This window comes from Chryseobacterium sp. SN22 (assembly GCF_008329705.1).
Taxonomy (GTDB): Bacteria; Bacteroidota; Bacteroidia; order Flavobacteriales; family Weeksellaceae; genus Chryseobacterium.
The window spans coordinates 1-57671 of record NZ_VTSX01000021.1 but is presented as its reverse complement, the minus strand read 5'-3'; the positions used below and the strand labels follow the sequence as shown (position 1 = coordinate 57671).

General features: G+C 41.9%; 47 protein-coding genes and 1 pseudogene (1 of these 48 running past the window's edge). 23 read left to right on the top strand and 25 right to left on the bottom strand.

Annotated features, from left to right (window positions below; translation table 11 throughout):
• Window positions 1-1608, bottom strand: partial view of a molecular chaperone DnaK gene (dnaK, locus tag FY557_RS14725; RefSeq protein WP_149248004.1) — the 5' portion only. Its footprint begins 288 nt before the window's first position; only the first 1608 of its 1896 coding nucleotides appear in the window; it begins with the start codon at window positions 1606-1608; its stop codon lies off the left edge, out of view.
• Window positions 1609-2046: 438 nt separating this feature from the next.
• Between dnaK and ppk1 the strand changes: the two genes are divergently transcribed.
• The 6 genes from ppk1 to FY557_RS14700 all read left to right on the top strand — a co-directional run bounded on the left by ppk1 (window position 2047) and on the right by FY557_RS14700 (window position 10404).
• Complete coding sequence (gene ppk1 / locus FY557_RS14720; protein WP_149248003.1) at window positions 2047-4119, top strand: polyphosphate kinase 1; 2073 nt, start codon at window positions 2047-2049, stop codon at window positions 4117-4119.
• Window positions 4116-5000, top strand: coding sequence for an exopolyphosphatase (locus tag FY557_RS14715; protein WP_149248002.1), 885 nt, complete (start codon window positions 4116-4118; stop codon window positions 4998-5000). Before ppk1 ends, FY557_RS14715 begins: the two co-directional genes overlap by 4 nt.
• Before the next feature lie 450 nt (window positions 5001-5450).
• Window positions 5451-6104 (top strand): NAD-dependent epimerase/dehydratase family protein, encoded by a 654-nt coding sequence (locus FY557_RS14710; RefSeq protein WP_149248001.1) that lies wholly within the window; start codon window positions 5451-5453, stop codon window positions 6102-6104.
• Entirely contained in the window at window positions 6101-6256 is a 156-nt protein-coding gene (locus FY557_RS20160) for a hypothetical protein (protein ID WP_185151739.1), read from the top strand. Before FY557_RS14710 ends, FY557_RS20160 begins: the two co-directional genes overlap by 4 nt.
• 181 nt (window positions 6257-6437) lie before the next feature.
• Window positions 6438-9479 (top strand): choice-of-anchor I family protein, encoded by a 3042-nt coding sequence (locus FY557_RS14705; protein ID WP_149248000.1) that lies wholly within the window; start codon window positions 6438-6440, stop codon window positions 9477-9479.
• Between the two features lie 91 nt (window positions 9480-9570).
• Complete coding sequence (locus FY557_RS14700) at window positions 9571-10404, top strand: SIR2 family NAD-dependent protein deacylase (protein ID WP_149247999.1); 834 nt, start codon at window positions 9571-9573, stop codon at window positions 10402-10404.
• Window positions 10405-10432: 28 nt separating this feature from the next.
• Here FY557_RS14700 and FY557_RS14695 read toward each other — a convergent pair whose 3' ends face one another.
• From FY557_RS14695 to FY557_RS14685, 3 genes are all read right to left on the bottom strand, one after another.
• Window positions 10433-11047, bottom strand: coding sequence for a response regulator transcription factor (locus FY557_RS14695; protein ID WP_149247998.1), 615 nt, complete (start codon window positions 11045-11047; stop codon window positions 10433-10435).
• 663 nt (window positions 11048-11710) lie between these two features.
• Window positions 11711-11959, bottom strand: a complete 249-nt coding sequence (locus FY557_RS14690) for a NifU family protein (RefSeq protein WP_146941029.1) — start codon at window positions 11957-11959, stop codon at window positions 11711-11713.
• 37 nt (window positions 11960-11996) lie between these two features.
• Complete coding sequence (locus tag FY557_RS14685; RefSeq protein WP_149247997.1) at window positions 11997-13103, bottom strand: Mrp/NBP35 family ATP-binding protein; 1107 nt, start codon at window positions 13101-13103, stop codon at window positions 11997-11999.
• Between the two features lie 127 nt (window positions 13104-13230).
• Here FY557_RS14685 and FY557_RS14680 point away from each other — a divergent pair, with 127 nt between their 5' ends.
• Window positions 13231-16032, top strand: coding sequence for a GH92 family glycosyl hydrolase (locus FY557_RS14680; protein ID WP_149247996.1), 2802 nt, complete (start codon window positions 13231-13233; stop codon window positions 16030-16032).
• A 168-nt stretch (window positions 16033-16200) separates the two neighbouring features.
• On the opposite strand, the gene FY557_RS14675 is transcribed toward FY557_RS14680, so the two are convergent.
• Window positions 16201-16923 (bottom strand): phytanoyl-CoA dioxygenase family protein, encoded by a 723-nt coding sequence (locus tag FY557_RS14675; RefSeq protein WP_149247995.1) that lies wholly within the window; start codon window positions 16921-16923, stop codon window positions 16201-16203.
• A gap of 113 nt (window positions 16924-17036) precedes the next feature.
• Window positions 17037-18287 carry a dicarboxylate/amino acid:cation symporter gene (locus tag FY557_RS14670; RefSeq protein WP_149247994.1) on the bottom strand — a complete coding sequence of 417 codons (1251 nt, stop codon included), beginning with the start codon at window positions 18285-18287 and terminating at the stop codon, window positions 17037-17039.
• A 216-nt stretch (window positions 18288-18503) separates the two neighbouring features.
• On the opposite strand from FY557_RS14670, the gene FY557_RS14665 reads away from it, so the two are divergent.
• The 6 genes from FY557_RS14665 to FY557_RS14640 all read left to right on the top strand — a co-directional run bounded on the left by FY557_RS14665 (window position 18504) and on the right by FY557_RS14640 (window position 27692).
• Complete coding sequence (locus FY557_RS14665; protein WP_149247993.1) at window positions 18504-18998, top strand: BON domain-containing protein; 495 nt, start codon at window positions 18504-18506, stop codon at window positions 18996-18998.
• 6 nt (window positions 18999-19004) lie between these two features.
• Entirely contained in the window at window positions 19005-19424 is a 420-nt protein-coding gene (locus tag FY557_RS14660; protein ID WP_149247992.1) for an SH3 domain-containing protein, read from the top strand.
• Between the two features lie 178 nt (window positions 19425-19602).
• Window positions 19603-22374, top strand: a complete 2772-nt coding sequence (locus FY557_RS14655; RefSeq protein WP_149247991.1) for a TonB-dependent receptor — start codon at window positions 19603-19605, stop codon at window positions 22372-22374.
• Between the two features lie 77 nt (window positions 22375-22451).
• A complete protein-coding gene (locus FY557_RS14650) occupies window positions 22452-25157 on the top strand; it encodes an outer membrane beta-barrel protein (protein ID WP_149247990.1) in 2706 nt (901 codons plus the stop codon).
• Window positions 25158-25220: 63 nt separating this feature from the next.
• Complete coding sequence (locus FY557_RS14645) at window positions 25221-25601, top strand: hypothetical protein (protein ID WP_149247989.1); 381 nt, start codon at window positions 25221-25223, stop codon at window positions 25599-25601.
• Window positions 25602-25835: 234 nt separating this feature from the next.
• Entirely contained in the window at window positions 25836-27692 is a 1857-nt protein-coding gene (locus tag FY557_RS14640) for a CocE/NonD family hydrolase (protein WP_149247988.1), read from the top strand.
• Window positions 27693-28123: 431 nt separating this feature from the next.
• Here FY557_RS14640 and FY557_RS14635 read toward each other — a convergent pair whose 3' ends face one another.
• The 3 genes from FY557_RS14635 to speB form a co-directional block, all read right to left on the bottom strand.
• Window positions 28124-28735, bottom strand: a complete 612-nt coding sequence (locus FY557_RS14635) for an alpha-ketoglutarate-dependent dioxygenase AlkB family protein (RefSeq protein ID WP_149247987.1) — start codon at window positions 28733-28735, stop codon at window positions 28124-28126.
• Window positions 28736-28905: 170 nt separating this feature from the next.
• Window positions 28906-29763: a bifunctional helix-turn-helix domain-containing protein/methylated-DNA--[protein]-cysteine S-methyltransferase gene (locus tag FY557_RS14630; protein WP_149247986.1), complete on the bottom strand. Its 858-nt coding sequence runs from the start codon at window positions 29761-29763 to the stop codon at window positions 28906-28908.
• 66 nt (window positions 29764-29829) lie between these two features.
• Window positions 29830-30687 (bottom strand): agmatinase, encoded by an 858-nt coding sequence (gene speB / locus FY557_RS14625; protein ID WP_149247985.1) that lies wholly within the window; start codon window positions 30685-30687, stop codon window positions 29830-29832.
• Window positions 30688-30881: 194 nt separating this feature from the next.
• Here speB and FY557_RS14620 point away from each other — a divergent pair, with 194 nt between their 5' ends.
• Genes FY557_RS14620 through FY557_RS14605 form a run of 4 tightly spaced genes read left to right on the top strand, consistent with a single transcriptional unit; the run spans window position 30882 to window position 33824 of the window.
• Entirely contained in the window at window positions 30882-31148 is a 267-nt protein-coding gene (locus tag FY557_RS14620) for a DUF2089 family protein (RefSeq protein WP_149247984.1), read from the top strand.
• Window positions 31149-31151: 3 nt separating this feature from the next.
• The gene (locus tag FY557_RS14615) at window positions 31152-31727 is read left to right on the top strand and encodes a hypothetical protein (protein ID WP_149247983.1); all 576 of its coding nucleotides are present in this window, start codon (window positions 31152-31154) and stop codon (window positions 31725-31727) included.
• A 10-nt stretch (window positions 31728-31737) separates the two neighbouring features.
• Window positions 31738-33102 carry an alpha/beta hydrolase family protein gene (locus FY557_RS14610; RefSeq protein WP_149247982.1) on the top strand — a complete coding sequence of 455 codons (1365 nt, stop codon included), beginning with the start codon at window positions 31738-31740 and terminating at the stop codon, window positions 33100-33102.
• Window positions 33103-33161: 59 nt separating this feature from the next.
• Window positions 33162-33824: an HAD family hydrolase gene (locus tag FY557_RS14605; RefSeq protein WP_149247981.1), complete on the top strand. Its 663-nt coding sequence runs from the start codon at window positions 33162-33164 to the stop codon at window positions 33822-33824.
• Between the two features lie 159 nt (window positions 33825-33983).
• Here FY557_RS14605 and FY557_RS14600 read toward each other — a convergent pair whose 3' ends face one another.
• From FY557_RS14600 to FY557_RS14585, 4 genes are all read right to left on the bottom strand, one after another.
• Window positions 33984-35378: an arginine decarboxylase gene (locus FY557_RS14600; RefSeq protein ID WP_149247980.1), complete on the bottom strand. Its 1395-nt coding sequence runs from the start codon at window positions 35376-35378 to the stop codon at window positions 33984-33986.
• 110 nt (window positions 35379-35488) lie between these two features.
• On the bottom strand, window positions 35489-36364 hold the full coding sequence (locus tag FY557_RS14595; RefSeq protein ID WP_149247979.1) for a tyrosine-protein phosphatase: 876 nt from the start codon (window positions 36362-36364) through the stop codon (window positions 35489-35491).
• 164 nt (window positions 36365-36528) lie between these two features.
• Complete coding sequence (locus FY557_RS14590) at window positions 36529-37158, bottom strand: thiamine diphosphokinase (RefSeq protein ID WP_149247978.1); 630 nt, start codon at window positions 37156-37158, stop codon at window positions 36529-36531.
• The gene (locus FY557_RS14585; RefSeq protein ID WP_149247977.1) at window positions 37148-37717 is read right to left on the bottom strand and encodes a cob(I)yrinic acid a,c-diamide adenosyltransferase; all 570 of its coding nucleotides are present in this window, start codon (window positions 37715-37717) and stop codon (window positions 37148-37150) included. The genes FY557_RS14590 and FY557_RS14585 overlap by 11 nt, the downstream gene beginning before the upstream one ends.
• A gap of 326 nt (window positions 37718-38043) precedes the next feature.
• On the opposite strand from FY557_RS14585, the gene FY557_RS14580 reads away from it, so the two are divergent.
• A complete protein-coding gene (locus tag FY557_RS14580; protein ID WP_149247976.1) occupies window positions 38044-38541 on the top strand; it encodes a DinB family protein in 498 nt (165 codons plus the stop codon).
• Window positions 38542-38990: 449 nt separating this feature from the next.
• On the opposite strand, the gene FY557_RS14575 is transcribed toward FY557_RS14580, so the two are convergent.
• From FY557_RS14575 to lptB, 3 genes and pseudogenes are all read right to left on the bottom strand, one after another.
• A complete protein-coding gene (locus tag FY557_RS14575) occupies window positions 38991-39941 on the bottom strand; it encodes a helix-turn-helix transcriptional regulator (RefSeq protein WP_149247975.1) in 951 nt (316 codons plus the stop codon).
• Between the two features lie 88 nt (window positions 39942-40029).
• Window positions 40030-41754, bottom strand: coding sequence for an ABC transporter ATP-binding protein (locus tag FY557_RS14570; protein WP_149248044.1), 1725 nt, complete (start codon window positions 41752-41754; stop codon window positions 40030-40032).
• 505 nt (window positions 41755-42259) lie between these two features.
• Window positions 42260-42985: pseudogene (lptB, locus tag FY557_RS14565) on the bottom strand (LPS export ABC transporter ATP-binding protein); the annotation flags it as partial.
• A gap of 168 nt (window positions 42986-43153) precedes the next feature.
• Here lptB and FY557_RS14560 point away from each other — a divergent pair.
• Window positions 43154-43882 carry a hypothetical protein gene (locus tag FY557_RS14560; protein ID WP_149247973.1) on the top strand — a complete coding sequence of 243 codons (729 nt, stop codon included), beginning with the start codon at window positions 43154-43156 and terminating at the stop codon, window positions 43880-43882.
• Between the two features lie 88 nt (window positions 43883-43970).
• Here the strand turns inward: FY557_RS14560 and hemB are convergent, their stop codons facing one another.
• The gene (hemB, locus tag FY557_RS14555; RefSeq protein WP_149247972.1) at window positions 43971-44960 is read right to left on the bottom strand and encodes a porphobilinogen synthase; all 990 of its coding nucleotides are present in this window, start codon (window positions 44958-44960) and stop codon (window positions 43971-43973) included.
• 120 nt (window positions 44961-45080) lie between these two features.
• Between hemB and FY557_RS14550 the strand changes: the two genes are divergently transcribed.
• From FY557_RS14550 to FY557_RS14540, 3 genes are all read left to right on the top strand, one after another.
• The gene (locus tag FY557_RS14550) at window positions 45081-45431 is read left to right on the top strand and encodes a T9SS type A sorting domain-containing protein (RefSeq protein ID WP_149247971.1); all 351 of its coding nucleotides are present in this window, start codon (window positions 45081-45083) and stop codon (window positions 45429-45431) included.
• Between the two features lie 92 nt (window positions 45432-45523).
• Window positions 45524-46435 carry an ABC transporter ATP-binding protein gene (locus FY557_RS14545; RefSeq protein ID WP_149247970.1) on the top strand — a complete coding sequence of 304 codons (912 nt, stop codon included), beginning with the start codon at window positions 45524-45526 and terminating at the stop codon, window positions 46433-46435.
• Window positions 46436-46437: 2 nt separating this feature from the next.
• On the top strand, window positions 46438-47748 hold the full coding sequence (locus tag FY557_RS14540; protein ID WP_149247969.1) for an ABC transporter permease: 1311 nt from the start codon (window positions 46438-46440) through the stop codon (window positions 47746-47748).
• An 85-nt stretch (window positions 47749-47833) separates the two neighbouring features.
• On the opposite strand, the gene FY557_RS14535 is transcribed toward FY557_RS14540, so the two are convergent.
• From FY557_RS14535 to FY557_RS14500, 8 genes are all read right to left on the bottom strand, one after another.
• The gene (locus tag FY557_RS14535) at window positions 47834-48502 is read right to left on the bottom strand and encodes a porin family protein (RefSeq protein WP_149247968.1); all 669 of its coding nucleotides are present in this window, start codon (window positions 48500-48502) and stop codon (window positions 47834-47836) included.
• A 17-nt stretch (window positions 48503-48519) separates the two neighbouring features.
• The gene (gene sucD / locus FY557_RS14530) at window positions 48520-49392 is read right to left on the bottom strand and encodes a succinate--CoA ligase subunit alpha (protein WP_149247967.1); all 873 of its coding nucleotides are present in this window, start codon (window positions 49390-49392) and stop codon (window positions 48520-48522) included.
• A gap of 90 nt (window positions 49393-49482) precedes the next feature.
• Window positions 49483-50385 (bottom strand): LpxD N-terminal domain-containing protein, encoded by a 903-nt coding sequence (locus FY557_RS14525; protein WP_149247966.1) that lies wholly within the window; start codon window positions 50383-50385, stop codon window positions 49483-49485.
• Between the two features lie 74 nt (window positions 50386-50459).
• On the bottom strand, window positions 50460-51023 hold the full coding sequence (gene efp / locus FY557_RS14520; RefSeq protein WP_149247965.1) for an elongation factor P: 564 nt from the start codon (window positions 51021-51023) through the stop codon (window positions 50460-50462).
• A gap of 208 nt (window positions 51024-51231) precedes the next feature.
• Window positions 51232-52026, bottom strand: a complete 795-nt coding sequence (gene lpxA, locus FY557_RS14515; RefSeq protein WP_149247964.1) for an acyl-ACP--UDP-N-acetylglucosamine O-acyltransferase — start codon at window positions 52024-52026, stop codon at window positions 51232-51234.
• Window positions 52027-53424, bottom strand: coding sequence for a bifunctional UDP-3-O-[3-hydroxymyristoyl] N-acetylglucosamine deacetylase/3-hydroxyacyl-ACP dehydratase (locus FY557_RS14510; RefSeq protein ID WP_149247963.1), 1398 nt, complete (start codon window positions 53422-53424; stop codon window positions 52027-52029).
• Entirely contained in the window at window positions 53417-54448 is a 1032-nt protein-coding gene (gene lpxD, locus FY557_RS14505; protein ID WP_149247962.1) for a UDP-3-O-(3-hydroxymyristoyl)glucosamine N-acyltransferase, read from the bottom strand. Before lpxD ends, FY557_RS14510 begins: the two co-directional genes overlap by 8 nt.
• Window positions 54449-54521: 73 nt before the next feature.
• Complete coding sequence (locus tag FY557_RS14500; RefSeq protein WP_149247961.1) at window positions 54522-55748, bottom strand: HD domain-containing protein; 1227 nt, start codon at window positions 55746-55748, stop codon at window positions 54522-54524.
• A gap of 368 nt (window positions 55749-56116) precedes the next feature.
• Between FY557_RS14500 and FY557_RS14495 the strand changes: the two genes are divergently transcribed.
• Window positions 56117-57661, top strand: coding sequence for a bifunctional response regulator/alkaline phosphatase family protein (locus tag FY557_RS14495; protein WP_149247960.1), 1545 nt, complete (start codon window positions 56117-56119; stop codon window positions 57659-57661).
• The last annotated feature ends 10 nt before the right edge of the window (window positions 57662-57671 follow it).

The following is a 57671-nucleotide window of genomic DNA, read 5'->3' as shown; positions in this document are numbered from 1 at the left end:
CAATCCGTCTGCTTTGTTGAAAATTTCAACTTCTTCTTTTCTTTTTGCATCCGCTGCAGAGTTTTCCTGAGCTTCTTTCTTCATTCTTTCGATTTCTTCGTCGGAAAGACCTGAAGAAGCCTGGATTTTGATCGATTGTTCTTTACCGGTTCCTTTATCTTTAGCAGAAACGCTTAAGATACCGTTGGCATCGATATCGAAAGTTACTTCGATCTGAGGAACCCCTCTTGGTGCCGGTGGAATATCCGTAAGGTCGAATCTGCCGATTTCCTTATTATCGTTGAACATTGGTCTTTCCCCCTGTCCTACTCTGATGCTTACCGCTGGCTGGTTATCGGAAGCCGTAGAGAATACTTCAGATTTTTTAGTCGGGATCGTCGTGTTCGCTTCAATTAATTTCGTGAAAACAGAACCCATGGTTTCGATACCTAAAGAAAGCGGTGTAACGTCTAATAGAAGAACATCTTTTACGTCTCCGGTCAATACCCCACCCTGGATGGCAGCACCGATGGCTACTACCTCATCCGGGTTAACCCCTTTAGAAGGTTTTTTACCGAAGAATTTTTCTACCTCTTCCTGGATGATCGGGATTCTTGTAGAACCACCTACCAGGATTACTTCGTCGATATCGGAAGTTGATAGACCTGCATCTTTCAATGCTTTTGCTACCGGCTCCATTGATCTTCTTACCAGGTCAGCAGATAATTGCTCGAATTTCGCTTTTGTCAAAGTTTTTACCAGGTGCTTAGGACCTGTAGCCGTAGCCGTAATATATGGAAGGTTGATTTCAGTCTGTGGAGAAGAAGAAAGCTCAATCTTCGCTTTTTCAGCCGCTTCTTTCAATCTCTGTAAAGCAATGGCATCAGATTTTAAATCTACTCCTTCTTCAGACTTGAACTCGTCAGCCATCCAGTTGATGATTACATCATCGAAGTCATCACCTCCTAAGTGCGTATCTCCGTTGGTAGACAATACTTCAAATACACCGTCTCCCAAATCCAGGATGGAAATATCGAAAGTACCTCCTCCAAGGTCATATACTGCGATTTTCTGATCTTTGTGGTTTTTATCCAGACCGTAAGCCAAAGCAGCTGCCGTAGGCTCGTTGATGATTCTTTCTACTTTAAGACCTGCGATTTCACCAGCTTCTTTAGTAGCCTGTCTCTGCGCATCATTAAAGTAAGCAGGAACAGTAATTACCGCTCTTGTTACTTCCTGACCCAAATAATCTTCAGCAGTCTTCTTCATTTTCTGAAGAGTCATTGCAGAGATTTCCTGTGGTGTATATTCTCTGTCGTCAATTTTTACTTTTACCGTATCGTTTGGTCCGGATACTACTTTGTACGGTACTCTGGTGATTTCGGAAGCATCATCTTTGAAGTGGGTTCCGATAAATCTTTTAATTGAATAAACTGTTTTTGTAGGATTGGTTACCGCCTGTCTTTTAGCAGGATCCCCTACTTTTCTTTCACCATCTTCCGTAAATGCCACGATAGACGGCGTTGTTCTTTTACCTTCTGCGTTAGGAATTACAACAGGGTCTTTTCCCTCCATTACAGCAACACAAGAGTTGGTTGTTCCTAAGTCGATTCCGATTATTTTACTCATAATATTTTTTATTTTTTCTAATTTTAGTTTTAAAATACATTCAGTATTTCTCAATATTTATACCATTCAAAATTTTGTGACAAATTGACATTATCGTGGTAAAAAACACCATCCATGATCTCTTACTATGAAGTAAAACAATTTAAAAATATAAGCTGAGATCAACCTGGACCGGTTTATGCTAATTTTGCAGTTTTGTCATTCACCGTCATCTTTATGATGGCTTTTCATTAATTTTGTCACTTTCCTATGGTATTCGCTTTTCCATCATCTTATTTTTTCGATAAAATATAGCTGGTTTGCTATGTTTCCAATGCTTTTTTTAATAACTTTAAAAAGCTGCAGTTCAGATCACGGTTAAAATTAATTAAAGCTTAACGTGAAAAGGTTTTCAGCAGTACCACGAATCTGTATTTTTGATAAATTATAAACTAGAGAATGTCACTACATTTCAATCCGAGAGATATTACCTGGCTGGCCTTTAACGAAAGGGTACTGCAGGAAGCGATGGACGAAAACGTCCCTTTACATTTAAGGATCCGCTTTTTAGGAATTTTTTCCAATAATCTGGACGAATTTTTCCGGGTACGGGTTGCCGGATTAAAGCGTGCCATGGATTTTAAGGAAAAAGTGATTGCAGAATCTTTCTATCAGCCGCCTTCCAAGATCCTTCAGAAGATCAATGAGATCGTAATGAGGCAGCAGCAGAATTTCGATAAGACCTGGAAAAAGATCCAGGCGGAAATGGCTGAGCAGCATATCTTTATTAAAACATCAAAAAATTTAACTCCAAAACAAAAGGAATTTGTCCGGAAATATTTTGATGAAGTGGTAGAATCCAATGTCATCCCGATCCTGCTTCACGAAAATACGCCGATGCCTTACATGCGGGATAAAAGTCTCTATCTCGGTGTCTCCATGCGGAAAAAAGACTGGCAGTATTCCAGCAACTATGCCATCATTGAAATCCCGTCCCGATTTGTGGGAAGGTTTGTTCTTCTTCCTACCGAAGATCCTGAAGAAAAAAACGTCATGCTTCTGGAAGATGTAATTACCTTTAACCTCCCTCATATCTTTTCTTATTTCGGATATGATGAATTTCAGGCCCATGCTTTTAAAGTAACCAAAGATGCCGAACTGGATCTGGATAATGATATCCGGACCAATTTTGCAGAAAAGATTGAGAAAGGTTTAAAAAACAGAAGAAAAGGGAAGCCTACCCGTTTTGTTTTTGATAAGGATATGGATAAAGCGCTTATTGAAATGCTGATCCGGAAATTAAACCTTACAAAAAAAGACAGTATTATCCCCGGTGGAAAAATTCATAATTTTAAGCATTTTATGGATTTCCCGGATGTGTTTGAAAAATACACCAAACCGGAAGAAAGAACTTCTTTTACCCATCCTGCTTTTGAACATGGGGAACGGGTAACGGATGTTATCTTAAAACATGACGTCCTTCTTACCTTCCCTTATCATAAATATAATCCGGTGATCGATCTTCTGCGTGAAGCGGCCATGGACCCGGATGTAAAATCGATACAGATCACCGCTTACCGCTTAGCAAGCAGCTCTAAAATCATCAATGCCCTGATCTACGCAGCAAGAAACGGCAAGGAAGTAACGGTGATGCTGGAACTTCAGGCAAGGTTTGACGAAGAATCCAACCTGGAATGGAAGGAAATGCTGGAACCGGAAGGAATCACGGTATTGATCGGGCTTCCCGGAAAAAAGGTACATGCCAAATTGTGTGTCATCAAGAAAAGGTCCCATAACAAAACCATCCAGTATGGTTTCGTAAGCACCGGAAATTTTAATGAAAAGACGGCGAGAATTTATGGTGATCATTTGCTGATGACGGCAGACCGTGGCATCATGGCAGACATCAACAAGGTATTCAATGTGCTTAAAAAGCCAAAAGACGATTATCTTCCTGTCCTGAAAACCTGCAAAAACCTTTTGGTCTGTCCGCAGTTTATGCGCGAAAAGATCGTTCATCATATCGATAAGGAAATCGAAGAAGCCAAAGCAGGAAGACGTGCCGAAATGATCATCAAAGCCAATTCGGTAAGCGACCGGTCCCTGATCGAAAAGCTTTACGATGCAGCAAACGCCGGCGTGGTAATCAGCATGATCGTAAGAGGTATCTATTGCGCAGTGAATCAGAAAGATTTTAAAGAAAAAATAAAAGGCATCAGCATTGTAGATGAATATCTGGAACACGCGCGGGTGATGTATTTCTATAATAAAGGTTCTGAAGACCTGTATATCTCTTCTGCCGACTGGATGACCAGAAACCTGGATTACCGGATTGAGGCGGCCGCTAAAATAACCGATAAGAATCTGAAAAAAGAATTGAAAGATATTCTCGACATTCAGTTGAAAGATAATGTAAAAGCCCGTATTTTAGACAAAAAATTGAGTAACGAATATATCCATAACAATAAAGAGGAATGCCGTTCTCAGCTTGAAACGTATCGATATTTAAAAGCCAAAACGAATAAGAAATGAAGATTGCAGCCATAGATATAGGAAGTAATGCAGCCCGACTGTTAATCAATGAAGTAAAAATCAACAATAAAAAGCCCGAATTTATCAAGCTGAACCTGCTGAGGATTCCCCTGCGGCTTGGGATGGATGTTTTCACGCTCGGGAAAATCGGTGAAGAAAGGGAAAAGATGGTGATCGATTCCATGAAAATCTTCAGCGACCTGATGCAGATCTATAAGGTGGAACATTACCGGGCCTGTGCAACCAGCGCCATGCGGGATGCGGCTAACGGCCAGGAGATCATCAGTGAAGTGAAAAGAACTTCGGGGATCAACATCGAGATTATTTCCGGGGATGAAGAAGCGGGATTGGTTTTTGAGAACCACATAGCGGAAGGGCTTGATAACGAATTTGCCTATCTGTATATCGACGTAGGCGGCGGTTCCACAGAGCTTACCTTCTATGAAAACGGAAAGATGATCTATGAAAAATCCTTTAACATCGGGACCATCCGTTTGCTGAACAACCTGGTGACGCCCGATAACTGGAAGGATATGAAAGAAGAAATCCGGAAAAACATCAACAGTAAAAAGCCGATCGTGGCCATCGGTTCGGGCGGGAACATCAACAAAGTTTTCTCCATGAGCAAGACCAAAGACGGCAAGCCGATGTCCCTTACGCATCTTAAAAAAGTGTACAAGGAATTCGACGATCTTTCGGTTGACGAAAGAATGACCAGATACAATCTCCGCGAAGACCGGGCCGACGTTCTGGTACATGCGCTGAAGGTTTTTAACAACGTAATGTCGTGGTCGGAAATCAACCGGATATTTGTTCCGAAAATCTCGGTGGCAGACGGACTCATCCATAATATTTACAGCAAACTGCAGGATAAAAAGTAACTGCTAAATAATTTCAACCGGTCGATTATTTCGACCGGTTTTCTTTTGATGAGCCCGGATCGTGAATGGTGAATTTATGGTATAGTAAATGGTGAACTTTCAGTCTGCTGCTGATTTTTTAAAAATAAAGCCTGTCATTTCTTTAGGAATCTAAACCCGAATCTTTCCATGCTGCTCCCTAATACGATGTTGAGATCCTTACGGTAGTGTTAAACAGGCGATTAAAAACTTTAAAATAATTTATAGGCCATCTTATGAACTGTCAAAATATGCGCAATCATCCGTGAAAATCCGTGCAGATCTGTAGTTTAGAGATGACTGCTAATCCTTAACTATCCATCATTCATTATTTACCCGGCCTTTCTTCCTATCCGAAAAATTTGTACAATTTTTGATACCACATAAAGTAAAAGTAAATTTCAAACGTCGGTACTATTATAAGAATAAGAAATGAACTCTATTAAAATAATCCTTACAGGGTCAACGGGAATGGTCGGAGAAGGCGTACTGATGGAATGCCTTGAAAATCCGAATATTTCTGAAATCCTGAGCATCAGCCGGAAACCCTCAGGAAAAAAGCACGCCAAGCTGAAAGAATACATTGTCTCCGACTTTCTGAAGATAAATCTGAATGATGAAAACTTTAAAGGGTACGATGCCGTTTTTTTCTGTGCGGGAATCAGCAGCGTGGGAATGAGCGAGGAAGAATATACCAGAATCACTTACGATATGACCCTGCATTTTGCAAAAGCAATGCTCAGCCAAAACCCGGACCTGGTTTTCAACTACATTTCGGGAGTCTATACCGATAAAACGGAGAGCGGAAAAATAATGTGGGCCAGAGTAAAAGGAAAAACGGAGAATGCCCTCAGGAAGCTTGGATTCAGGGCTGCCTATAATTTCCGTCCCGGATTTATGAAACCGGTGGAAGGCCAGGAAAATATAAAATGGTTCTTTAAACCATTTATTTGGATTTTTCTTATTGTATTCCCTTCAAAATCATTAACTTTACGGGAAGTGAGTGTCGCGATGATCAATGCGGTACTGAAGGGATACCCGACCTCAACATTAGAAATTAAGGACATTAAAAATTTAGCACTATGAAAGAAATGTTAAAACGAATTTTTTTGGTTGCTTTTATTTTATTGGTCCTGACTGCCATTTCAGGCTTTTTTTACATGCAGAAGCATCCGCTGGAAGGAAATACGAAACTAACGGGAAAAAATTTACATTTTTCAGGTCAGGTTTCCAAATAAAATAAGTTCTACTGAAAATGCAGATCGTTATCTCGGGTAACGATGGATCTTTTAATAAATATATCTCTTTATTAGCCTGATTCTTTTTCTTATTATCTTTTTATTAATCATTTATTAAAATTTGCTTAAAATAATTGCGAAACAGAAGATTCATTTTTGCATATACTTAAAGTAATTAAAAATGATTAACAACTACTTGTTGAAAGGGTCTGTTGCAGCCGCATTTTTCCTTCAGGGAGCGGTTTTCGGACAGACTTCCCTTATCCACTACTGGAATTTTAACAACAATGCATCTTCAGCGGCTATTACCAGCCCAACTTCTACCTTAGCGGGCGGATCCATGACGGCTGTAGCCAACGGAACCACAGACATCGATTTTGCCGGGGGAACAGGCCAGAACTTCAGCATTCAGAATTTAAATGCGAGAAACGGAGATGCTCCCGGAACCCATTTAAGATACAACAACCCGATCAACGGCAGCCTGCAGTTCAATTTACCGACTACGGGATATAATAACGTGATGGTAAAATTTACCACCCGGAGATCCGGATCCGGTGCAGGAACGCAGACCTGGAAATATTCTACCGACGGAAATACATTTACAACCTACCAGACGGTATCCCCGTTGGATGCAGATCCGCAGCTGGTGACCTTTGATTTTTCAGGCGTTGCAGGCGTATCGAATAATCCGAATTTTAAATTAAAGGTTGAATTCGCAGCAGGCGGCGGAGGAACAGCCGGAAACAACCGTTTTGATAACTTTACGGTAGATGCGACGCCGGCTGGTGCAGCTGATACTATGCCACCTACCGTAACTTACCTTCCTTCAAACAACACCAATAATGCTTCCACGACTGTAAATCCTACCATTGCTTTTAATGAAAACGTACGCTTAACAGACAATTCGGCCATCAACGATTCTAATGCACAAATGCTTGTGGATTTCCGCCTTGGAAATGCCTCAGGTTCCCAGATTCCCTTTACCACTACTTTTGCCAATAATAAAATCACCATTATTCCTGCTTCAGGAATGGTTCCGAACCAGGCGTATTATCTGGCTTTAAAACCCAATATGGTGGAAGATACCAGTGATAATGCAATTACAGCAACAACCTCAACCGTTTTTACGACAGCAGGAACCTCCGTTTCACTGGATAAAAATTTTATTAAAGTGAATGAGAATGCAGTAAACCTGGCTTTTAAAATAAATGTATCCAATCCTTCCAACGCAACGGTAAACCTTGTTGTAAAACCGGTCCCTTTCAGTACGGCAGACAGCAACGATTTTACTTTAGCCAACCAAACCATCACCCTGACGCCTTCTACCACCAGCTATACGGTAAATATTCCGATTATCGACGATACGCTGGAAGAACAGCAGGCGGAATATTTTGTGGTAAGCCTTGAAAGCCCGGTGAACGCAACGATTTCCGGAGACAGCAATGCGACGGTTTATATTGTGGATAATGATAAGCCGGCACCGGTGCCTTCCCAGCAGATCAGCCTGAATTACATCGGCAGCTTCGATCCTTCCGGAACAAACACCAGCTCTACGGAGATTGTCGTACATGATCCTGCTACACAAAGGCTGTTTACCATCAGCTCCATTACGGATGTCTTTGATATTATCAACTTCAGCAATCCGAGCCAGCCCTCGGTGGTGAATACCATCAACATGGCCCCTTACGGCGGAATCACCAGCATTGCCGTAAAAAACGGAATCATTGCCGCTGCTTCCCCGAACACCAACCCTCAGCAGAACGGATCGGTGGTTTTCTTCGACATCAACGGGAACTTCCTGAAGCAGGTAACCGTAGGCGCACTGCCGGATATGGTTGCTTTTTCGCCCGACGGAACTAAAGTGATGACTGCAAATGAAGGGGAACCGAACGACACTTATACCGTAGATCCGGAAGGAACCATCAGCATTATCGATATTTCGGGAGGCATCGCCGGTCTTACCCAGAGCAATGTGACGACACTTAATTTCAATGCTTTTGATTCGCAGGTCGCTGCGCTCACCGCTACAGGTTTAAGAAAAGTAAGAACCAACAATACCTTATCCCAAGACCTGGAGCCGGAATACATCACCATCAGTGCAGACAGCCAGAAAGCATGGGTAACCTTACAGGAAAACAATGCCGTTGCCGAAGTGAATTTAGCTTCAAAAGCCATTACCGGAATCTGGGGCTTAGGCAAAAAAGACATGAGCATTCCGGGGAACGGATTTGATGCTTCGGACAACAATGGTGAAATCTTAATTGCCAACTGGCCGGTAAAAGCCTATTATACACCGGATGCGGTACAGAATTACAAAGTAGGAAACACCAATTATATTATCACAGCAAACGAAGGGGATGAAAAAGACCTTTCCGGGTTCAGCGAAAGAACGACGGTAGGCGCAAATGCCTATACTTTGGATCCGGCGGTATTTCCACAGGCTTCGGTTTTAAAAGCCTCTTATAACCTGGGAAGATTCAGGGTTTCAAATGCTACCGGAAACATGGACGGTGATGCGGACTTTGAAGAAATGGCAGCTCTGGGGGCCCGCTCGTTCTCTATTTTCAATGCCGATACCCAACAGATTGTTTACGACAGCGGCGACCGTTTTGAAAGGTATATTGCCGCCAGTCATCCTTTAATTTTCAACGCTGATAACGAATCGAATACCGTGAAAAGCAGGAGCCGTGCAAAAGGTCCGGAACCGGAAGGTATTGCTTTAGGAAACATTAACGGGCAGACTTACGCTTTCATTACTTTAGAAAGAACGGGAGGCGTGATGGTATACAACATCACCGATCCGAACAATCCGACGTTTACGGATTACAAACACTCGCGTATGACTTCAGCCTATGGTGGCGATAACGGTCCAGAAGGGATTACGTATATTGCTCCGGCCAACACCACTACCGGAAAAGGGTATGTGATCGTGGCCAATGAAATCAGCGGTACACTGTCTATATACGAGGTAACCGGTGCAGGGACCCTGGCTGCCGGTGAAGTAAAAACCGAAAAACCAACCTTCAACATCTTCCCGAATCCGGTGGCTAAAGGAAACATGCTGTACTTTAACAGGGCGCAGGATTATGAGCTGTACGATATGTCCGGAAAATTACTAAATAAAGAGAAAAACGCTTTAACCGTTGATACCTCCAGGCTTTCTACCGGAGTTTACCTGGTAAAGACTTCCGAAGGCCATGTGAAAAGGGTCATTGTAAAATAGAATATATTATTTATTTGATTAAAAAAGTCCCGGAAAAAACCGGGACTTTTTTATTTATTTAATTTTGATTAGTTTTATCCTTTATAAAACCATGAAAGAGCAGTTAGAGGAAATTATCCATGATGTTTACCGAAAAGACAAGCGGAATCTGTTTACTTTTTTAACCGGTGCCGGAATTTCATCCGACAGCGGGATCCCGACCTATCGCGGAACCGACGGCATTTGGGTAAAAGGAACCCAGTTTCACAAGCCCGAAGAATTCGGAACGTTACGCTATTTCAGACAGCACCCTAAGGAAGTCTGGCAGTATTCTCTATTCAGAAAGAAAATGTTTGAAACGGCCACGCCCAACCAAAGCCATCTTGAACTGGCGGATATAGAAAGCATGCTGAAAGACCGGTTTCATCTCATCACCCAGAATATTGATAACCTTCACCGCCGTGCCGGCAATACCAGGATGTACGAAGTTCATGGAAACAACCGGGAAATCAAATGTTCCAACGGCTGCAAAGGAATTATGGCCATGCCTGAAGAGATCGTAGGAAAAGATATTGATGAAGACCTCACTCTGAAGGATACCGAATTGCTCACCTGCCCGAACTGCGGGCACTGGATGCGACCCAATATCCTCTGGTTTGATGAATATTATGACGAAAAGACGAATAAAAAGTTCAGTTCCTTAAAAGTTGCCAAAAACAGCGGTATCCTTTTCATCATCGGGACTTCCGGCGCAACCAACCTTCCGCTGGCGATCGCCGAAACAGCGTTGAAGTACGGAGCCTATATCGTAGACATCAATACCGAAGACAATCATTTCACGGAACTGATTAAGAACAAAAAGAATAAGCTGATCATCAGGGAAAAATCTACGGAAGTATTAGCCGTGGTGAAAGAAATTATTAAAGATTCAAACAGGTCAATCTAATAAGAAATATTTATCCCGACGCTCTGCTTTAATGCATATCGTCATAAATCCTTACCAGATCCACAATATTCTTTACCTGAAGCTTTTCGAAGATCTTTTTCTTGTAGGTACTGATGGTCGACATTTTAAGGTTCAGGCTGTTTGAAATTTCAATATTCCCGTTTCCTTCCGCCAGGAGCTTAAAAATCTGGAATTCCCTTTTGGAAAGCCTTTCGACGGAGTGGCTGTCCGCAGACTGTCTCACCAGCTTTTTCATCATGTCGATGGTATAATAATACCCTTCTTCGAAAACAGCAGTGATCGCTGCAAGAATCTCCGCTTCCGATGCTCCTTTGCTGAGGTAGCCGGCAGCTCCTTCTTCAATATACTGTATGCCCACGTTTTCATCATATGTTGAAAAGATCAGGATTTTAAGCAGCTTCTGCTTCTTTTTAAGTTCCTTGATCATGGCTTTGAAAATACTCTGGGGTATATCAATATCAATAATAAGCAGGTCGTATGCTTTTTTAGAAACTTTTTCTTTTGTTTCAGGGTAGGTTTCTGCAAAATCGATATTGCAGGAGTAGTGAAGCTTGGTTTCCAATACCAGAGCAGTACCTGTTCTTACAACATAATGACCGTCAGCAATAAGTATATTTTTCATAGTCTAGTTTTTGATAAGATATTCCTTGTAAAAGGCATCCCGCTATGTAGGAACATCCTTTTTCCGAATTAATTTACAATGGCATAACAAGTAGCAGACCAAATACTATATTTTTAGACGATTTTCATCCGTTGACCAGGAGATACACCACTTTTATAAAGTGTACCGAATCCATAATTTTCTGAATCTCCTGATTTTTATTTTCAGGCAAGACCAACATCAAATCCGGACATTAAAAAAATGAGACAAAAAAAGTATATTACAGAAAGCCCTTGTATAAAGCAATGTAAATAAATTCATCAACAAAAATAGTACATAAAACACTCATGCGGATGTAGAATTATTACTATAAAAATTTCATAATTTATTTTAAATTTTTCTTAAAAAATATAAAAAGCAGATGAAAAACCTGCTTTGTGAAATTAATACAGTTAAAATTTGTAATGGGTATCACATGAGAATCTGTACAAACATTCATCACTGTTGCTTTTTGCGTATTGAAGAGGATTCTTTAGCAGATGTTGTAACGGATGTCGACCGCAGTTATGATTTAATCCTGATGCTTTAACGCATAGACCTTAAAATAAACTAAGGTTGCCTATTTTCTGAAATAAAAAAAGACAGATCAAAAGACCTGTCTTAAAAAAATATATTTTTTAATTTTTATTCTACGCTTACTACCCTTTCGATTTCAGGTGCGTGCTGCTTGATGGTATTCTCAACACCCAATTTCAGGGTGGAAAAATTCAGGGAACATCCAGAGCAGTTTCCCAAAAGCTTTACATACACCAGGTTGTCCTTTACATCGATAAGCTCGATATCTCCACCGTCTTTATTCAGAAACGGCCTGATGCTTTCCAGGGCTTCCATCACTCTTGTTACGGTATCTTCGTGTGCTATATTTGTTTCCATATTTTTCAGTTCAATTCGGTTTCCACGTAAGGATGAATTATTTTGCTTTTGGCGAGCATCCTGCCATTGTTGTAATTTTTACAGCTTCCGTCGGAGGAAGATTTTTATTTCTTTCTACCAGGCTTTCCACCATTTTACGGGCAGTTTCAGTATATATTTCTGCAATTTTAGAATCTTCCTGTAAAGCGGCCGGCCTTCCGACATCACCTGCTTCACGGATGCTCTGGATCAATGGAATCTCACCCAGCACCGGAATGCCAAGGTCATCCGCAAGATACTGTGCACCCTGTTGCCCGAAGATATAGTATTTATTATCCGGCAGTTCTTCAGGGGTAAAATACGCCATATTCTCAATCAGGCCCAATACCGGAATATTGATGCTTTCCATCTGGAACATTGCAATCCCTTTTCTTACGTCGGCAAGCGCCACGTGCTGAGGCGTACTTACAATAACGGCGCCGGTTACCGGAACTTCCTGAATGATGGACAGGTGGATATCTCCTGTTCCCGGAGGAAGGTCGATCAGTAAGAAATCAAGCTCACCCCAAGCCGCATCACGGATCATCTGGTTCAATGCTTTGGAAGCCATCGGGCCTCTCCACACCACCGCCTGGTTAGCCCCTGAGAAATAACCGATCGAAAGCATTTTCACCCCGTAATTTTCAACAGGCTTCATCAGGCTTTTGCCGTTTACTTCTACAGAAATCGGCTTTTCACCTTCCGTATCAAACATTGTAGGAACCGATGGCCCGTAGATATCGGCATCCAGTAATCCTACCTTAAAGCCCATTTTTGCTAAAGTCACCGCCATATTGGCAGAAACCGTAGACTTACCAACCCCTCCTTTCCCGGAAGCGATGGCAATGATATTCTGAATCCCGGGAATCTGCTTCCCTTTGATCTGACTTTGCTGAATTTCACTAGGTTCCGGGGAAACGATCTTTAACTTAAGATTCACTTCTTCCCCAAACTCGCTGGCAAATGCCTGTTTCATGGCTGCCTCCAGTTTTTTCTTTTCGTGCATGGCCGGAGAATGTGCCGTCATGTCTATATATACATCAGCGCCCATGATCTGCAGGTTGTTCACCAAATCATCAACTTCTATTTCCTTAAGGAAATCCTGAACCTTTTCTTTCGTCAACATAAACTAAATAAATTGTTTACAAATTTACGTAATTTTTAGCTATTTAGAATAAGTAAAGGGACTGATAGATATTTTCTTTTGCGAAAACGAATTTTATAGTATTTTAGGGAAATTTTAATTTCAACTTATGAAAAGAATTTTCATCATCTTTCTTGGGATGATTGCCCATAGTCTGTTTTCGCAGAATTATTCGCAATATGTAAACCCGTTTATCGGAACAGGCGGCCACGGACACACTTTTCCGGGAGCCATCGTACCTTTCGGAATGGTACAGCTTTCTCCCGATACAAGGATCGACGGAAGCTGGGACGGCTGCAGCGGTTACCATTATTCCGATTCTGTGATCTACGGATTTTCGCATACCCACCTCAACGGAACGGGCGTTTCGGATTACGGCGATATCATGCTGATGCCGACAATGGGAAAACCGGGACTGACTCCCAAAGAGTATTCTTCGTCATTTTCACATAAAAACGAGAAGGCTTCCGCAGGATTTTATTCGGTAAAACTGGATAAGCACAATATTGATGTCCGTTTAACCACAACCAAAAGAGTCGGTTACCACGAATATACATTCAACAATGCCGGGGATGCCAACATCATTCTGGATCTAAACCACCGGGATAAGCTGCTGGAAGGCGAAGTAAAAGTGATCGACAGCAAAACCGTCGAAGTTTTCAGAAGAAGTGAAGCCTGGGCTACGAACCAATATATCTATGCCCGGATTGAGTTTTCAAAACCTGTGAAAATTTCAAATAAAACAGTCAATGGAAAGACGGAAAACAATCTTTTTACGGGAACCAAACTTGCGCTGTCATTTTCTTCAAAAGTAAAAAAGGGAGAAAAGATCGCGGTAAAAGTATCCGTTTCACTAACCGGCTATGAAGGTGCCGGAAAAAATATGCTGGCAGAAGGAACATCCAACGATTTTGAAGCGGTAAGAAAACAGGCTGTGGCCGAATGGGATAAAGAATTATCTAAAATTGAAGTGAAATCTTCAGATAAAGATAAACTGACCGTTTTTTACACCGCAATGTATCACGTTTTCACCCAGCCGAACATCAACATGGATGTAGACGGGAAATACAGAGGCCGCGACAATAAATTTTATATGGCTAAAGGATTCGGTTATTATTCGGTATTTTCGCTTTGGGATACATTCCGGGGGGCGCATCCTCTAATGACTCTGATCGATCGGAAAAGAACGTCAGATTTTATCAACACCTTTATCAAACAATACGAGCAGGGCGGAAAGCTGCCGGTTTGGGAGCTCGCTTCCAATGAAACAGAGTGTATGATCGGTTACCATTCGGTTTCCGTAATTGCTGATGCCATGGCCAAGGGAATCACCGGATTTGATTATGAAAAAGCGTTTGAGGCCTCCAAACATTCGGCCATGCTGGATATTTTCGGTTTGAATGCTTATAAGCAGAACAATTTCATCAGCATTGATGACGAGCACGAAAGCGTTTCCAAAACCGTTGAATATGCTTACGACGACTGGTGCATTGCCCAAATGGCTAAAATTTTAGGTAAAAAAGAAGATTACCAGTATTTTATGAAGCGTTCCCAGAACTGGAAGAACCTGTACAACCCGAAGAACGGATTTATGCAGCCGAGAAAGAACGGAAACTGGCACGAACCTTTTGAGCCGAGAGAAGTAAACAACAATTATACGGAAGGGAATTCATGGCATTACTCATACTCTGTTCAGCAGGATATTCCGGGACTGATCGCAACCCATGGCGGAAAGGAAAAATTCGAGCAGTTCATCGATGCTATTTTCGCCGCACCGGACAAGACCACCGGCCGGGAGCAGGTAGACATCACCGGCCTGATTGGGCAGTATGCGCAGGGAAATGAGCCCAGCCATCACATCGCCTATTTGTACAACTACGTCGGAAAACCGGAAAAAACAGATGCTAAAATAAAATTCATTCTGGATAACTATTATAAAAATGCTCCGGACGGACTGATCGGAAATGAAGATTGCGGCCAGATGAGTGCCTGGTACATTCTAAGCACAATGGGAATTTATGCTGTAACTCCTGGACTGCCTGAATGGCAGACAACTGCACCTTATTTTGATGAAGTTAAAATTCACATGGAAGACGGAACTACAAGAACCATCACTAAAAATACAGGAAGAGAAGAACTGAAAAAATTAGGGTTTGAAAACGCAAAATCTTTCAAAGATTTCAAATACGATGAACTGACGGCCTCACCGGTAATCGCTGCTGCAAGAATTTTCGACCTGAATGCCAAAGTGGAAATCACTGTACTGAATCCTGATGATAAAATTTATTACATGACCCTGGATGAAGGTGATGCCAATGTAAGAAAAACATTTACGGCTTATAAAGGTCCGTTTACCATTATGAAAACGACCCAGGTTTCGGCGTATGCAGAAAGAAACGGTGAGAAAAGTTCTGTGGTAACCGCCAGCTTCAACAGAAGACCGAACAACTGGGACATCACGGTGAATTCAACCCCTACTCCACAGTATACGGCCAGCGGAAAGCTGTCTTTAATTGATGGGATCAACGGGGATGCCAACTGGAGAAAAGGCGAATGGCTGGGCTACCAGGGTCAGACTTTTGAAGCGGTGATTGATATGAAGTCGCCTCAGCAGATTACCCATCTTTCCTCTACTTACCTGCAGGACAGCCGGGCTTGGATTTTAATGCCGAAAAAGGTAGAGTATTATGTTTCCAACAACGGAAAAGATTTTATTCTGCTGAAAACCACAGACAATACTTTGGATCCGAAAGATGAAACCCCTCAGGTAAAAGATTTCTCTACCGATGTATTACCGACGCAGGCACGCTACGTAAAAGTGAAGGCTTATCATTTCGGCAAGCTGCCGGATTGGCACCAGGGAGCAGGCGGTGATGCTTACATCTTCATTGATGAGATTTCTGTGAAATAATTTGATTTCATAATGATAAAACACAACCCTCCGGAGCTGCCGGAGGGTTGTGTTTTTATGAGTTTTAGTGATTCCACCCTTTCATTGCTCATGATTATTCACCGGATTTCTTTTATAGAAAGTATGCAGCAGCAAAAGTCTTGAAGAGGCCAAATCAAGAACAAGAATTTAATTTTCAAATATCATCTTTTCCGACCAGTTCAACCCGTACGGTAATTCCCTGTCGGAAAATTCGATGTGGATTACCCTTCTTCTCTTTCCGTTGGTGGTGCGGTTGGAACCATGTAAGATCATAGGTTTCATGATCATGATTCCGCCTTCTTCTACGTTGCAGATCGCTTCGGTTTCAAGGGTCCAGTCGATGGTCTCGGGCCGGTAAATTCCTTTGATATGGGATCCGGGAACGACTTTTAAAGCACCGTTGTTTTCATCCGTGTTATCGAGATGAATTCGGATCGTGTATATATTTTCCAGAATATCCTGCGGTGGCTGAACGGCAAACTGATTCTGCTTGGTCGTCCATGGCCCGAATCCTTCCAGTTGCATTTTTTGATCTACCGAAATCGTCAGGTCCTGATGATAGGCTACGTACCAGTTTGAGGTTTCAGGTTTATCGAAATAAATGCTTTTCACCACAAAATACCGATCCCCGAAAATCTCGCTGATTACCGTTTTCATCTTTTCATTAAAAATCAAATCCTTTACTTCGGGAATTTCCTTTAAGAACTGCCGGATGGCAAACAGGTCTTCCGATTTCCTGAAAGTTTCCCTTGAAGGATCCGTATTCCGGATTACCCCACTGATTCTCTGGATTTCAGCGTCGGAAAAAATATGGTTGATGACGGTAAATCCATTTTCTTCAATTAAGGTTTTATGGTTTTGAAAATTCATTGTAAATAGATTTTAAAAGGGAATTTCGTTTATATTTCGCAAAATAAATGGTCAATAATGAAACATAAAAATTCACTATTGACCATTTACCAGCATGAGCTGCAATTCATATCTTACAGGTTCCCGCCGTGGTTATCCAGCTGTCCTTCCCATTTGGAAACGGCTGAGGTGGCCAGGGCATTTCCCAATACATTCGTCATGCTTCTTCCCATATCACAGAAATGATCGATCGGCAGAATAAGGGCAATCCCTTCCGGCGGAATTCCGAACATCGAGCAAGTGGCAACAATAATCACCAGGGAAGCTCTCGGCACACCGGCAATTCCTTTGGAGGTCAACATTAATACCAGAAGCATGGTGATCTGCTGTCCGATGGTCATTTCGATCCCGTAGATCTGAGCAATGAAAATTGAAGCAAAAGTCATATACATCATGCTTCCGTCCAGGTTAAAAGAATAGCCTAACGGTAGAATAAAAGACACCACCCGGTTGTTGCATCCGAATCTTTCCAGTTCTTCCACGAGTTTCGGGAAAACCGCTTCGGAACTTGTGGTCGAGAATGCGATCAGCAAGGGTTCTTTAATCCTTCTCATCAATTCAAAAAGGCGGTTTCCTAAAATCAGATAACCGACTAAAAGCAGGACGAGCCAGAGAATACCAAGAGCAAAAAAGAAATCCCTTAAATAGATGGCGTATACTTTAAATATCTCAAAACCATTCGTGGCAACGACTGCGGCAATAGCTCCCAAAACCCCCAACGGTGCAAACCACATGATATACCCTACCATTTTAAGGATTCCGTGCGCTATGATATCGAATAATTTAATGACAGGCTGCGCATATTCTTCGCCCATATTAGCCAGGGCAACCCCGAACATAATGGAAAATACGACAATCTGCAGTACTTCATTGGTCGCAAATGCTTCAAAAATACTTTTAGGAATAATATGCTTGACGAAATCTTCCATGGAGAAACCTTTGCTTGTTTTCAGCAGTTCTTCGGCGGAAGCCGCATCCTGAATCGGAAGTTTGGTCACATGGCCGGGTTCCAGCCAGTTTACCAGCATCAGACCAATAAAGAGAGAAACCAGTGAGGCCGAAACAAACCACAGCATGGCTTTGGTCCCTACCCTTCCGATCATTTTTATATCACTCATTTTGGCAATTCCCACCACCAGCGTCGTGAATACCAACGGTGCAATGATCATCTGAACCAGCCGGATGAAAACCGTTCCCAAAAGTTTGATGTTTTTGGAAAAAGGTTCCGCACTTTCAGGATAGTTCACATGCACCAGCCCGCCGATGGCTACTCCCAGGATCAGCGCCACAACAATCGCTATAAATAGTTTATTTTGTCCTTTCATATCAATAATTCAAGTTTGGCAAATATAATATTTTTCCAATTGGAATGAAGCTGATTTATCATGCGATTAACTTTTGCTGTCAACAGCCTTTCAACTAGCAATTCATCCATTTAAAAAAGAGCTACTGGAATTTCGTAAATAATCATTAGAATTTTACATTTTGGTATACATTTTACTGTTATATTTAACTGTATTAACATTAAAAAATATACAACTATGAAAAAATCAATCGCTATGGCTGCATTGGCTATTGCTGTTTCTTTCGGATCTGTTTCCTGTAAGAAAAAAGTTTCCGACGCTGATCTCCAGACACAGGCTACTACGGTAGTAGTGTCTAATCCGAATGCTTCTGTAGAAGTAAAAGACGGAGTGGCACACTTAAGCGGAACTTTCGAAACACAGGAAGCTAAAGATGCCATGATCAAACAATTAAAAGCCATCAACGGAGTAAAAGAAGTGATGGATATGGCTACCGTAGCGCCTGCTGCAACAGCAACAACCCCTGTTGAAACACAATCTGCCGTAGCTCCGGAGGTACAACAGAAAGTAAAAGACGCCGTAAAAGACATTCCGGGTGTAAAAGTGGAAGTAGTTGACGGAGAGCTTACGCTTACCGGAAATATTTCTTCTTCTGATGCCAGAAAAGTGAAAGAATCGGTAGATGCTTTGAAAGTAGGAAAAGTAAATTATAACTATACCGTAACAAAATAATCAGTCATGAGTACATTACAGGATAAATATTCAAATGTGGTTTCTGCGGCTCAGTCTGCAGGAATTTCCAATCTTCAGGTTCAGGAACAGGATGGAATCCTCTATGTTTCGGGAAGTGCTTCCAACACCGCTGCAAAAGATGCAGTATGGAATGCTTTAGGAGCAATTGATTCCACGTATTCTGCTTCGGATATCAATATTGATGTGCAGGTGGCCGGACTTTCAGCCGGTACTGCCCTTACTGTTGCAACGGACGAATCCAACCTTAACATCAGGCAGGAGCCTTCTACGGAAGCCGCTGTGGTAGGAAAAGTGACAAAGGGATCTTCCTTAACCCTGATCGAGCAGACCTCCGATGACTGGTGGAAAGTAAAAACCAATGACGGACAGGAAGGCTATGCCTATTCAAGATATTTGAGAGCATAAATTCAATCTCAAACCAATCATAAGAACATCTCTTTTTTAAGAGGTGTTTTTATTTTTTATGGAAACTTAACAATTACAGAAGTTTTCCTCTCAAAACATTAACGCTATTTAACGCTGAATACCCTTTGTTCCGGATATTTTTTCCTATAATTTTGCGGCACTGATAATCATATAACTCATGGGAAAACGCTTATTGCTGCTGGTTTTGTTGCTGAATATTCTAATGCTGAATGCTCAGAAATTAAACATCAACGGAAAACTTCTGAACTTTGAAAAAAAACCTGTTGAAAATGCCACCATTTACCTTCTGAAACAGAAGGACTCCTCCATCATTAATTACACATCCTCGAACCGAGAAGGAAACTTTTCCCTGAAAACGGATGAAGTCTCCGAACCGAGCATCCTCAAAGTAGATGCCGAAAAATTAATTTCCTATTCCAGGAATTTCGATACCATCGGACAGTCCGTTTCTTTAGGGGAACTTGTACTTGACCGGAATTCTGTAGCCAATATCCAGGAAGTGAAGCTGACGGCTTCACCGGTTAAAGTAAAAAAAGACACCATTGAATTCAATGCTTCTTCAATCAAGGTGCGCCCGGACAGTAAAATCGAGGAACTTCTGAAGCAGATTCCCGGCGTGCAGATGGATAACGACGGAAAAATTACCATCAACGGAAAAGAAGTCGACCAGATTACCATCAACGGAAAACCTTTCTTTGATAAAAACGGAAAAATCGCCCTGCAGAACCTTCCGGCCGACATCATCAAAAACATCCAGTTTACGACGACCAAAACCAAAGAGGAAGAACTGAGCGGAAAAACCTCGAAATCCAATAATGCCACCATCAATTTCAATATCGACGAAAAGAAAAACAAAGGACTGATTTCAAGGCTTACTTTAGGCTACGGCTCCGATAGGCGGTATGAAGGCAGCGGCCTGTTGAGCTATTTTAAAAACGACACCAAGATCAGCTTGCTGGCAGCTTCCAACAACATTAATTCCCAGGGATTTTCAAGTGATGAGGTTTTCGACAGTATGGGGCGCGGGAGAAATTCCTGGCTGATGCAGGGCGGTTCTGTAGTGACCAGCGGGGGCTCTACCTATTACGTATCTGGCGGAAACAATACGAAAGGCATCCAGAAGTCTACCACCATCGGATTTAATTACAGCGATAAATTCGGGAAAGATCTGGATCTGGATAATTTAAGCCTGATCCACATCAACAATAACCTGGAGACCAGATCGAAAGTTTCCAGGACGACCCTGCTTCCCGATTACACTTTAAAAACCAACTCCGAAAGCAGCGGCGGCAATGATTCCAGACAGTATAATTTTGATGTTTCGGCAAGAATCCGCCTGGATTCTTTAACAAACATTTATTTTTCTCCTTCCTTTTCAAGAAATGAGATCCGCAGCTTCAGCACGTCCAATGCCAACACTTTCCGGGACAACGACCTGCTGAACACAAGCAACAGCAATACGAACTTGGATTCTGAAAACAATGCCTTTAATCCGAACCTCTATTTTTCGAAAAAATTCCATAAAAAAGGAAGGGAAATGAATGTGAATATCAACAGCAGCATTTCCGAAAATAAAGAAAACCTGCTGAACCGTTCTGAAAACATTTTCTATTCAGGCACCCAGCCGAACGACAACCGGAACCAGTATGCACTGAAGAAAAACCAGAACAACAATTACCGGTTTAGAACCGGTTATACAGAGCCCATCTCCGACTCCACAAATATAAGCCTGAGCCTGAATTATAATGCAGCAACGATGAGAAACAGGCGGGACGTGAACGATTTCGATGCCGCCACTATGCAGTATTCGGATTACAATGAGGTTTTGTCCAATAGCATGAATCAGAAGATCAACACGATAGCTCCCGAATTGTCTTTTGAAATCAATAAAAAGAAAATCAGTGGCTGGGGTTCGTTGAGAGCAGACTTTTCAGATATGAAGGTAAGCTCCCGTTTTAGCAATCAGAATTACGGATTGCAGAAAAATTTCGTTCTCCCAAACTATAATATGGGAATGAACTATGAGTTTTCCCAGAATAAAAGATTAAGCCTTTACAACTTCGCCGATTTCAGCATTCCGACGGCTGAACAGCTTACTCCTTATATCGACGTCATCAATCCATTGATCGCCTACCAGGGGAATCCGGACCTGAAAAATACATGGACCAATTCGACATATCTGTATTTCAATAATTTCAACATGGTAAAGAACATCAACTATTACCTGAATGCCGGATTTACCTATAAAAACAATGACATCATCAATTATTCCTTTTTCGATGAGAGCGGAAGGCAACTGGTAACGTACGCCAATATCAGCGGTAACAAGCACTTTAACTTCGGGGGAAGCTTTAGCAAAACCTTCAAGTGGAAAGAAAACAAACTGACCATCAACCCGAAATTCAATTCCATGTACGGTTTCAGCAAAGGGTTCATCAACGGGCAGGAATTCAGCAGCAGCTACTACAGCATCAATCCGGGACTGAACCTTACCTATGAAATCAAGGAAAAGCTTACGGTAAAACCGTCTTATACTTTAGGCTATAATTTTTCAAAGTATAAAAACTACAGCATCGACGAGGTAAATACCAGCAATCAGGTGCTGAAGCTGGAGCTTACAAACTATATCTTCAAAAGTAGACTGATTTTAGGAAACGACCTCGAATACAATACCAACACCAACATCGCTCCGGGCTTCAAAAGGGATTTTTATTTCTGGAATACCAGTATCGGTTATTCTTTCTTCAACAAGCAGTTGACGGCGAAAGTGAAGGTCTATGATGTACTGAACCAGAACCAAAGTGTAAGGAGAACCATTTCCAACACCTTTTTTGAGGACCGCGACGACCTGATCCTGAAACGCTACGTGATGTTCTCCGTCACGATGAAGCTCAACAAATTTGCACGCAACAAAACACAAACCCCATAGATTTAAAATTATTTTAAATTGCCGACATCCCTTCCGAGGGATGTTTTTTTATATTTTAGCACGTTCAAAAGATGCGTATGAAGAAGATCCTGTGGCTCCTGATGTTTTTATTTCAATTTTTATTGCTGAACGGACAGAAGTTCAGCATTGACGGGAAGGTTGTGGATTTTGAGAAAAGGCCGCTGGAAAAAGCCACCGTCTATCTTTTAAAGCAAAAAGATTCCTCCATTATCAATTATACCTCAACCAATAAAGAAGGGAAATTTACCTTAAAAACCGATGAGCTTAAAGAATCCTCCCTGTTGAAGATAGATGCGGAGAAATTTATTTCCTATTCCAAAATATTCTATAACATCAACCGGTCTGTAGACATCGGAACCATCGGGCTGGATCAAAACAAAGTAACCGATATTGAGGAAGTGAAAATCACGGTTTCCCCGATTAAAATTAAAAAAGATACTATAGAATTCAATGCTGCCGCAATAAAAGTGCGTCCCGACAGCAGCATCGAAGAGCTCTTGAAAAACATCAGCGGCGTGGAGATCGACAGCGACGGAAAAATTACGGCCAACGGAAAGCAGGTGGACCAGATCATGATCAACGGCAAGCCTTTCTTCGATAAGGACGGAAAAATTGCCTTAAAAAATATTCCTGCGGATATCATCAAAAACATCCAGTTTACCACCACCAAAACGCGGGAAGAAGAGCTTACCGGAAAACCGCCGAAATCGGAGAATACCACGATCAATTTCAATATCGACGAAAAAAAGAACAAAGGCTTCCTTTCAAGGCTTACTGCCGGCTATGGGTCTGACAAAAGATATGAAGGCAGCGGGTTCCTGAGCTATTTTAAAGACAAACGGAAAATCAGCCTGGTGCTGTCTTCCAACAACATCAATGCGCGGGGAGACGCCGGCAACGGAGGCAGCTCGCGGGCCTCACAAACCGGAAGCGGCGGACAGGGAATCCGGAAATCTACCACCATCGGCCTGAATTATACGGATCAGCTGAGCAAGGAAGCCGACCTGGATGCTTTCGGGCTTACCCGTACGGAAACCGATCTTCAAACCGCTTCGAAAATTTCGAAAACAACGTTCCTGCCGGATTACAAGCTGAAAACCAACTCGGAAAGCCAGGCCGAAAACAACGCTGAACAGTACAACTTCAACGCATCTGTCAAAATAAAGCCGGATACGCTGAGCACGATCTATTTTTCTCCAGCATTTTCCCGTTCGGCAACCATGAATCTCAATACGTCGAAAGCAGCAACCTTCAGAGACGAAACGTTGCTGAATGAGAGTGCTTCTTCGGTACGTTCGGATTCGGAAAGCCATTCTTTTACCCCGAACATCCATTATTCAAGAAAATTCAGTAAAAAAGGACGTTCTTTTTATTCCAGTTTAAATACATCGATCACGGAAAATAAAAGCAAGGGCCTCATCAATTCCCGGACTTTCTTCTATGAAAACGGCCTGGAAGATCCTGCCAAAAGGGATCTGAGAAACCAGCTGACCCAAACCAAATCGCAAAACAACAATTACAGCTTTAACGCAAAATATACGGAGCCGGTCTCGGATTCTTTGGATATTAATTTCGGACTGAATTACAATTCCGCCAATACCTTCAATGAAAGGATTGTGAATGATTTTGATCCGGCGACCGGCCAATATTCAAATTACAACCTGCCGTTATCCAACAGCTCGGATCAGAAAAACAGCCAGCTTTCACCACAGGTAACGGTTGAGCTGAACAAGCAGAAGTACAATTTCTGGGCTTCGGCCAATGTGGATTTTACGGATCTGAAATACAGCTCCCTTTTCAACGGACAGCGGTATGAGCTTCAGCGGAACTTCATCCTTCCCGATTACAATGCCGGGCTGCAATACAGAATTTCACAGAATTTAAGGTTGAACCTCTACAACTCGGCCAGCTTTACCATCCCTGCTGCCGAACGGCTGATTCCCTATGTTGACGAATCGAATCCGTTGGTCACCTACCAGGGGAATCCCGATCTGAAGAATGCCTGGAACAACCGGACAAGCCTTTATTTCAGTAATTTCAATGTTCCGAAAAACATCAATTATTACCTTAACCTGTCTTTTACTTACAACAGCAACGATACGACCAGCTTCTCGTATTACGATGAATCGGGAAAACAATTTGTCACTTACACTAACATCAGCGGGAACAAAAGCGCGAATATCGGAAGCGGTTTCAGCAAAACATTCAAGTGGAACGACCAGAAAATAACCGTCAGCCCGAAAGCCGGCCTGAATTACCGGTACAACCGCGGCTTCATCAACGGCCAGATGTATACCGGAAACTCTTATGTCTTTAATCCGGGAATCAGCCTGTTGTATGATAAAAAGGATAAAATCAATATCAAACCATCCTACAGCATTAATTATTCTTTTTCAAATTATAAAAATTACAGTGTGGAAAGCATCAGGAATACCTACCAGACCTTTTCGCTGGAGCTTACCAATTATTTCCTCAGCACCAATCTGATTCTTGAAAACGATTTCGAGTACAACACCAGTTCCAACATCGCCCCGGGTTTCAAAAGGGATTTTTACTTCCTGAATTCCGCCATCGGTTATTCTTTCTATAAAAAACAACTGACGGCAAAGGTGAAAGTCTATGACGTTTTAAACCAGAACCAGAGCGTCCGAAGAAACATTACCGCCACTTATGTCGAAGACCGGGAAGACCTGATTCTTAGGAGATATATGATGTTTTCCCTTACCCTGAAATTGAATAAATTTGGCGGAAAGAAAAAATAATTCAGGCTGTTCTTATTTTTATAATTAAATTTTTAATGACCAATGAATTTAAATATTACCGATATGAAAAAATATGTTATCCTGCCCGCAGCACTTATTGGCCTTTCATTTACTGATTTTCAGAAAAATAATTTTACCGGAAGCTGGAATGTGGTAGATTCTTATACTATAGAGCAAATCAATTTACAGAATCCGGCATTGCATGAGATGGTAAAGAAAAAAATAGTTGAACAAAAAAGCCGGATCATTTTTTCGAATGAGGAGATTATGATTAAACAAAATGACGTGGTGACCGACAAAAGTAAAGTCAGAGATTTGAAAAAAATCACCAATGACAGCATTGTTTTTAAATTCGATGACCACATTGCTTCATTTAAACTGAAAAATGAGAAAAGCGGAGTGATCACTTTTGATAAAGCCGCTGTTTTTGTGGTTGAAAAATAATATCATTTTCCCATTACCTGATCAAATTCTAATGATCCGTTTCATAATTGATGAAACGGATTTTTCCGATATCAGCCCCGGTCTCTTAACAAGCCAGCTTGCACCTTTATGGATTTGCAAGCGGTAAGCAGCCATACCACAAATCCTTATATAACAGCATTTTTATCATTTTAATATTAAACATCCATCTAATGGAAAGCATTTATGATTAAATTAGCGTCAAATTTTTAAATAATGAAGAGACATTTTTCCATGTGGCTTTCCTTGCTGTTTGTTTTGGCTATGGCACAGAATAAGCAGCCCGATACTTTTGTAAAGGATAATTTCATTAAAAAGGAAGTGTATATTCCGATGCGTGACGGGGTGAAACTTTTTACTTCAGTATATATTCCTAAGGATATTTCCGGCAAAAACAAATACCCGTTCCTGATGCAGAGGACCTGCTACAGCGTGGCGCCCTATGGGGAAAACGAATACCGGACGAAACTGGGACCAAACTCCTATCTGATGAATGACAAATACATTTTTGTCTATCAGGATGTCCGTGGAAGATATATGAGCGAAGGAACATTCACCAACATGACGCCGCAGGTGGATCACAAAACGAAAAAAGACGTCGATGAGAGTACGGATACTTATGATACCATCGACTGGCTGGTTAAAAATATAAAAGACAACAACGGAAAAGCAGGTCAGTACGGAACATCCTATCCCGGATTCTACACGGCGGTAGGGGTACTTGCCCAGCATCCGGCTTTGGTGGCCTCGTCACCCCAGGCCCCGATCTCCGATTTCTGGAATGACGATTTCCTGCACAACGGAAAAATTATGCTGGGCTACTTCAGGACATTCCCGGTTTTTGGGGTTCAGAAGACAAAGCCTGAAAACAAAGCCTGGTACAATGATTACATGATTAAAACAACTTCTGAAGACGGACTGAAATTCTACCGCGATATGGGAACATTAAAGGATGGCTACGAAAAATATTATAAAAATAATTTCTTCATGACGGAAATTATGAACCATCCCAACTACGATGAGTTCTGGCAGAAAAGAAGCCTGCTGCCGCATCTTAAAAATGTGAACCATGCCGTAATGACCGTCGGCGGCTGGTTTGATGCGGAAGACCTTTCCGGACCGCTGAATATCTACAAAACCATCGAAAAAACAAGCCCGAAAGCCAAGAATACGATTGTCATGGGACCTTTTTCCCATGGAGGATGGGGACGCGAAGAAGGAAAGCATTTCCACAATCAGATTTATTTCGACGACAGCATTGCCACCTACTACCAGAAAAACCTGGAAACGAAATTCTTTAACCATTATTTAAAAGGAAATACGAAACAGGATGCCGGTTTACCCGAAGCCATGATGTATGATACCGGAGCGAAGCAGTGGCGGGAATTTACCACTTATCCGCCGAAGGAAGCGAAAAAAGTCAGCTTCTATCTGTCCGGCGGCACCCTGAAAAATTCGGCAGGACAAGGTTTCTCGGAATATTACAGCGACCCGAACAATCCGGTTTTAAGCTCTGACAATTTAAAGGACTTCAACGGCTTTACCCCGAGAAATTATATGTCGGAAGACCAGCGGTTCGCCGAAGGAAGACCCGATGTCCTTACCTTTACAACCGATGTCCTGACAGAAGACCTGACGCTGGCCGGTGAAATTATGGCTAAATTAAATATTGCCTCCTCCTCTACCGATGCCGATTTTGCAGTGAAATTAATCGACGTTTACCCTGAAGATTTCAAACCTGCGGAGAAGAAAGAAGGGGTGATCTACGGAAATTATCACCAGATGGTACGAAGCGAAATCATGCCGGCAAGATTCAGGAATTCAAGGGAAAAAGCAGAAGCCTTAATCCCGGATCAGAAAACCGCCGTTAATTTCAGGCTGCAGGATGTAGTGCATACCTTCAAAAAAGGACATAAAATCCAGATCCAGATTTCTTCAACCTGGTTCCCGCTGTTTGCGATCAATCCGCAGAAGTTCATGGACAATCCGAATTTTGCAACGAAAGAAGATTACACGAAAGCCTTTATCAAAGTATTTGATGACAGTGCGATTGAAGTGGAAGTTTTAAAATAAAGTAAAAGGTGGCTGAGGTTCTCAAGGCCACCTTTTTGTTTTTATCTCACGCAGATTTTTCAGATGGCGCAGATGATTACGTTTATTTTTAACACATAACTTACAGAAAAGGTTTGAATAGCTTAAAAATATTTTAAGAACGCATGAGATAAAAATCAGAGATTTAAAACTTTGGTACGATTTCTACAGTATCAGGTATTTAACTTTATTCTACAGCATGAATATCTTTTGGGCCTTTTGTGGTAAAATTCTCCCACGGATCCAAGCGGATGATGCGTGGCTTCGGCTCCGCTCAGCCACCGGAGCAGTTGTATAAACTATTAAAACCTTTGATTTTCTTCTTCTGTGCTCTGAAATATACACAAAGCAGAAAACCTGAAAATCTTATGGGTCTCATGTGTTAAAAGCTTTTGTGCCTTTTGCAGTAAAAACTATTCCGCAATCGTCCGGAACGTCAGGTTCACCCTTGGGGACTTTACTTTCGTGGTGGTTGGCAGCCGGTGCAGCCAATGGTCCTGCGTGGTTCCTTTCATCACCAGCAGGCTTCCGTTCTCGAGAAATACCTCTGCTTTTTCGTTTCCCGTTTTATGCTTGAACAGAAACTTCCTTTCGGCACCGAACGTTAATGAAGCAATCGCCCCGTGCTTTTTCAGGTCTTTTTCTGCATCGCTGTGATAGGCCATTCCCTCGTTTCCGTCATGGTACAGGTTCAGCAGGCAGGAATTGTAGGTTTCTCCCGTGACTTCTTCACACTTCTTTTTCAGTTCCAGCAATTCCGGGGTCCAGGGCTTTGCCTGTTTTGTCCGTTTGGAATAGGTATATTCAAAAGGCTGATCTCCGAACCAGGCAACCTTTCTTTTTGTGATAATCAGTTTTCCGAAAATAACCGCTTCATCATTTTCCCACGGAATCCGGTTGAATAAATAGTCATAATAAAAATCCGACTTTTCCTTAGTAAAAATTTTTCCGTAATAATGAACGGTTCCGTCTTTAGGAAGGAGGTTTACAGGATTTTCTGATGTATCTTCGAATAGGCTGAGCATAAAAGTTTAAGGTTTAAGGTTTTACGTTTTTTTCAGAAAACTGAAGAAAGTATTTTAAAATATAATCAATAAGTTCAGATTTTTTACGCAGACCGATTAACTAAAACAGATTAATCAGAATTTATTTTTAAAAGAAACGAAAACGTTGCTTATGGGTGCAAAAATCTGTGCTATTCATATTTAAAACCAGAATAAACTCTGGAACTCTCCCACCCGATCATCAACTGCTTTCTTTCAGTTCCCCACATATAGCCTCCGAGTTTCCCGGAAGACTGGATCACGCGGTGGCAGGGAATCAGGAAAGCGACGGGATTGCTCCCGATGGCGGTTCCCACCGCTCTTGACGCTTTGGCATACCCGATCTGTCCGGCCAGCTGACCGTAAGTGGAAAGTTTTCCCATTGGAATTGTAAGCAGGCTTTCCCAGACTTTCAGCTGAAAATCCGTGCCTTTCAGATGAAGCTTAATGGTCTTCAGTTCGTTCCAGTCTTTACTGAAAATGGACAGTGCATCTCTCTGAAACGCGTCCTGTCGTTCAAAAAAAGAAGCATTGGGAAATTTAGCCTGTAAATCTCCCAATGCTTTACTTTGATCGTTCTCAAAAGACAGATAACAGATTCCTTTTTCTGTGGAAGCTGCAATGACGCTCCCGAAAGGACTTCCGAAAAAACTGTAATTGATGTTCAGGCTTTTTCCGCCGTTTTTATATTCCGCCGGAGACATCCCTTCGATTTTCACAAACAGGTCATGCAGCCGGCTTGTGCTCGAAAGCCCCGTCTCGTAGGCGGTATCAAACAAACTCGCTTTTTCTTCCTTCAGTAAATTCTTGGCATGCTCAAGACTGATGAACTGCAAAAACTTCTTCGGGCTGGTTCCCGCCCAGTCGGAAAACATCTTCTGAAAATGGGCCGGACTCAGACTGATTTCTTCCGCCACTTCCTCCAAACCCGGCTGAAGCTTAAAATTGCTCCGGATATAATCTATCGCTTTGGCAATTCTTTCGTAATCGATTTGATTTTGTGTGGACATATTTTTTATTTTACCTCACAAATTTCCGAAGAACGGGTGGCAGAAAAAATCCGTTTCCTGCGGAATTTAGTTGTTGTTGTAAATATGATAGTAAGCCAGCATTTTGTAATACAGCTTTGCCGCTAAGAATGCGCTCGGCTTGGCCATCGGAGAATCCATCAGTTCCACAATATCAAACGCTACTACGTTGCATTTTTCAAATACTTTTCTCAGTAATTCCAACGTCGGATACCATTGCAGGCCACCCGGCTCCGGAGTTCCCGTAGACGGACAAAGCGAAGGATCGAAAGCATCAAGGTCGATGGTGATGTATACGTTTCCTGAAACTTTCTCCAATACGTCATTTACCCAGTTTTCGTTGTTGGCAATTTCATGGGCAAAGAACACCCTTCCTTCCGGCAGGTACTGTGCTTCTTCAACATCCATGGAGCGGATGCCCACCTGCACCAGATTGTGCTTCTGACTGGCTTCAAAAACCGCGCACGCATGGTTGGACGCAGAGCCGTGGAACTCCGGACGAAGATCGGTATGGGCATCCAGCTGAAGAACCGTTAAGTTCTCAAACTTTTCACCTACCGCACGGATCGAACCAATGGAAACGGAATGCTCACCCCCGAAAAGCGTGAAAAGTTTCCCTTCATTATCCAGCAATTCTTTTGTTTTCTGGTAAACCGCTTCCGTCATCGCTTCCGGCGTTGAGTTTTCAGAAATTTCTCCTGCTAAGTATACCCCTTCCAGGTAAGGTTCCGTCTGTGTTTCGATGTCGTAAAGCTCCATATTTTCGGAAGCATCTAAGAACAATTCCGGGCCTTTGTCAGCCCCTTTTCCCCAGGTTGAGGTTCCATCATAAGGAACGGTGACCAGCATTACTTTCGAGTTTTCCAATGATGCATTTTCTTCAGGAATTCCTGCGTATGTCTTCATGTCGTATGTAGAATTAAATGATTTCGGCAAAGATACAAAGAAGTTGGGAGATGTGTAATCGAATAGTAATGAGTAATGAGAAATGAGAAATGAAGATAAATTGAAAGCGTGATAACCTAACTTTTTTTTAAATTTTATTTAAATTATATTTAACTTTATTAAAATAATTTTTACTTTTGTATAAATACTCATCAATGAAACTCCCTATTGTTTGCCCGAGCTGTGAGTCTGCTTTGCAGGTCAGCCAGATGAAATGCAGCCATTGTGAAACGACGGTTAACGGCAATTACGAGCTTCCGCTGTACCTGCAACTGGGCCGTGAAGAGCAGGAATTTATCCTGAACTTCTTCCTGTCCAGCGGCAGCATCAAAGAGATGGCGAAGCAGGCGGGACTCTCCTATCCTACCATGCGAAATAAAATGGATGACCTGATCGGAAAAATTGAAACCCTTAAAAAATAACTCATGAACTGGAAACTCCTTTTTAATCCTTTCGGAATCTACAGCGAAAAGCAGCTTTTGGTATCCGGGACCCTGATTACCATCGCCGGATCCTTCCTGGGCTCATGGCTGAATGTAACTTTTGACGGCGTCCTGGATGTGCATCAGTACAAAACCGATTTTTTAACGAGCCTGAAAGAAAACAGCATCAACGTAGCGTGTATTTTCCTTGTGCTTTTTATCCTGGGTAAACTGGTCAACCGGAAGACAAGAGCTATCGATATTCTCAACACGTCCATGGTGTCCCGGTTTCCGCAATACATCAGTGCGGTGATTACTGCCCTACCCCTGCTGAAAAGCATCGAAAACGAAATCATCAGTCATCAGGGTGATCTTCAGAATTTAAATTTTAAACCGCTGGATCTGATATTGCTTTTTATCATCAGCATGCTGCTTTTAAGCATTACAGCTTATTACATTACCCTTTTGGTCAATGGTTTCAGAACCTCCGTTAATGCCAAGAAATGGCAACATTTTGCAGGCTTTGCCGTTGCATTGATCATTGCCGAAATTCTTTCCAAACTTTTAATATCACTTTAACTTATAACTTATGAAAACAAAAATATTATTTGTATTTGCAGCCCTTTTATTTAGCTATTTTTTTCAGGCACAGACCATCGAGGGATCCTGGAAAGGCGAACTTGAATTCCAGGGCATGAAACTTCCATTAATTTTAAACATTAAGAAAAACGGAAGCCTTTATTCTTCCACAATGGACAGCCCGAAACAGGGTGCCAAAGATATTCCTGTCGATAAAACGGATTTTGTGAACAATGAGCTTTCCTTCGAGCAGAAAATGCTGGGGGCCACTTATAAAGGGAAACTGACTAACGGAAAAATTGAAGGAACGTTTTCCCAAGGGGGTGTACAGCTGCCGCTGACCTTTACGCCGAATGCAGGAAACGGATCTGTCCTTAACCGTCCGCAGACCCCGAAACCGCCGTTCGCTTATCATACGGAAGATATTACCTTTCAAAACCCGGCAGACAAAAATACATTGGCCGGAACCATCGCACAGCCTGAAAATTTTGATAAGAATAAACCTGTTCTTGTCATGATCACAGGTTCCGGAATCCAGAACCGGGATGAGGAACTTTTCGAGCATAAACCTTTCGCTGTGATCGCCGATGATTTCGCAAAGAAAGGTATCGCTACTTTACGGCTTGACGACCGGGGTATCGGCGGGTCATCAAAAGGCACGGCAAACGACACCTCCTATAATTTTGCTACGGACATCAACACAGCAGTCGATTATCTCGTTTCCAAAGGATATAAGAATATCGGACTGCTCGGCCATTCGGAAGGCGGAATAATTGCGCCGATGGTAGCGAACATGAACAAAAATGTAAAATTCCTGGTGCTGATGGCGGCTCCCGGAACCCCTATTGACCAGCTGCTGATCGAACAGAATGTGAAAGGTGGGAAACTGATGGGGCAAAGTGATGATCAGATCAGCCAAAGCAAAAAAGTCAATTCCGAAATTTACCGCTTTATTAAAACCTATTCCGGAAACGATTATGAAAAAGACCTCCAGCAGTTTTTAAACAAAAAATTTGCGGGCCAGATGGATGAAGCTGCCATTCAGAACATTCAGAAGCAGACTTCCAGTCCGTGGTTCCGGTATTTCATAAAATTTGATCCTGACCAGTACCTTTCCAAAATAAAAATACCCGTGCTCGCCCTCAACGGAAGCCTGGATTTCCAGGTTCCTTCGAAAGAAAACCTCGACGCAATCGGCCAATCCCTGAAAAAAGCCGGCAACCCCAATTTTAAAACAGAGGAATTACCCGGGCTGAACCACCTTTTCCAGAAAGCGGAGACCGGTTCCTTCTCCGAATATGCAGATATTGAGCAAACCATTTCGCCTATAGCCATGGACCAGATGACCGGCTGGATCCTGAAGCTGAAAAAGTAATACGCAAATGCTTTCGGTAATTCTGAAAGGTTTAGTATTTTAGTAAAAAAAAATCAGATATGCCTTTAAAAGCTGTGCTGTTCGATATGGACGGCGTGATTGTGGATACGGAGCCCCTGCATAGAAAAGCCTATTTTAAAACATTTAACGATCTGGGAATTAATGTTTCCGAAGATTTATACACTTCATTTACAGGCGCTTCCACAAAAAGAGTCTGTGATACGCTGATGGATACATTTAATCTGAAGCAGACCTTTGAGGAAATCGCGGAAATCAAGAGAAATTATTTTAAAGATTATTTCTACCATGATGAGGATTTCGACCTCATCCCGGGCGTGAAAGAACTGATCCTGCATTATTATGACCACGGAATCAAACTGATCCTGGCCTCTTCCGCAACGATGACCACCATCAATATGGTTTTTGAAAAGTTTGATCTTGAAAAATATTTCATGGGTAAAATAAGCGGGGCCGACCTGAAGGAATCCAAACCACATCCCGAAGTTTTCCTGCTGGCCGCCGGAATGGCCGGGGAACCTGTAGAAAACTGCATGGTGATCGAAGATTCTACCAATGGCATCCTGGCCGCACACCGGGCAGAAATTTTCTGCGCTGCTTACCGGAGCCCACATTCCAAAAATCAGGATTATACCCTCGCAAATACCGTGGTTTCCGATTATTCGGATCTGGAAATTGATAAAATTGCGCACTATTTTGATTAAACCCTATAGGTTTTCGAAAATCTATGAGGCTTTGAACTCCACTAAATGAACAGGCTGTCCAAATTCTGGACAGCCTGTTTTCTATAAGTTTATCAATATCAGTTAAACGGGGTAAAGCCCGTTTCTCTTATTACAGAAAATTACATTCCGTGAAAATCCTTACTGATATCCTAAGATTTTCAATATATCTTCGGGCTCCTGCTTTTCACGGAAAATCTCGTATTGCAGGTCACCGTTTTCATCTTTCTGGATCAGGATATGTCTCGGCTGAGGCATCAGGCAATGGTGAACCCCGCCATATCCGCCGATGGTTTCCTGATACGCGCCCGTATGGAAAAACCCGATGTACAAAGGCTTGGTATCGCTGAAAACAGGAAGGTAAATGGCATTCGTATGCTGTTCGGAATTGTAATAATCGTCCGAATCGCACGTCAGGCCGCCTAAGAAGACCCTTTCATAGGTGTCTTCCCAACGGTTCAGGGGAAGCATGATAAAGTGTCTTGAAATCGCCCAGGTATCGGGAAGTGTCGTCATGAAAGAGGAATCGATCATATTCCACTTTTCCCTGTCGTTCTGGCGTTTCTGGGAAATGATCTTATAAATGTTCGCGCCGCTCTCCCCTACGGTGAAACTTCCGAATTCGGTGTAGATATTCGGTTCTTCAACACCTTCTTCTTCACAGAATTTTTTGATCTGGGAAACAATTTCCTCCACCATATACTGGTAATCGTAATCGAACTGCAAAGATGTTTTAATTGGAAAGCCTCCTCCGATGTTCAATGAGTTCACTTCCGGAGCAATTTTCTTCAAACGGGCATAGACACGAAGGCACTTATACAATTCGTTCCAGTAGTATGCCGTATCCTTGATCCCGGTGTTGATGAAAAAATGCAGCATTTTCAGCCTTGCATTCGGGTGCTCGGCGATTTTCTGGCTGTAATACGGGATGATGTCTTTGTATCCGATTCCCAATCTTGAGGTATAAAATTCGAACTTCGGTTCTTCTTCGGAAGCAATCCTGATTCCGATATCGAAGGTGGTATCGATGCTTTCCGTCAGCTTGTCCAGCTCACGGTAATTGTCCAGGATCGGCGTAATGTTCTCGAAACCGCTGTTGATCATTTCTGAGATTTTCGCCAGGTAATCATCGGTCTTGAATCCGTTGCAGATTACTTCTATATCTTTCGTTACTTTCCCTTCGGTATAAAGCGATTTCACGATATCCATGTCATACGCTGAAGAAGTTTCTATAGAGATATCGTTTTTCAGTGCCTCTTCAAGTACAAATTTAAAATGGCTTGATTTTGTGCAATAGCAATACGTATAATTCTTCTTATATTCGGTTTTCTCAAACGCTTCCTTAAACCAGCTCTTGGCTTTCTGGATATTCTGAGAAATTCTCGGCAGGTAGCTGATCTTTAGCGGAGTGCCGAATTTTTCCACTACCTCCATCAACGGGATGTCGTGGAACAACAAATTGTTCTCAGAAACATTGAATTCCTCTGTAGGGAAATACAACGTCTGATCAATAAGTTCCGAGTACTTTATTTTCATTTCTAAACAAGTGAATTAAGAATGCAAAATTGCTAAAAAAGTTTGGTTTTTTAACGTTAAAATTATTATAAATTTTGCCCGCTTAATATGCCGAAAATGATAATCAATTATCAATATGTAAACTTCAGTATGTATTCTTCCCGCTTCTGTTCAGATATTCCCAGTACCTCTTGAATATATCGATCGGCTGAACCGTATTTTTTATTGATTTCATTAAAAGCAGCATCCAGGTAAGCCGTTTGCACCCAGCTCAGTTTTTCCAGCACGCTGATGTCCAGCTTCGGATACATGAAATGTAGATTCTGGGCAAGCCACAGACGTCTGTTCACCAGTTTTTTCCTGTAATTATTCGATAGAAGATAATCATTATTAATGGTTTTGTTATCGAATCTGAGAATCGTCAGAACCAATGCCGTAATGATTCCCGTACGGTCTTTTCCGGCAGTGCAGTGGTACAGAACAGGCGTATCGGATTCTAAAATTTCAGTAATGATTTTTCGGATAACTTCAGGGTGTTCCGTCACATAATTCCTGTAAAAATCCAGCATTCTTTTTTCGGCATCTTTACCGTTTACTTTTCCTCGCAACACAAGTTTCCTTGCCTGTTCAAGCTGGTCGCCCTCATCCTCAAACGCCGACTCATTTTTATAAATGATTCCTTCAGGAAGACGGTCAGGCTTTTGTGCAATTTCCTTTGAATTCCGCAGATCAATGATTTCCTTTATTCCTAATTTTTCAATGGTTTTAAAGGATGTGGGTTTCAGCCTGAAAAGGTTGGCGCTCCTGTACAGCTTTTCTTCTTTCAATGTTCTTCCCTCCGAATTTTTAATATTCCCGACAGTCCGGAAATTTCGTACTTTCCTAATTTTAAAATTCACTTCGGTCATATTTTTTCCATATTCCGGTGTGGAAATTTGCTGTGTTCTGCAGGAGAAAACACTGATGAAAACAAACAAGAAGAAAGGTATTTTTAGCAAGGATCTCATATTTTATTTAGCTGCGGATTTCATATAGGATCGCGGGTATTTTAGGTTTCGGCTAAAGCCAATCGGATTGAATTTATTTGTAAACAGACTAAAGCCCGTTTCTACTGATATTAGAAGCTTGTGAAAATTTTCAAATTTATCTACTTGTAGGAGTAGGATTATATTTACAAATAATTTTTTCCGATAAAAATCAGCAGATCGCCCTGTTCGTATTCGATGGACACCTCATCTTCTACGGCGAAATTCCGGGTTCCTATTCTGGAAGTAATGCTTAAATTTCCTTTGGTCAACAGCCAGTTGAGTCCCCGGGTCGTAATATTTTCAACAGATGGAAAAGGATACAGGGAAATCATCTTGCCTTTTACGTTTGGTACGGTAAAGCTTTTCGGAATAAAATAATATTCTGAAAATTCGTCGTAAAATTTGATATCCAGCCGGTCTTTGTATCCGAAAGCCACGGTGAGGTTCCCTAAAAAATGATCCTGTTCCCCACCGCTTCCGCCCAGTACATCGACTTTCCGGAAGTTCCTTTCTTCGATAATCTCCAGTGCTTTCTGGAAATCGGTTTTATCCTGATCCGGGGTGTAAATGAATTTCTCTTCATACATCCCTTCTTCTTTTCCCGAATGCGAATCGAAATCGCCGGAAATAAAGTCCAGCTTTTCCAAGGGAAAATCCAGGTTTTTCAGATAGTGAAAAGCGCCGTCGGTACAGGCAATTAAACTGTATTTCTCAGGATCAGGGAAAGATTCAGGAGCATCTCCGTTGATGAAAAGCAGTACTTTATCTTTCATTCGGATTCCAGTATTCTTCCGGTTCGTTATTGATTTTTGAAATGTATCTGGCCAGTACAAACAGGTAATCAGAAAGCCGGTTCAGGTATTTGATCAACTCAGGGCGGACTTCTTCAGACTCATTTAAGAATACCAGAGAGCGCTCTGCCCTTCTGCAGATGGTCCGGGCTGCATGCAGGAAAGTGGCTGCTTTTCCGCCTCCGGGAAGAATAAAATACTGCAAAGGTTCCACCTGTTCATCAAAAGCATCCATCCAGTGTTCCAGTTCTTCAATTTCGACATCTGAAATCACCACCGGAAGCCTCGATTTTCCATTCGCCAGCATCAGCTTATCAACCGGAGTCGCCGCTTCGGAACCGACGGTAAATAAATCGAACTGGATCTTTTTTAATTGCCTTAAAACTTCCTCATTTTCAATATGGCTTTTGGCAATCCCGATAAATGAATTCAGCTCATCGATATTCCCGTAGCTGTCTACTCTTGCACTGGCTTTTGAAACCCGTGTTCCGCCATAAAGGGCGGTCTGGCCTTTATCGCCTGTTTTCGTATAAATTTTCATAACACTAAATTACTTTATTAAAGCAAGCCTGACAAATGTTTTTGGAGAGGATACTTTTAGCCGAAATTAAAATGAAACAGATAAGCAATAATAAAGGAAAATACCCGATTCCAGCATAACAGCAAGCAAAATGACCGGTCCCGAAAGGCCGGCCACTCTCAAATTATTTACCTACCTAACATTGCTTAAGTATGAGTCTTTAACGGGAAAATGCCTGTAATTATTTTAAAGGACTAAAAATATTTTATTCAAAAAACCTACTGACAAACTGTTGTCATTACCTTGTTTTACCTTTGTATCAATCAAAATAAACAACATTAAAAATTATGACAGCAACAGCAACTACGAAACAATTCATCAGTTCCGGACAAATTCTGGAACACTGGCAAGGACACCGGAACCTGACCAGAAGAGTCATCGAAGTATTCCCTGAAAAGGAACTTTTCGAATTTTCAATCGGCGGCATGCGGCCTTTTGCCAAGCTGGCGGTCGAACTGATCAGCATCGGCGGGCCCGGGACCAAAGGGATCGTTGAAAATCAGATAGAAGCCTACGATGAGGAAAAATTCAACCCTAAAACCAAAGAAGAGCTCCTGAAAAGATGGGATGAAGAAACAGAAACCATCAACCGGTATTTTGCCCAAATCTCAGAAGAGCGTTTTCAGGAAAACTTCAACCTATTCGGACAGTATGAATTTCCGGTGTACCAGAACATTTTGTATTTTATCGACAATGAAGTGCATCACCGCGGGCAGGGTTATACTTACCTTCGTGCATTAGGCATTGAACCGCCTTTCTTCTGGGAACGGTTTCCGGTAATGTAAAAAGTTAAACAGACAACTAACCATCATCTACCGTATGATTCAATGAAAAAGCTTTCAGAAATTCTGAAAGCTTTTGTAATTTAACCCGGAAGAATATTTTAAAAGAAGCTGATTATGGTTTTTATTGACTTCACCAACGCTTTCCATCTGGATGTCCAGGAATTTTACCGGTGATTTTGCGGAGAAATTAATTGTAACGGGATGATAAATTCATTACTTAAGATTGTTAACAGTTGCCACCCGCCGGCATGAATCGAATTTAAGATATTCCAGGCGTAAGCTACCGGTTTCTCGTCATACTGATAATTTTTCAGCATATTATACGTCCGGTTGTAGCGGTCTTCCCATTTTCCGTCTCAGGCAAAGTCAAATTTTTTCGGGCCACTTAAAGAATCAAACTTCCAGGCAGTTTAAAATCCCTCGTATCCTGGTTGTTGCAAAGAATGGCATCAATATTTTTTTAAAATATCTTTAATCAAATCTCTCAGGCTGTCTTTTAAAAATTCGGGCTCCAGTACCTCGGCATAATCTGCGAATGTAATCAGCCAGCGTGGGAAGCCTTCTTTGATCCAGTCGGTTTCGAAAATCAGTTCAATGCCGTCTTCCCGTTCAATTTCCCCTACCAATCCGTAATATTTTTTGGAGTTGACCAAATGTCCGATAATTTTTTTTTCTACCAAAAGCCTTACTCTTGTCTTGTTTCCGTTCGGGGCCTGCCGGTAATCGTTGATCTGTCCGTATTCCTGTAAAAAGGGATTCTGGGTTTTAAATATTTTTAAAATCCGGTCTACGCGGAACTGCCGGAAATCATTCCGTAAAGTACAGAAGGCCATAATGTACCAATAATTAAACTCAAAGAATACTCCGACCACTTCAATCGTCCTAGTGGAAACTTTGGCTTCCACAGTCTCATATTCCAGCGTCAGCTGCTTTTTCTCAGCAATGCTTTCAAGAATGATCGGGATGATGTTCCTAATCTTATCTTCTGTCTTAGGATGGTAATTAAAGACATCAATCTGTTTTTCAATATTCTCAATCAGGTTTTTATCCGAATATTTCAATACGGAACGCACCTTTTCCATGGCATTCTGGTAATGTTGCCCCAGGCTTTCATGCAGGAACTTCTGCATCAGCTTCTCCGCCGTAATAAAACTCAAAACCTCTTCTTTCGTGAACATTACCGGCGGAAGTTTGTATCCGTCCATGAGAGAATATCCGTTTCCGGCTTCCCCGATAATGGGAATACCCGCATTTTCCAGGGTTTTTACGTCCCGGTAAATCGTCCGGATGCTCACCTCGAACTTTTTGGCAAGATCCTGTGCTCTTACAACGGGCTTTGATTGCAGTTGTGTAAGAATGGCAGTTACCCGGTCGATTTTTTTGAGATAATGATCGTTCATTTTATGAGTGATAAATGATGAATTATGATAATTATTGGACTATCATATTGTTATGTTGTTACTCTGATAAATTGTTACATTAATGCTGCTACATTTTCAGGCTGTTGACCAGCTTATCCAGGTTCAGGCTTCTGGCTGAAGCATCAAAGATTTCCCGGTAGGTTCCGTTGATCTGTATCAGTTCATCATGGGTTCCGCTTTCCACAACCCTGCCTTTTTTCATCACATAAATGGTATCCGAATCTAGGATCTGCGACAGCGAGTGCGAAATGATGATCACCGTTCTGCCTTCCTTAATCGCATCCAGAGAATTTTTGATCTGTTCGGTAGCAATGGCATCGAGGCTTGCGGTCGGCTCATCCAGGAAAATGATCGGCGGATTTTTCAGAAACAGCCGCGCAATGGCAATTCTCTGCTGCTGTCCGCCCGAAAGCTGTGTAGCATCGTGATGGTAGCCGTCCGGCAAATCCAGGATCTGTTCGTGAAGATACGCTTTTCTGGCGGCTTCTTCAATTTCTTCAAAAGAGGCATTCATGTTCCCGTAACGGATGTTGTCCTCAATGCTTCCCTGGAAAATATGGTTTTTCTGAAGAACCAGTCCGAGGTCATTCCGGAGAAAGGTATTATCATATTCATTTAAATTAACATGATCCAGCAGGATTTCCCCGGAATCCGGAAGGTAAAATTTGCACAGCAGATTGATAACGGTTGATTTCCCGGCACCGCTCAGTCCTACCAACGCGGTGGTTTTTCCATTTTCGATGGTCATGGAAACGTCATGCAGAGCCTGCGTTCCGTTCGGATAGGTAAAATTGATATTTTTTAATTCAAAATTTCCTTTGATCTCTTTTTCTACGAAATTTCCGCCCGGTTCCTTTTCCTCGTCCGCATTTAAAATATCAAAATAACCTTCGGCATAGATCATCGCATCGTTCATATCATCATAAATCCTGTGCAGCTGGCGGATCGGTGCCGAAACGTTGTTGAACAGCATAATGTGAAGCATAATCGCCCCGATGGTCATCTGCTGATCCAGCACCAGGTAAACGGTCAGCAAAATAATCAAAACCACACCGAACTGTTCGATAAATGTTTTCAGTCCGTCATAAATAAAATTTGTTTTCCGGGTAAACATCTGGCTTTCCATAAGCTGCATCTGAAGATCGTATTGTTTTTTGCCTTCAAATCTTTCACGGACAAAACTTTTGATCACCATAATGGAATTGATCAGGTTTAATAATCCGGAAGTCTTCTGCTCACGCTGGTTCCTGAGCGTCCTTCTTACCCCGCTGAGCTTTTTTGCCTGCAATGAACTCACATAAAAATAGATCGGGACGATGATCGTAGAAACGATTCCGACGTACACATTCTGAAGGTACATGATGATCAGGGCAATAATGGAATTGGAAAACAACGGGAGCATATCGATGAAAAAATTCTGCACCAGCCGTGTTAAGCTTTCAATTCCCCGATCGATCCGGATCTGCAGCTTTCCCGATTCGTGGTTTTCATCATTGAAGTAAGCGACACGGTAGGTGAGTATTTTATCAATTGCCGACTGTGCCAGTACGGAGCTGACATTGATCCTGATTTTCTCGCCGTAAAATTTCTGACCGAAATTGATGAAAATGTTCATCAGTTCTTTTCCCAGTAAAATAACGGAGATGATGACCAGTACATGAATGCCTTCCGACATGGGATGTGGAAGATGCGTCAGATTCGTTACTTCATCTACCGTATATTTCAGCACCAGTGGGTTTACCTGCGCGGCAAGGGCGCCTAAAAAGGTCAGGAACAGGGTTCCGTAAATCATCAGCCGGTACGGTCTGATGAAGGGAACCAGCTGCTTATAAATTCCGTATAAAGTAAGGGTCCGGTTGAAAGGTTTTGCCATAGAAATGATTTTAACGGAAAAACGTACCGTTTTGCAGAGAAAAGGTACGTTTTTATTCTATTTTAAAGCAACGATTCTGCTCCGAATTTTAATTTCCAAACAGATACGTGGTGAGGTAATGCAATTCCGGTCTGGCTGCTGCTCTGGATTCCGTTTCCGCCTGTTCCAAGGAATAAAGGGAATTGATTTCCTTCTTCTGAAATACAAAAGCATTGTTGGCATTTTTATCCACAACCTCATTAAAGATATGTTCGATTTCAGAATTTGCAAGCGATGCAAAGCTGATGTCTTCAAAACCGTACATCAACCGAAGATCGTCAACCTGTGCAAAGTTTTCATCTACAAAATTCTGCAGCTGGGTTTTGGATTCAAAATTCCCTGCCCAGATATTGTAAGCATAGCTTTTCTTGTTCGGCTTATCGAAAATACTCTGGTAGACGAAGTTTTCTCCGAGGTAAGCTTCCCGCACCTGCGGATCGTTGGCCAATTCCTCCGGAAGCCCTTCTTTCAGGATTCTTCCTTCAAACATGATGTAGGTTTTATTGGTGATCGCCAGGGTCTGCTGAACGTTGTGGTCGGTGATCAGGATCCCAATGTTTTTATCGGTAAGGCTTCGTACGATTTTCTGGATATCTTCTACGGCAATCGGGTCTACCCCGGCAAAAGGCTCATCAAGCAGAATGAAACTCGGGTCGGTGGCCAGACACCTTGCAATTTCCGTTCTCCTTCTTTCCCCTCCGGACAAAAGGTCTCCACGGTTTTTACGGACGTGCTGTAAAGAAAATTCTTCGATCAGCTCATCGCATTTGATCTGCTGCTCCCGCTTTGAAAGTTTTGTCAGCTGTAGAACGCCCATAATGTTCTCTTCTACTGAAAGCTTCCTGAATACAGAAGCTTCCTGAGCCAGATAGCCGATGCCCTTTTGTGCCCTGCGGTACATCGCATCGGTCGTGATTTCCTGTTTGTCCAGAAAAATCTTCCCGGAAGTCGGCTTAACCAATCCAACAATCATGTAAAACGAAGTGGTTTTCCCGGCACCGTTCGGCCCGAGCAACCCTACAATTTCTCCCTGCTGGACCTGTACAGAAACGCCTTTTACAACCTTTTTAGGACCGTATTCTTTGATTAAGTTTTCTCCGCGTAAAATCATAACGGCAAAGATAAAGTTTTTTTGAATTGGATATTCAAGATTAAAAACCGGAACCAAAAGTTTTATGATATTTTAATACAGCCTTTTAATCTTACTTTGCAGAAGTTTTTTGTCTTTAACCAGACAATTTTAATTAAATTTAAACCAGAAACCAACACATTTATTTATATGGAAAATAACCAGCAACTGACTGAGCTCCTGGCCCTGGATCTTGGGTTAAACATTACCAACAGAAGGCCTTATGCCAAAGAAGTTTTCAAATGGCAGGATATGGATCTGCTTCCGCACTCTTCCACCGACACGCTGCTTTGCGAAATCTATGAATGGAACGGAAGAAACTGGCGGACAACCAATAACAACCTGATCGGCTATCTTTTTCCGGGTGATCAGCTGGGAACCGTTAAAAACCAGCTGATGGGCGTACCGAAATTTCCGGCGCTGATCCCGGATTTTGAATTTACCAAAGACAGTATGTCCGAATTCGGGCTTTCGCTACCTTCTCTCTTCAATATCGGAATCAGAGGGGATATCAATAGCGCCAAAGATTTTTCGGTGAAAGTGAACGGCGTTACGAAGTCCAGAATCACAAATATCGATTCTCCCGGTATCGAAATTTTAAGGAAATATTCGGAATTTACCCAAAATGAATCGAGGTCGTACCGGAGAAATATTAAGTTTAATTTTTTAAGCACCTCGCTTTTCTACGCAGAAAGCGTTGAAATCAACCTCGAAAAAGAAACAGGAGTAAATCTCGATGTGAGTTTCCAGACCCAGAATGTCGAGGTGCAGACTCATGTAAATACCGATACAAAGAAAAATTTCACTTTAAAATATACCGGAAACCAGGCGCCTTTTGCCGCCAAGTTTACCAAAGGAAAAGATTTTAATATTATGTAAAAGTTGAGAGTTACAAGTTATAAATCATGAGTTATAGTAATCACATTCACCAATTACCTTATAACTCATGATTCTTAACTCATTATTTCTATCCGTTTAAGATCAGTGCCGCTTCTTTTGCAAAATAGGTGAAGATCATATCGGCACCGGCTCTTTTGATGCAGGTTAAGCTTTCTATGATGGTTTTATCATTATCCAGCCAACCGTTCTGGGCAGCCGCCTTTACCATTGCATATTCTCCGCTTACATTATACACAGCAACCGGCAGATCAATCGCTTCACGGACTTTAGCCACGATATCCAGGTATGGAAGCCCCGGTTTGATCATAATAATGTCGGCGCCTTCTTCAATATCCTTAAACACTTCATTGAGTGCTTCGCGGGAATTGTGAAAATCCATCTGATAGGTCTTTTTATCTTTCGGAATTTCCATATTGTCTTTCGGAGCACTGTCCAAGGCACTTCTGAACGGTCCGTAAAATGAACTGGCATATTTTGCCGCATAGCTTAAGATCCCAACATCGGTAAATCCGCTGTCTTCCAGTGCTTCACGGATGACCTGAACCCTTCCGTCCATCATATCGCTGGGTGCCACAATGTCAGCTCCAGCTTCCGCATGGGATACGGACATTCTGGCCAGTGCATCATTGGTGGCATCATTTACGATTTTTCCGTTTTCGATAATTCCGTCATGGCCGTAAATTGAATAAGGATCCAGCGCCACATCCGGCATGATGATCATTTCAGGAACCGCATCTTTAATAGCCCTGATGGTGTTCTGCATCAGTCCGTTCTTATTCCATGCTTCCTTTCCGGTATTGTCTTTCAGTTCATCCGAAACTTTCATATACAGATTTACCGCTTTTACGCCTAAAGAAAACAGCTCCTTACATTCCTTCACCGTCAGATCGATGCTTCTCCTGAAGATTCCGGGCATCGACAGGACCGGTTCTTCTTTATTTTCGCCTTCCATGACGAAGATCGGCATTACAAAATCGTTGGTGGTAAGTGTGCATTCCCTTACCAGGCTTCTCATGGATTCGTTTACCCTAAGTCTTCTATTTCTTGAATGTATCATTTTGGAATACTTTTTGAACAAAATTTAATGCAAATTTACTACAACTAATATAAAAAACTATTGCACAGCATTGCAGAATTAGGTAGATTTGTTCAAATATTCCTAAGAAATTATAATTTGATGAGAAAACTTTTACTATTGTTAATCTTTTTAGCCGGTTTTGTTGGATTTTCCAACAATGTAAAGGCGCAAATAAAAGAGCCGGCTGCATTCTCCCAGAAATCTGATGACGGGGTGCTGGTGGCTTATCCCAATCCTGCCAAGGACTTCCTTATCGTAAAAGCAAAAGACCAGAACCTGAAGATTAAAAGCGTGATCTTTTATTCCATTCTCGGCACTCAGGTCGCCAGCTATTCGGTTAACATGAATTCCGGCGAGATCAATATTGAAAAATTAAAGCCCGGTAAATACCTGATCCGGTATATTTTGAGTGACAACACCATGAAGGTCACCCAAATTGTAAAACAATAAATTAAATCCTGATAATCATCAGGATTTTTTCTTTTAGCTTAATTATTCCGTAACTTTCGGAACATTTTTATACTAATGATAAAAACAAATTAATGCTAAAAGCTGAACACATAAGAAAGACTTATAACGCAGGCAAAAAGGTCGCTTTGGATGATTTCAGCATCCATGTTCCGAAAGGCACCGTCTACGGTCTTCTCGGTCCGAACGGAGCCGGGAAAACTTCCTTCATCCGCATCATCAATCAGATTACCCAGGCAGATGCCGGAGAGATACAGATCAATGGGCAAAACCTTAATCCCGACCACATCAAAGACATCGGATACATGCCTGAAGAGCGGGGCCTTTATAAAAACATGACAATCGGCGACCAGCTTCTTTATTTCGGGGAACTGAAAGGCATGAAGAAAAACGATGCTTTACAGGAAGCCAAGAAGTGGTTCGACAAGCTTCATATTGACCAGTGGTGGAAGAAAAAACTGTCTGAACTTTCCAAAGGGATGGCCCAGAAAATCCAGTTTGTGGTAACGGTCCTTCACAGGCCGCATCTTTTAATTCTCGATGAACCGTTTTCCGGTTTTGATCCGGTAAATGCCAATCTGATCAAAGACCAGATCATTGATCTTAAAAACAACGGAACAACCATTATCTTATCGACTCACCGTATGGAAAGCGTGGAGGAAATGTGTGATTATGTGGCATTAATCAATAATTCAAAAAAGATTATCGACGGAAGGGTTTTCGACGTACGGGAAAAATTCAAGAAAAATATTTTCGGGATTACCTTATCTGACGTAAATGCTTCCCAACTGGAGGCTTTCCAGAACCGGTACGAAATTTTTAACCTTACCAATGAAAATAATCTTCTTTCTTTCGATCTTAAAAATGAAGCCGACCAGAACCACATCCTGCTGGATCTGGTAAATGTAGGCAAAGTAAGATCATTCGACGAAAAAATCCCGAGCATGAATGAAGTTTTTATTAATGCGGTAAGCAACAATTCTTAAAGATGAATAACATTTTTTTAATTACAAAAAGAGAATTTCTTACGCAGGTTAAGAAAAAATCCTTCATTATACTTACCCTGCTCGCTCCCATCCTGCTGATCGGTTTCGGAAGCCTGATCGGGCTGATGTTCAAGGCTAATGAGTCGCACAATATAATCGAAGTAGTTGACAAGAACGGGCTGTTTAAAAATCACCTGAAATCTACGGACAAGCTTGATTATGTTTTTGTTTCCGCTGCGGACGAGCAGGCTAAAATGAACACCTTGAAAAACAATGAATCATTGGATGGGATACTGATTCTGCCGGAACTGCAAAACGGAAATTACGATCAGCTTTTGCAGAATACCAGATTGGTAATCAACAATAAAATCGGTTTTGATACCAAGCAGAAGATCGTTTCGGATATCAATGAGGTCATCAAGAAAGAAAAGATCAAGAAACTGGGCATTGCAGAAGTGCAGCTGGATAACCTGGATAAAGGGTTTACTTTAAAAACCATTAATGTTTCAGAGAATAATAAAGAAGATTCCGATCTTACTTTCGGGGTAAAGAGCGTACTGAGCATGCTTTTGATGTACGTGACTTTCATGTTCATTATTATCTACGGAGTCCGGGTAATGAGAAGCGTACTGGAAGAAAAAAATAACCGGGTGGTGGAAATTATCATTTCTTCGGTAAAGCCTTTTGAGCTGATGATGGGAAAAATCCTTGGGGTAACAATGGTCGCGCTGACGCAGTTTGTGGTTTGGATCACGATGTCCGTTATCGGGGCTCTGGTACTAAACACGGGCTTTTCATCAATCCCGAAAAACATTCCGGGCGGTAATGAGCAAATGATGGGTAAATTTGATATTCTGCAGATGGGAACTCAGATTTCCCACAGCCTGCTGGAACTGAATTTCCCACTGATCATCTTTGTATTTATTGTATTTTTCCTGTTGGGGTATATCTTTTACAGCTCCATTTATGCCGCGATCGGCTCTGCGGTAGACAATGAAACCGAAACGCAGCAGTTTACGTTATTCGCTATTTTACCTCTGATGGTTGGGATGTACGGCAGTTTTACATTTATGAATAATCCGGATGGTCCGCTCGGCTTCTGGCTGTCCATTATTCCGTTTACTTCGCCGGTAGCCATGATTGCCAGAATTCCTTATGGGGTTCCGGCGTGGCAGATCGCCCTTTCGATTGTGTTGCTTTTGGGAACAACGATTTTTATGATCTTCCTGGCCGGGAAGATTTACCGGGTGGGTATTTTAATGTATGGTAATAAAGCTACGTTAAAGGAAATCTGGAAGTGGATTAAAGGATAAAAGCTGAGAGATTTGATTTTAAATATTGATAAATAAAAGGCTGTCCCGGAGGACAGCCTTTTTATGTTTCAACCTGAATAAATTTTTAGTTAAAGATATAGCTTAAGGTTACACTAAGTACCTGCTCAGATTTTGATTTGGTAGTTCCTTTCGGCTCTTTGTCAAGACCGGGATAGGTATTGCTGATCCCAAAATCGTATCTTGCAGCAAGTTCAAGCTGTCTTTTATAGCTGTATCCTATGCCTATTCCCAATCCGAAATTAAATTTACTGGCCTTTCCGTTAACATTCGGATACAACGGATCCTGGAAATCCGGGTCGTAATAAGGTCTTATTACCGGTACGTTTTTCACATTCTGGCTCATCAGAAAGTTGAATCTCGGGCCGGCCATTCCAAAGAACTCAGAAGCTGCTTCTGAAAAATATCCTTTAAAATAAATTGGTACGCTAAGGTAATTGTTGGCATAAACTGCGTTGTAGCCATCTACTCCTTTAGCATCTTTGTCCTTACCCGTTTCTCCTGCACCGTAATAGGTAACTTCCGGCTGTAAAAAAAACTGATTCTCGGAACCTATCGGGATCAAAGCCAATACCCCGCCCTGAAATGCGAATCTCGGGCCTGAAGGGTTATGTGCATTTTTTACCCCGGAATAGTTACCCCCGGCAATAATACCGAATCTCGTGCTGCTGAAACCGATCTGCGCGAAAGATATAGCAGAAACAGCTAATGCGGAGGCTAATAAAAATTTTTTCATATGGTTATGTTTTTATGTTATCCTAGAATTTTTGCTACAGTAGCACCGATATCAGCAGGAGAATCTACTACGTGGATTCCGTTTTCTCTCATGATCTCCATTTTAGCCTGCGCCGTATCTTCTGCACCCCCAACAATCGCGCCTGCATGGCCCATGGTTCTTCCTTTAGGAGCCGTTTGCCCTGCGATGAAACCTACAACCGGTTTTGTAGAACCGCTGGCTTTGTACCATCTTGCCGCTTCCGCCTCAAGACCACCACCGATTTCTCCGATCATTACCACCGCTTCCGTTTCAGGATCGTTGATGAATAATTCCAAAGCTTCTCTTGTTGTTGTTCCGATGATCGGGTCTCCACCGATACCGATTGCAGTAGAAACACCAAAACCGGCTTTTACTACCTGATCAGCAGCTTCGTACGTAAGGGTTCCTGATTTTGAAACGATGCCTACTTTTCCTTTTTTGAAAACGAAACCTGGCATGATCCCAATTTTAGCTTCTTCAGAAGTAATGATTCCAGGACAGTTCGGGCCGATTAGTCTGCAGTCTTTGTCAGAGATATAGGATTTTACTTTTACCATATCCGCTACAGGAATACCTTCCGTAATACATACGATCACTTTGATTCCGGCTTCTGCAGCTTCCATGATAGCGTCAGCAGCAAATGCAGGTGGTACGAAAATGATACTTACGTTGGCACCGGCTTTTTCTACCGCATCCGCCACTGTATTGAATACCGGTTTCCCAAGGTGCTCGCTGCCCCCTTTTCCAGGAGTAACCCCGCCTACCACGTTGGTTCCGTATTCGATCATCTGGCCCGCATGGAAAGTACCTTCGTTCCCTGTAAATCCTTGTACAATTACTTTAGAATCTTTGTTTACTAAAATTGACATTTTATTATTTATTTAATTTATTTATTACTTTTTAAATGCAGACAAATTTAATTAAATTTCTTTGATTAAAGATAAATCTAAACAATTTGTTTATTTGAGATTTCTCAGCTTCACTTCTTTTTTCAGATAGGTTTTGAAATCCTCCGCAAACATCCCGATGTAGGTCCCTTTTTCCAGATCACGGTTGACGCCCGTTTTTCCCAGAAGTACGGTTCCTTTTTCAATGGTGTTTCCGGAAGCGATGCCGACCTGTCCCCACAGTGTTACTTCATCGCCGATGATACAGCAGCCTGCTACTCCAACCTGAGAAGCGATAAGGCATTTTTTTCCGATTACCGTATCGTGTCCGATCTGGATCTGGTTATCCAGTACGGAACCTTCCCCGATTATTGTAGAATCGGTAACGCCTCTGTCGATGGTACATCCGTTTCCGATCTCTACATTGTTTTCAATTACCACATTCCCTACGGAGATCAAACGGTCGAAATTTCCGTTGAGTTTCCGGTAATAAAAAGCATCGCCACCCAGGACCGTATTGGCCTGAATCACGACATTATCACCGATTACCGTCCGGTCGCCGATCACTACATTCGGGAAAATAAGGGTATTCTTTCCGATCTTTACATTATTGCCGATCACTGCGGAATGGTGTATGTGGGTTCCTTCACCGATTTCTACATCATGAAGCTCTTCCGTGAAGTTGCAGATTCTTGTAAAGTGGGTATTGATCTTATTAAAATCCCGGAACGGATCATCCGAAACCAGCAGTGCCTTTCCTTCCGGGCAGTCTACTTCCTTATCGATCAGGATGATGGTAGCAGCGGAATTTAATGCCTTATCGTAGTATTTCGGGTGGTTCACGAAAACGATGTCACCGGGCTGTACCCTGTGGATTTCATTGGTGCCCAATACTTCAAAGTCTTCCGGACCTACAAGCTTCGCTCCGACCAGCCCGGCAATGGTTTTGAGTTTTTGTGGAGAATGGAACCTCATAAATAATAGATTTTCTTATAAAACAAAATTCGGAATGCAGAGGCAAACCGAATTAATGTAAATTTTATTTAAAATTATTTTACTCTTTCAAGATAAGAACCGTCTTCAGTGCTTACTTTGATTTTGTCTCCCGGTTCGATGAACAGAGGAACCATTACTCTTGCTCCTGTTTCCACGATCGAATTTTTCAGGGCATTGGTAGCAGTGTTTCCTTTTACTCCCGGATCTGCTTCCACCACTTCCAGATAAACCGACTGCGGTAATTCTGCAGAAAGAGGTGTTTCATCAGCTTCCTTAAGGATGATCGTTACTTCTTCCCCTGCTTTCATCAGGTTGGAGTTTTCAATCATTTCTTTATTAAGGTAAAGCTGAGAGAAATCATCATTGTTCATAAAGTGGAATCCGTTTTCATCATCATAAAGATACTGGTACTTTCTGGTGATTACTTTTACCTCATCGATTTTGTGACCTGCAGAGAAGGTATTATCGATTACTTTTCCGTTGGTTACAGACTTCAGTTTTGTTCTTACGAAAGCGGGGCCTTTACCCGGTTTTACGTGAAGGAACTCGATTACTTTATAAATATCATTGCTGTACTCGATGCACAAACCTTTTCTGATATCGTTACTTGTTGCCATTCGTATTGTATATAATTATTTTCTTTTATTCAATTGTATGCCCTGACCGTTGGTCTGCATCCTGTAAAGATTATTGCTGTTGAAAGAATTGAAGCTTAGCCGTTTTCCCTGTTTTCAGTCCTTCCGTTTGCTGCGCAGACAGAAATGATGCGGCGGAAAGCACGATAAATAAAGCGGCTAATTTCATCCGGTTCGTATTTTTATCCGATTATTCCCTTTCCTTTCCCGTTCCATATCCTTTTACGATCCCTCTCGGTGAATTCTGGATAAACTGAAGGATTTCATCTCTTTCAGCCGTTGGCAGCATCTCTTTTTCAATGTACAGCAATGCCTGGGAAACATTCATTTTCAGCTGGAAGATCGCACGGTATATTTTCTGGATTTCAAAGATTTTCTCATTGGTAAATCCTCTCCTTCTTAACCCTACGGAATTAATTCCCGCATAGGACATCGGCTCTCTGGCTACTTTTACATAAGGCGGAATATCTTTTCTCACCAATGTTCCTCCGGAAATCATCACATGCTTACCGATTTTCCCAAACTGATGTACTGCGGAAAGGCCTCCCATTACGGTATAATCCCCGATTTCAACATGGCCTGCAATTCCGCAGCCGTTGACGATGATTACGTGGTCTCCGATCACACAGTCGTGTGCGATATGGGTAGTTGCCATAATCAGGCAGTTTTTACCGATCTTGGTATAGCCCAGTGCTTTTGTTCCGCGGTTTACCGTGACACACTCCCGGATGGTGGTTTCGTCATCGATAATCACCTGGGTATCTTCGCCGTCGAACTTTAGGTCCTGAGGAATCGCAGAGATTACCGTTCCCGGAAAAATCCGGCAGTTTTTACCGATCCGGGCTCCGTCCATAATGGTAACATTAGGGCCGATCCAGGTTCCCTCCCCGATTTCTACATCCCCTGCAATGGTAGTGAATGGTTCTACGATTACATTTTTGCTGATTTTCGCACGCTTGTCTACGGCTGCTAACTGATGAATCATTTAATCAACTTTATTTTTTGCAACTTGGGCCATAAGCTCTGCTTCTACTGCTACCGTATCTCCTACGTAACCGTATCCCTGCATATGAACAATTCCTCTTCTGATCGGCTCTATCAATTCAATTTTAAAGATAAGCGTATCTCCAGGAATCACTTTCTTTTTGAATTTTACCTTATCGATTTTGATAAAATAAGTAGAATAATTTTCAGGATCCGGAACACTTGCCAGTACCAGGATGCCTCCGGTCTGTGCCAAAGCTTCTACCTGCAAAACCCCCGGCATTACCGGTTCTTTCGGGAAGTGCCCAACGAAGAAGGGTTCGTTCATCGTTACATTCTTCAGCCCTACCACATGGGAATCCGAAAGCTCAAGAATTTTATCGATCAATAAGAACGGGGGTCTGTGTGGCATCAGCCTCATGATCCCGTTAATGTCGAATACCGGTTCTTTGGTTAAATCAAAATCCGGAACGTTTTTCTTTTTCTGAAGCTTCCACTGACGGTTCAGTTTTTTGGCAAACTGTGTATTCACGTAGTGTCCCGGTTTATTGGCAATGACTTTGCCTTTTATTTTTACACCTGCCAGAGCGAGGTCACCAATTACATCGAGTAATTTGTGTCTTGCCGCTTCGTTGGGATAATTTAACGTCAGGTTATCAAGGATTCCGTTCGGTCTTATGGAAACATTGTCTTTACCGAAGGCCTTTTTCAGCTTTTCAGTTGTTTCAGGTGTCAGATCCTTATCTACATACACAATCGCATTGGAGATGTCTCCCCCTTTGATCAATCCGTGATCCAACAGCATTTCCAGCTCATGTAAGAAACTGAATGTTCTGGCCGATGAAATTTCTTCTTTAAATTCTGAAATATTTTTTAGAGTAGCATTCTGGGTTCCCAGTACTTTGGTCCCAAAATCCACCATGGTCGTCACTTCATAAGTATCGGAAGGAATAATCGTAATTTCGGATCCGGTTGCCGGGTCGCTGTAGGTAAGTACTTCTTTTACTACAAGATATTCCCTTGCAGTATTCTGCTCAACGATTCCTACAGTTTCTATGGCTTCCACAAAGAATTTTGAAGATCCGTCTAAGATAGGAGGTTCGGAAGCATCCATTTCCAGAATGGCATTATCCACATCACACCCTACCAAAGCAGCAAGAAGATGCTCGCAGGTATTGATTTTAACACCCAGTTTTTCCAATGTGGTTCCTCTTTCTGTGGCTACAACATAGTTTACATCTGCTTCGACCTGGGGATGCCCTTCAAGATCGGTTCTTACAAAAACAAAACCTGTGTTTTCCTTGGCAGGCTTTATGGTTAATTTTACTTCTTTACCTGTATGAAGTCCGATTCCGGAAAGGGTCACTTCCTGCTGAAGTGTTTTTTGCATATCACTCATTAGTTTTATCTTTTGAGTTATTCTCAAGATTGTTTATTCTTTTTACGATTTCAGGAAGGTTTCTGAAATGGACGTAGCTTCTGAGGTAATCATTATAGCTGATGGCCGGCGATCCGTAAACGGTATCCTTATCGTTTACATGGGTATTCACGCCACTCTGCGCCTGGATTTTCACCTGGTTTCCTATTTTGATATGGCCTACGATGCCAACCTGCCCGCCGACCTGGTTCCAGTCGCCGATGGTGGTAGAGCCGGCGATTCCCGCCTGTGCAGCGATTACGTTGTTCTTTCCGATCTTTACATTATGGGCAATCTGGATGAGATTATCGATCTTGGTTCCTTTCCCGATAACGGTAGAACCGATGGTCGCCCGGTCGATGCTGCAGTTGGAACCGATTTCCACGTCATCTTCGATAATGACATTTCCCAGCTGCGGAATTTTTTTGAAACCTTCCGGTGTTGGCTGGAAACCGAATCCGTCGCCACCGATCACTGTATTGGAATGTACAATGCAATTATCGCCGATAATGCAATAGTCATAAATTCTGGCTCCGCTGTCAATTTTACAGTTTTTTCCGATCTTTACCCCTTTGCCGATGTATACCTGCGGGTAAATCTGGGTTCCTTCGCCGATTTTAGCTTTTTCAGAAATATAAGTAAAAGTTCCTATATAGACATTTTCGCCTATGCCTGCCGTTTCATGAATGGAAGCTCCGTCTTCAACACCGCTTTTCCGGCCCTGCATCTCCTGATACAGGTTCATCAGAATCTGGAACGAAAGATAAGCATCCTTTACGGCAATAACGGTAGGAATATAAGTATCTTTTGATAAAAGGTTTTCCGAAACAATAATCACAGAACACTTTGAAGTCTCCAGATAAGGGATAAACCGATCCTGTGCTATAAAAGAAAGATGCCCCGTTTCCCCGCCTTCAATGGGTGAAACTCCAGTAATAAGCGCATTTTCGTCACCTATTATTTTTCCGTCAATAAAACCTGCAATCTGCGAAGCTGTAAATTCCATATTCTGCAAAGATAAGAAATTCTGTAATTCGCAAACATTTTTTAATTTTAGGATTTTGAATTTTTAATATTCTTTAAGAAACCAAGCCTGCAACATCCCTGGGAAAAGTAAGGATATAGCGTTGGGTTTTATGAACCATCAGACCCGACAGCAGCTGGTCTTCGGATTCGTCCAGCCTGATCTTTTTCCCGTTCTTCTGAAGGAGGTAGATCGGCTGTTTTTCGGTATCGTAAGGAAGGAGTTTTCTTTTAATCTCATACACCAGTTCGTTTCCGTTATCGATTCCGAAAAATTCATTTACATTTTTTATTTTTTCTTCAATAAATTCCGCACCAAAAGGATGGGATGAAATAATGGTTTTCGGGAGATTTCTCTGAATTACACATGTACACCAATAGGACAGGATCATATCATCAACATTCTGCCAGTTCTTCATAGCCTGGATGACGTCGTTGTCATCGAGCTGAGTGAACCGTTCCACATCTTCATCGGTAGCGGCACTTTTTTCACGGTATAGAAAATACTTAAGATTTTCGGTAGTCGGCAGATCAATGCCCTGAGAAACCAGATATTTTGCCCTTTCAAGAATTTTAACCAGAATAAATTCAGCCAGTGCAGAGGTTTTATGGTAATAGACCTGCCAGTACATAAACATCCTGGCGGTCAGGAAATTTTCAATGGAATAAATTCCTTTGGCATCAATTACCAATTCTCCGTCATCGCAGACATTCATCATCGAGATGATACGCTGGGTATTGATATTGCCTTCGGAAACTCCTGTAAAGAAGCTGTCGCGTTTCAGGTAATCCAGCCTGTCGACATCCAGCTGGGAAGAAATCAGCTGATTAAAGAATTTCCGGTGGTATTTCCCCTGAAACATTTCAATCGCGCAGGAAAGCTCCCCGTTGAACTGATCATTCAGGCGGTTCATCAGCAGCAACGAAAGTTTTTCGTGGTGCCAGTCGTCCATCAGCATACATTCCAGCGCATGGGAAAACGGGCCGTGGCCGATGTCATGCATCAATATTGCCAGCATGGCCCCCTTTTCTTCCTCCGGCGAGATACTGATTCCTTTTTGTTTCAATGTTTCCAAAGCTGTGAACATCAGGTGCATGGCACCCAGAGCATGATGAAACCGGGTGTGTGTTGCCCCGGGAAAAATCAGGTTCAACAAACCGGTCTGCCCTATCCTTCTCAGCCGCTGGAAGTAAGGATGCTCGATAATATCAAATAAGATTTCGTGAGGAATTTTGATAAATCCGTGAACGGGATCATTGATGATTTTTAGCTTATTCTGCATTGGAAACGTCAGTATTTCTAACAAATTTAGGCATTTTAAATTTTAGATCCGATTAAATTTCATTAAAACGGATCTGTATTTGCAGGGATGCGAACTTTTAATATTTAGGTTTAAATTCAAGTTTAATAAAGATATCTGATCCATTGAAATAAAAGATGCTGTTGAATCCCGAGGATAATTAAGTGCTTTTATTGAAAACGAGCGATTCTTATTCCTGTTCGAAATTTTCCTGATTCAACTGCTTTAAAAATCGCAGAAATATTGGGTTATTTCATTAACTTATATTTAACTTTACGTCTGCGCATTTTGGCAGATTTTAAATATAAATGGTCAGCAATTTGATACAATAACCGTGTAAAAAATTAATTATGTCGGAAAAGATATTATGGATAGATGATGAAATAGATTTACTTAAGCCTCACATCGTTTTTCTTGAAAAAAAAGGGTACCAGGTAACACCTTTAAACAATGTAAACGAAGCCCTTGAACTGATGGATTCGGAGAAATTCGCCTTGGTCCTGATTGATGAGAATATGCCGGGAATTTCCGGCCTGGAAGCCATCCCTATGATCAAGGATAAAGATAATTCCCTGAAAATTGTGATGGTTACAAAGAGCGAGGAGGAGCATATTATGGAAGAAGCCATCGGCTCACAGATCGCCGATTATATTTTAAAGCCTGTAAATCCGAACCAGATTTTATTATCCTTAAAGAAAAACCTTCAGGAAGATAATCTGGTGGAACAAAAAACCATCCTCCAATACCAACAGGAATTCAGAAACCTTTCTATGGAGCTTTCATACCTGAGAACATATCAGGAGTGGGCGGAATATTATAAAAAAATCCTTAACTGGGAAATTAAGTTTGATAAGGTAACGGACAATGAGTTTGCAGACCTGCTGCAATCACAAAAAGAAGAGGCCAACATCCAGTTTGCAAAATTCATTGAGAAAAATTATGAAGACTGGCTGCATGATTCCGATAAACCAATGATGAGCCATACGCTTTTCAAAGAGAAAGTGAAGCCTGAAGTAGAAAAAGAAAAGGTTTTGCTATTAATGGTAGATAATCTGCGCTATGACCAGTGGAAGATGGTGGAGCCTTTATTTACAAAATATTACAATAAAGTTTCTGAAGATTATTATTACAGTATTCTCCCAACTGCTACCCAATATGCAAGAAATTCTTTTTTTGCAGGTTTAATGCCTTCTGAAATTGAAAAGCGGTTTCCGGACAAATGGTTCAATGATAATGAGGAAGGAAATAAAAATGAATACGAGCGGGATTTCCTGGAAGACCAGATGAAAAGAATCGGGCTGGGCTCCAAATCGATGAAATATTTAAAAGTCCTGAATGCGGATTTCGAGCGGAAGATTTATGACGATTTCAACCAGCATAAAAACAACGACCTGTTGGTGATCGTTTATAATTTTATCGATATCCTGTCCCATGCGAAAACGGACAACCATATTGTGGACCAGCTGATCCGTGATGACAAAACATTCCGGTCTTTAACACTGAACTGGTTTGAAAATTCATCGCTGCTGAAAATTATTAAAATAGCGGCAGAAAGCGGCTTCAAATTGGTAATTACGACGGATCACGGAACCGTTTACGTAAAAAAACCAAGTAAAGTGGTTGGAGACCGGGAAACTTCCACCAACATCCGTTATAAAACCGGAAAGAGCTTAACATATGATGACAGCGATGTATGGGCGATTACGAATCCGGAGAAACTATTTTTACCGAAAGGGAATTTAAGCTCAAAATATATTTTTGCAAAAAATAATATTTTCCTGGCGTATCCTAAGAATTACAATCACTTTGTGAATTACTATAAGGAAACCTATCAGCACGGAGGAATTTCACTGGAAGAATGTATTATTCCGATCAGTGTTCTGGAACCTAAATAGTTTTGTTTAA

Bases quoted from the DNA above. Each gene is read 5' to 3' on its own strand.
- ppk1 (WP_149248003.1), top strand. From the start codon at position 2,047: ATGTCACTACATTTCAATCCGAGAGATATTACCTGGCTGGCCTTTAAC.
- FY557_RS14715 (WP_149248002.1), top strand. From the start codon at position 4,116: ATGAAGATTGCAGCCATAGATATAGGAAGTAATGCAGCCCGACTGTTA.
- FY557_RS14710 (WP_149248001.1), top strand. From the start codon at position 5,451: ATGAACTCTATTAAAATAATCCTTACAGGGTCAACGGGAATGGTCGGA.
- FY557_RS20160 (WP_185151739.1), top strand. From the start codon at position 6,101: ATGAAAGAAATGTTAAAACGAATTTTTTTGGTTGCTTTTATTTTATTG.
- FY557_RS14705 (WP_149248000.1), top strand. From the start codon at position 6,438: ATGATTAACAACTACTTGTTGAAAGGGTCTGTTGCAGCCGCATTTTTC.
- FY557_RS14700 (WP_149247999.1), top strand. From the start codon at position 9,571: ATGAAAGAGCAGTTAGAGGAAATTATCCATGATGTTTACCGAAAAGAC.
- FY557_RS14695 (WP_149247998.1), bottom strand. From the start codon at position 11,047: ATGAAAAATATACTTATTGCTGACGGTCATTATGTTGTAAGAACAGGT.
- FY557_RS14690 (WP_146941029.1), bottom strand. From the start codon at position 11,959: ATGGAAACAAATATAGCACACGAAGATACCGTAACAAGAGTGATGGAA.
- FY557_RS14685 (WP_149247997.1), bottom strand. From the start codon at position 13,103: ATGTTGACGAAAGAAAAGGTTCAGGATTTCCTTAAGGAAATAGAAGTT.
- FY557_RS14680 (WP_149247996.1), top strand. From the start codon at position 13,231: ATGAAAAGAATTTTCATCATCTTTCTTGGGATGATTGCCCATAGTCTG.
- FY557_RS14675 (WP_149247995.1), bottom strand. From the start codon at position 16,923: ATGAATTTTCAAAACCATAAAACCTTAATTGAAGAAAATGGATTTACC.
- FY557_RS14670 (WP_149247994.1), bottom strand. From the start codon at position 18,287: ATGAAAGGACAAAATAAACTATTTATAGCGATTGTTGTGGCGCTGATC.
- FY557_RS14665 (WP_149247993.1), top strand. From the start codon at position 18,504: ATGAAAAAATCAATCGCTATGGCTGCATTGGCTATTGCTGTTTCTTTC.
- FY557_RS14660 (WP_149247992.1), top strand. From the start codon at position 19,005: ATGAGTACATTACAGGATAAATATTCAAATGTGGTTTCTGCGGCTCAG.
- FY557_RS14655 (WP_149247991.1), top strand. From the start codon at position 19,603: ATGGGAAAACGCTTATTGCTGCTGGTTTTGTTGCTGAATATTCTAATG.
- FY557_RS14650 (WP_149247990.1), top strand. From the start codon at position 22,452: ATGAAGAAGATCCTGTGGCTCCTGATGTTTTTATTTCAATTTTTATTG.
- FY557_RS14645 (WP_149247989.1), top strand. From the start codon at position 25,221: ATGAAAAAATATGTTATCCTGCCCGCAGCACTTATTGGCCTTTCATTT.
- FY557_RS14640 (WP_149247988.1), top strand. From the start codon at position 25,836: ATGAAGAGACATTTTTCCATGTGGCTTTCCTTGCTGTTTGTTTTGGCT.
- FY557_RS14635 (WP_149247987.1), bottom strand. From the start codon at position 28,735: ATGCTCAGCCTATTCGAAGATACATCAGAAAATCCTGTAAACCTCCTT.
- FY557_RS14630 (WP_149247986.1), bottom strand. From the start codon at position 29,763: ATGTCCACACAAAATCAAATCGATTACGAAAGAATTGCCAAAGCGATA.
- speB (WP_149247985.1), bottom strand. From the start codon at position 30,687: ATGAAGACATACGCAGGAATTCCTGAAGAAAATGCATCATTGGAAAAC.
- FY557_RS14620 (WP_149247984.1), top strand. From the start codon at position 30,882: ATGAAACTCCCTATTGTTTGCCCGAGCTGTGAGTCTGCTTTGCAGGTC.
- FY557_RS14615 (WP_149247983.1), top strand. From the start codon at position 31,152: ATGAACTGGAAACTCCTTTTTAATCCTTTCGGAATCTACAGCGAAAAG.
- FY557_RS14610 (WP_149247982.1), top strand. From the start codon at position 31,738: ATGAAAACAAAAATATTATTTGTATTTGCAGCCCTTTTATTTAGCTAT.
- FY557_RS14605 (WP_149247981.1), top strand. From the start codon at position 33,162: ATGCCTTTAAAAGCTGTGCTGTTCGATATGGACGGCGTGATTGTGGAT.
- FY557_RS14600 (WP_149247980.1), bottom strand. From the start codon at position 35,378: ATGAAAATAAAGTACTCGGAACTTATTGATCAGACGTTGTATTTCCCT.
- FY557_RS14595 (WP_149247979.1), bottom strand. From the start codon at position 36,364: ATGAGATCCTTGCTAAAAATACCTTTCTTCTTGTTTGTTTTCATCAGT.
- FY557_RS14590 (WP_149247978.1), bottom strand. From the start codon at position 37,158: ATGAAAGATAAAGTACTGCTTTTCATCAACGGAGATGCTCCTGAATCT.
- FY557_RS14585 (WP_149247977.1), bottom strand. From the start codon at position 37,717: ATGAAAATTTATACGAAAACAGGCGATAAAGGCCAGACCGCCCTTTAT.
- FY557_RS14580 (WP_149247976.1), top strand. From the start codon at position 38,044: ATGACAGCAACAGCAACTACGAAACAATTCATCAGTTCCGGACAAATT.
- FY557_RS14575 (WP_149247975.1), bottom strand. From the start codon at position 39,941: ATGAACGATCATTATCTCAAAAAAATCGACCGGGTAACTGCCATTCTT.
- FY557_RS14570 (WP_149248044.1), bottom strand. From the start codon at position 41,754: ATGATTTACGGAACCCTGTTCCTGACCTTTTTAGGCGCCCTTGCCGCG.
- FY557_RS14560 (WP_149247973.1), top strand. From the start codon at position 43,154: ATGGAAAATAACCAGCAACTGACTGAGCTCCTGGCCCTGGATCTTGGG.
- hemB (WP_149247972.1), bottom strand. From the start codon at position 44,960: ATGATACATTCAAGAAATAGAAGACTTAGGGTAAACGAATCCATGAGA.
- FY557_RS14550 (WP_149247971.1), top strand. From the start codon at position 45,081: ATGAGAAAACTTTTACTATTGTTAATCTTTTTAGCCGGTTTTGTTGGA.
- FY557_RS14545 (WP_149247970.1), top strand. From the start codon at position 45,524: ATGCTAAAAGCTGAACACATAAGAAAGACTTATAACGCAGGCAAAAAG.
- FY557_RS14540 (WP_149247969.1), top strand. From the start codon at position 46,438: ATGAATAACATTTTTTTAATTACAAAAAGAGAATTTCTTACGCAGGTT.
- FY557_RS14535 (WP_149247968.1), bottom strand. From the start codon at position 48,502: ATGAAAAAATTTTTATTAGCCTCCGCATTAGCTGTTTCTGCTATATCT.
- sucD (WP_149247967.1), bottom strand. From the start codon at position 49,392: ATGTCAATTTTAGTAAACAAAGATTCTAAAGTAATTGTACAAGGATTT.
- FY557_RS14525 (WP_149247966.1), bottom strand. From the start codon at position 50,385: ATGAGGTTCCATTCTCCACAAAAACTCAAAACCATTGCCGGGCTGGTC.
- efp (WP_149247965.1), bottom strand. From the start codon at position 51,023: ATGGCAACAAGTAACGATATCAGAAAAGGTTTGTGCATCGAGTACAGC.
- lpxA (WP_149247964.1), bottom strand. From the start codon at position 52,026: ATGATTCATCAGTTAGCAGCCGTAGACAAGCGTGCGAAAATCAGCAAA.
- FY557_RS14510 (WP_149247963.1), bottom strand. From the start codon at position 53,424: ATGAGTGATATGCAAAAAACACTTCAGCAGGAAGTGACCCTTTCCGGA.
- lpxD (WP_149247962.1), bottom strand. From the start codon at position 54,448: ATGGAATTTACAGCTTCGCAGATTGCAGGTTTTATTGACGGAAAAATA.
- FY557_RS14500 (WP_149247961.1), bottom strand. From the start codon at position 55,748: ATGCAGAATAAGCTAAAAATCATCAATGATCCCGTTCACGGATTTATC.
- FY557_RS14495 (WP_149247960.1), top strand. From the start codon at position 56,117: ATGTCGGAAAAGATATTATGGATAGATGATGAAATAGATTTACTTAAG.